Genomic DNA, 56,282 nt, shown 5'->3' on the forward strand with positions numbered 1-56,282 from the left:
GTCGCCACCGGTCTCGGCCTCCGTCGTCGCCGAGCCGAGCAGAAGCTGCTCGTCGGCGAGGCGGGCCAGGAAGGCGCGGTGCCACGCGCCGTCGCGCCCGTGATGGACCAGGCAGGCGACCTGGATCTGGTGCATGGCGAAGATCATGCCGGTCGAGCCGCAATGGCGGGCCAGCGCGTGGCAGGCCGCCGCCACCTCGAACAGCGAGGCGCCCGCCCCGCCGAACTCGGCGGGGACGTAGGCGCTCAGCAGGCGCTGTTCCCTCAGGGCCGCGACGGCCTCGGCGGGGAAGCGCGCGTCGCGGTCCACGCCGTCGGCGTGGGCGGCGGCGACCCCGGCACGACGGCGCGGGCCTGGGCCGAGGGGCCGCTCACGCGGCGGACCTGACGAGCAGGCCGCGCACGGCGTCGCGGATCGCCGCGATGCTCTCGAAGGTCCGGCGGTTCAGCAGGGTTTCGGGAAATTCCACCTCGAAGCGCTCCTCCAGCCCCAGCATCAGCCCGACGCAGCCGTGCGAGGTCAGCCCGGCGGCGTAGAGGTCGTCCTCGGGAGCGAGGCGTCCGGGATCCACCGCCAGCCCGCCGCACTCGGCCAGAACGGCGCGGATGTCCTCGGCCAGGGACTCGTCCGAAGGAAGGGGATGGTCATCGCCAGCCCTGCGTTGGTCGTCCCGGCGTCCGTCGGCCAAACATCGCGCTGCATGGTCATGCCTTTTGAAAAGTCCGATGCTGTGAAATTAATCATGGTCTTTGCCTCAATCCAGGCGGCATCGGTATTGCCGCATCCTTACACTTGCGATGATCTGTTCGCGCCGGACGTGTTACCCACAAGGATGGGGTGTTCGTTTCCACCAACGGTACGGGACGGAACGGAAGCTTCGGCGTGGCGGTGCTCCCTTCGCCTTCCCCTCAATAACCAATCGCTGCGCTGTGATTTGCGCAGTGGGAATTCCCGGCCGAACACGGTATGACTGGCCGCTTGCCAAGCCCCCGGATCACTCCATCATCGTCGTCAATGGACCGCCTCATGCACGCAGCGCCCAACCTGTTCGCCCACCGTCCCGATCGGAGCCGGCGCGCCAAGCCGGCGCCGTTCCTGCCGATGTCGCGCGCGGAGATGGACCGGCTGGGCTGGGACCAGTGCGACGTCATCGTGGTGACCGGCGACGCCTACATCGACCATCCCAGCTTCGGCATGGCGATCATCGGCCGGCTGCTGGAATCGCAGGGGCTGCGCGTCGGCATCATCGCCCAGCCCGACTGGACCAGCGCCGAGGCGTTCAAGGTGCTGGGGCCGCCGCGCCTGTTCTGGGGCGTGACCGGCGCAACATGGACAGCATGGTCAACCACTACACGGCCGACCGCCGGCTGCGCCACAACGACAGCTACACCCCCAACGACGAGGGCGGCAAGCGGCCCGACCGCGCGGTGACCGTCTACGCCCAGCGCTGCCGCGAGGCGTTCAAGGGCATCCCGGTCGTGCTCGGCGGCATCGAGGCGAGCCTGCGCCGCATCGCCCAGTACGACCATTGGAGCGAGAAGATCCGCCGCTCCGTGCTGGTCGATTCCAAGGCCGACATGCTGGTCTACGGCAACGCCGAGCGCGCCATCGTCGAGATCGCCCAGCGGCGCTGGCCGGCGAATCGCCGCGCGCGATGACCGACATCCGCGGCACCGCGATCATGCGCTCCAGCATCCCCGAGGGCTGGACCGTCATCGACAGCAGTTCCATCGACGACCCTTCGGCCACCGTGTCGCCGCGCGCCGCCGGTGCCGACCGCATGGCGGTGCGCCTGCCCTCCTACGAGCAGGTGAGCGAGGACAAGGTGCTCTACGCCCACGCCAGCCGCGTGCTGCACCAGGAGAGCAACCCCGGCAACGCCCGCGCGCTGGTGCAGCGCCACGGCGACCGCGACGTCTGGCTGAACCCGCCGCCGATCCCGCTGGAGACGCCGGAGATGGACGGGGTGTTCGACCTCGCCTACGCCCGCGCGCCCCATCCCTCCTACGGCGACGCGCGCATCCCGGCCTGGGACATGATCCGCTTCTCGGTCAACATCATGCGCGGCTGCTTCGGCGGCTGCTCCTTCTGCTCGATCACCGAGCATGAGGGGCGCATCATCCAGAGCCGGTCGGAGGGCTCGATCCTGCGCGAGATCGAGCAGATCCGCGACAAGACCAAGGGCTTCACCGGCACCATCTCCGACATGGGCGGGCCGACCGCCAACATGTACCGGCTGGCCTGCAAGGACAAGGAGACGGAATCGGTCTGCCGCCGCCCGTCCTGCGTCTTCCCCGACATCTGCAAGAACCTGAACACCGACCATTCCTCGCTGGTGCAGCTCTACCGCAAGGCCCGCGCGGTGCCCGGCGTGAAGAAGATCCACATCGCGTCGGGCCTGCGCTACGACCTCGCCGTGCGCAACCCGGAGTATGTGAAGGAGCTGGTCACCCACCATGTCGGCGGCTATCTGAAGATCGCGCCCGAGCACACCGAGCCGGGGCCGCTCGCCAAGATGATGAAGCCCGGCATGGGGGCCTACGACGAGTTCAAGCGGATGTTCGACAAGGCGGCGAAGGAGGCGGGGAAGAAGCTCTACCTGATCCCCTACTTCATCGCGGCGCATCCCGGCACCACGGACGAGGACATGATGAACCTCGCCTTGTGGCTGAAGCGGAACGGCTTCAAGGCCGACCAGGTGCAGACCTTCCTGCCCTCGCCGATGTCGCTGGCGACCGCCATGTACCACAGCGAGCGCAACCCCCTGCGCCCGATCCGCCGCGTCGGCGCCGAGGTGGTGTCGTCGGCCAAGGGGCTGCGCCAGCGCCGCCTGCACAAGGCGTTCCTGCGCTACCACGACCCGGAGAACTGGCCGATCCTGCGCGAATCGCTGAAGGCGATGGGCCGCGCCGACCTGATCGGGCCGGGCGAGGAGCAGCTGATTCCGGCGTGGCAGCCGGTCGGCGCCACCGCCAACCCGCGTGAGAAGGGGCCGCGCGAGAAGGGGCCGGGGGGGAACTGCACGTCGAAGGGGCCGAAGGGCCAGACCTTCCTGACCCAGCAGAGCGGCAAGGGCCGGCGGATGCTGCCGGGTGGCAAGGCGGGCGCCAAGCCGGGGCCGGGCCGCCGGGCGGGGTGAAGTCCGAAAAGCCCCTCTCCCTCGTGGGAGAGGGGTTGGGGTGAGGGGGCGGGAATTTTTCCGCCTACGGCGGAATACCCCTCATCCCAACCCTTCTCCCACAAGGGGAGAAGGGCTTCATCATAGTCCCGTTCAGCCCAGCAGTTCGGCCAGAACCCGCGCCACGACCAGCGTCGCCTTGCGCAGGTCCTCCAGCACCAGCTTCTCGTCGGCGCGGTGGCCGTTGGCCTCCAGCAGGTCGCGCGGGCCGGCGCCGTAGAGCACGGTCGGGATGCCGGCCTCCGAATAGTGCCGGGCGTCGGTGTAGAGCGGGATGCCGGTCCGCGCCACCGGCACGCCCAGCACCGCCTCGGCGTGGCGGGCGAACAGGGCGGCCAGACGCGGCGCGTCGCCGACCGAGGTGAAGGGGCGGGCCAGCAGGATGCGGCGCACCGTCACAGCGATGCCGGGGTAGGCGCCGGCCGCCGTCCCGATCAGGGCGCGCAGTTCCGCCTCGACCTCGGCCGGGTTCTCCTCCGGGATCATGCGGCGGTCGAGCCGGAAGGTCACGCGGTCGGGCACCACGTTGGTGTTGATGCCGCCCTGGATCAGCCCGACCGTCAGCGACGGGTGGGTGATGCCGGGAACCTCGGACCGCCGCTCGGCCAGCTCCGGCCGGTGGGCGTAGAGCGCCGACAGAACGCCGTTGGCCGCCTCCAGAGCGTCGAAGCCGGTGTCGGGGCGGGCGGCGTGGGCCGACTTGCCGTCGATCCGCACCTCCAGATGCAGGCAGCCGTTGTGCGCCGTCACCACCGAATAGGCGAAGCTGGCCGACACCGCGTAGTCGGGCTTGGAGATGCCCTGGTCGAGCAGCCATTTCGGCCCGATCTCGCCGCCGGCCTCCTCGTCGTAGGTCAGGTGCAGTTCCACCGTGCCCCTCAGCGGGGCGCCCGTGGCCGTCAGCGCCTTCAGCGCGAAGGCGTAGGTGGCGAAGTCGGACTTCGACACCGCGACGCCGCGGCCGTACATCACCCCGTCGCGGATCTCGGCGCCGTAGGGATCGGCCGACCAGCCCTCGCCGGGCGGCACCACGTCGCCGTGGGCGTTCAGCGCCACCACCGGTCCCTCGCCGGAACGGTCGCCGCCGAAGCGCTGGCGGATCACGAGGTTGGTGGCGCTGACCATGCCGTTGGCCCGCGCCAGCCCGGCCGGGACCGGGTGGCGCTCGACCGTGAAGCCCAGCGCCTCCAGCAGCTCCGCCGCGCGGGCGGCGTGCGGCGCGCAGTCGCCGGGCGGGTTGTCGGACGGCACCTTAACCAGCTCCGCCAGGAAGCGGGTCTCGGCGTCGAAGGCTTCGTCGACGGCGGCGGCCAGGGCGTGGTCAAGCGCGGAGAAAGGCTCGGTCATGGGGCGCGGTCCGATGCGGGCTGGAAATGGTCGACGAAACGGGCGAGCACGCGGGCGCCGGCCTCGGCGTCGGCGGCGGTGATGCTCTCGGCCGGGTTGTGCGAGATGCCGCGCTCGCAGCGCACGAACAGCATGGCGATGTCGGTCAGCGCGGCGACCGCCATGGCGTCGTGGCCGGCGCCGCTCGGCAGCTCCGGCGCGTCGAGCCCGAGCGAGGCGGCGGCGGCGGTGAGCTGCGTCATCAGATCGGGGTGGCAGGCGACCGCCGGGCTTTCGTGCAGGGTCTCGAAGGCGATGCCGACCTCGCGACGGTCGGCGATCTCCTCCAGCCGGGCGCGCACGGCGGCGACGCGCTCCAGCCGCAGGGGGTCGCGGTCGGCCCGCAGGTCGATGGTGAAGCGGACCCGGCCGGGGATGACGTTGGTGGCGCCGGGCGCCGCCTCGACGCGGCCGACCGTGCCGACCAGCCGGTCCTGGCCGGAGCACAGGCTCTCCACCGCCAGGATCATCTCGGCCGCCGCCGCCAGCGCGTCGCGGCGCAGCGTCATCGGCACCGTCCCGGCATGGCCGGCGAAGCCCTCCACCGTCACGGCGAGCCGGGTCGCTCCGGCGATGGCGGTGACGATTCCGACCGCGCGGCCCAGCGCCTCCAGCACCGGCCCCTGCTCGATGTGGAGTTCGGCGTAGGCGAGCACGTCGGCGGGGCGGTGGGCGGCGGTCGCCCAGGCGGCGGGGTCGAGGCCGAAGGCCGCCATGGCGTCGCCGAGCCGGACGCCGCCGGCGTCGCGCTTGTCGAGCACCGACGGGTCGAAGGTCCCGGCGACGGCGCGGCTGCCGATCAGGGTGGATTGGAAGCGGGTGCCCTCCTCGTCGCCGAAGCCGATGACCTCGATGGCGAAGGGCATGCGGCGGCCCTGCGCGTGCAATTCGGCGACGACGGCGATGCCGGACAGCACGCCCAGCATGCCGTCATACTTGCCGGCGTCGCGCACGGTGTCGAGGTGCGAGCCGATCAGCAGCGCCGGCAGGCCCGGCCGGTCGCCCTCGTAGCGGCCGACGATGTTGCCGACGGCATCCTCGCGCGCGCTCATGCCGGCCTCGCGCATCCAGCCGGCCACGAGGTCGTTGGCGCGGCGGTGCTCCGGCGTCAGGTAGAGGCGCGACAGGGCTCCCGTGTCGGCGCTGATCGCCGCCAGCGCCTCGATGCGCGCGAGAAGGGCCGGGCCGGAAAGCGGGGAGTCGGGCATGGGCGGGCTCTCGTGGACGGAGTCTGGGCGGACGGACTCTGGGCGGACGGGCGGACCAACAGGCCGCCGATCATAGGCGCGGCGGCGGCGGCGGCCCTAGCCCCCGTTGCGTGAAGACAGTTTCAAAGAATCCCGAAGCCTCGCGCGCCGTCCTCCGGCGCGGGCGGGAGGACGGCGCGCGATCCGTCAGCGCCTCGGCGTGCGCGCGGCGGCCCTTGCGCGCAGGATGAGCGCGCCGAGCACGACGCCGGCGGCCAGGCTCGTGTGGCCGCTGAACATCACGAGGCCGAGGCCCCAGCCTTTCCACGCGACCAGGGCGCCGAGCGCCAGCAGCAGGGCGGCGGCGCCGGCGATGCGCAGGGCGCGGGTGACGGACGGCGGCAGCGGCCGTCCGAGCAGGTCGTGCTGCTGGCGGTCCGTCGCGAAGGCCAGCGCCGTGAAGCCCGCCAGGGCCAGCAGGAGGGGCGGCAGATGGCTCATGCTTCCCCCTTGCGCAACGCGGCGCCGGCCATGGGATCCCGGTCGGGCTTGCGCGCGGGCCGGAGACGGGGTTGGTGTCTGGCCGTGCGGATCGCCAGGACCGCGTGGAGCCCGGCCAGCCCCCAGCACAGGAGCTCGGTGCCGGCGAAGATCCAGTCGCCCTCGGCGAGGCTGTGCCACAGCGGCCGCCGGGTGGTGGCCGCGTTCAGCACGGGCAGCAGCGCCAGCAGCGCGGCCGCCGTCCAGAGCTGCTCGATCCACGCGGTCCTGGCCGGACGCAGCGCGGCGTGCGCCAGCGTCAGCGCCCAGACGATGAAGAAGCCGTGGATTTCCCAGCCGGCGCGGTCGGCCATCCCCTGCGGCAGCAGACGGTTGGCCCACAGGAACGCCGCCATGGCGATCGACAGGCCGGCGATGCCCGCGATGTTCAGCCGCTCCACGAGCCGGAAACCGAAATAGGGCCGCTCCGGATCGGCCAGCTTCTGCCGCCGCTTCACGGTCCACATCACCAGCCCCGTGCCGACCATCGCCGTGCCGGCGAGGCTGACGAGGAAATACAGCCAGCGCGTCACGCTGTCGCTGAAGCGCCCGAGATGCAGCGCGTAGAGGACGCCGCGCGTCTCGGCCGCGGCGCCCACGCCCTCGTGGACCGCCAGCAGCCTGCCGGTCGGGCCCTCGAATTCCATGTATTGCGGGCTCATGGAGACTCGGCCGGCCTCGCCGCGCGCCACCGCCACCCGCGCCGCCACGTCGCCGGCATGGGTGACGGTGACGCGGCCGACGTTGTCGCGGCCCCAGCGCTCCTGCGCGTGGCGCACCATGTCCTCGATGGACGCCAGCGGCGCCGTCTCCCCGCTGGGCTTGCCCGGCTGGATGAAGGCGCTGAGTTCGGCGGTGAGCTGCTGGCGCTCGGCCGGCGTCCGGATGGCGGCCTGCTCGCCCCAGGGCATGTAGAGCGCCATCAGCGTGACCAGCCCGCTGTAGGTGATCATGGCGTGGAACGGCAGCCCGAACACCGACAGCGCGTTGTGCGCGTCGAGCCAGGAGCGCTGTCCCTTGCCCCAGCGGAAGGTGAAGAAATCGACGAAGATCTTCTTGTGCGTGATGACGCCGCTGACGATGGCGACCAGCATGAACATGGCGGCCACGCCGGCGATCCAGCGCCCCCAGATCACCGGCATGTAGTGGAACTGGAAGTGGAAGCGGTAGAAGAAGTCGCCGCCCATCGTTTCGCGCGACGTCACCTTCCGGCCGGTGGCGGGGTCGAAGCTGGCCTCGCCGAAGCCGCGCTGGCCGGGCGTGCCGGCGGCCGTGCGCCAGAAGGCGTAGACGCTGTTGTTGCGCGCGTCGGGCAGGCGCATGCTCCATTGCGGGCTGCCGGGCGCGATGGCGACGAGTGCGTCGGCGACGCGCTGGGCGACCAGGGCCTGGTCGGGGACCTCGGTCTGGTGCGGCAGCTCGGGCCGCATCCATTGCGACAGCTCGTCCTTGAAATAGGCCACCGTCCCGGTGAGGAACATGGCGTAGAGGACCCAGCCGAGCAGCAGCCCGACCCATGTGTGCAGGCCGGACATGCTCTGGCGGATGCCCGGAGTGGCGGGGCGAGCGGCGGGGCGGCCGGCGGGCGGCGGCTTCCGGTCGGTTTTCACGCGGGGGTTCCCCATCACCAGACGGACCACGCCGCCAGAAGCAGCGGCGCGGCGACCACGAGAAGGCCCGTCCAGGCCCGCGGGGCGCTGCGCGCCGCGAAGACCCAGATCACGGCGCCGGCGTAGACCGCGAAGCTCGCCAGCATCCCGGTGAGCACGGCCTGCGGCTTGCTCATGGGAAGGGCGAGCACGGCGACGCTGGCGAGCGCGGCCAGCGCATAGCCGCCGAACAGGGCGGCGACGATGCGCGAGACGAGCGGGCCGATGCCGCGGATCCAGCCGGCCACGGCGGTCACTTGCCGGGCGCCGCCGCCGGTCCGGCGGGGATCGGCGCAAGGCCGTCGGCGTGGACGTAGGTCACCGTGGTGACGTAGCTGACGCCGTCGTACTTCTCCGCGCCGCCGGCGCCCGGACGCTCGCCGGGGCTGCGCTCGTTGAGGCTGACCTCGGCGACGTAGGTGCCCTTCCAGGGCAGGTCGAATTCGACGAGCCCCTGCTCGTCGGTGTGGCCCTCCTTGGCCCAGCCCGACTGGGTGACCAGCGCCACCTTGGTCTTGGGTTTGGGCTGGCCCTTGAAGAACAGCTTGAACTGGCCTGGCTTGCCGGCCGGCACCAGATCCAGCGCCAGCTTGGGCGGCTGCTCGGCGAAGCCGGTGATCAGGCGGGCGGCGGGGTGGAACCAGTTGACGGTTTCCTTGTCCGCCTGCTTCCAGCTGTAGAGCGGGTACTGCGCGTCCTCGGCGACGATGCTGTCGCCGGCCGCCGCCGCGAAGGGCAGGGTGAAGCCGTCCGCCGTCCTGGCGGCGTCGGCCTTCCGCTCGCCCTTGGCGGAAACCAGCGTGCCGGCCGGCTTGACGAACTTGTCGAGCAGGCCGGGCGACGCCTCGCGGAGATTCTCGCCGAACTCACCGAAACGGATCGTCGCGTTGCCGCCGTCGGGCTGCTCGATCCAGATCTGGTGGGCCTGCGCGGGCAGGGCGAAGCCCAGGGCGGCGAGGAGGGCGATGGAAAGCTTGGTCATGGCGAATCCGTCGGCAGGAGCATGGAGGATCAGAAATCGACCGTGGCGGACAGCACCACCGTGCGCGGCGCGCCGACGGTCACGTAGGTGCCGGTCGTCAGCCAGTAGTTCTTGTCGAACAGGTTCTCGACGTTGGCGCGCAGGGTGACGGGCTTGCCCCCGATGTCGGCGCTGTAGCGGGCGCCGACGTCGACGCGGGTCCAGCCGTCGAAGCGCAGGGTGTTGGCGGCGGTCAGGTAGGAGCCCGAGGTGTGGATGACGCGCCCGTTCAGCGACAGCTCGGGCACCCAAGGGGTGGTCCAGTCGAGGCTGCCGGAGAAGGTCTTGTCCGGCACGCCGGCGGCGTCGTTGCCCTGCTCGGCGGCGACGGCGGTGCGGGTCAGCTCCGGCTTCAGGAAGGTCGCGCTGGCCATGGCGCGCAGGCCGGGCAGGATCTCGCCGTAGGCGGAGAGCTCCAGGCCGCGGTTGCGCTGCTCGCCGTCGTAGGCGAGGTCGTTCGAGGCGGTGCGGATCGAGTTCGGCTTGGAGATCTGGAAGACCGCCGCCGTCGTGGTGACGGTGCCCCAGTCGACCTTGACGCCGGCCTCGTACTGCTTGGACTTGAACGGGGCGAGCACCGCGCCGGTGTTGGCGTAGCCGGCGCCGACGATGGTGCCGCGGCTCAGCCCCTCGGCGTAGTTGGCGTAGAGCGAGAGGTTCTCCAGCGGCTTGACGACCAGGCCGGCCAGCGGCGTCGTCGCGCTGGCGTCGTACTTGCTGGTCATCGCGCCGGTGGCGGTGCTGTAGCTCTTCAAGGTGACCTGCTGGTCGCGCACGCCCAGCGTCAGCAGCAGGCGGTCGTCCAGGAAGGACATCGTGTCGGCCACCGCGACGCTGGTCAGCGTCGTCTCGGACGCCTTCGTCGGGTCGGTGCGCGCGGCCGTGATGGCGGGAAGCCGCGAGGGCCGGTAGATGTTCGTCGCGACCGAGCCGGCCGACTGGATGTAGGCGTTGCCGGCCTCCTGCTGGAAGCCGGTGAAGCCGACGTTGATGGCGTGGCGGACGGGCCCCGTGTCGAAGCGCAGGCGCGTGCCGGCCATGCCGCTGGTCGTCCGGGTGTAGGAGTCGTAGTAGGAGTTGCGGACCGTGAAGTTGCCGAGCGCGTTGACGGCCGGGCTGGAGGACGGGAAGACCTGATCGTTCGAGCCGTCGCGGTAGCCGAGGCCGGCGTACACGGTCAGCCAGTCGGTCAGGTCGAACTCGATGTTCGAGGCGACCGTCGTGTCCTTCTGGACCAGCGTCGTGCCGGGATACCAGTTGCCGCGCGCGTCCGGCGGCGCCGGGATGGCGGTCGTGGTCGACAGGATGCTGACCTGCGGGCGGAAATTGTCCGTGCTGTCGCGCTGCACGATGCCGTCGAGCGACCAGCGCAGCCGCTCGCCCCGGTAATCCACCGCCAGCGTGCCGAGGCCGGTCCGCGCGTCGCCGCCGTCGACCGAGCCCTCGCCGCCGCGCAGCAGGCCGTTGAAGCGGACGCCCCACTCCTTGTTCGCCCCGAAGCGGCGGCCGACGTCGGCGCTCAGGCCGAAGTTGGCGTCGCTCTGGTAGGTGGTGGTCAGGCGGGTCAGCGGCTCGTCGCCGGCGCGCTTGCTGACGATGTTGATGCCGCCGCCGATGCTGTTGCCGGGGGCGATGCCGTTGGCGAGCGCGCCGGGGCCCTTCAGCAGCTCGATGCGCTCGATGATCTGCGCCGGCACGCGGTTCTGCGACACCAGGCCGTACATGCCGTTGAAGCCGACGTCGGTGGCGGACACGGCGAAGCCGCGAATCTGGAAGGTGTCGTCGAAGCCGTTGCTGCCGGTGGTGGTGCGCACCGACGAATCGTTGATCAGCGTGTCGGCCGCCGTGCGCGCCTGCTGGTCCTCGATGAGCTGGGAGGTGTAGTTGGTCACGCTGAACGGCGTGTCCATGACGTTGCGGGAGCCGAGCAGGCCCAGCGATCCGCCCTGCGCCACCTGTCCGCCGGCGTAGGGCCGCTGGAGCTCGCCGGGAAGCGGAGCGGAGTTGGCCGTGACCTGGAGGGCCGGCAGCACCGTGCCGCCCGCCGCAGCCGTGCCGGCCGCCGGGGCGGCGCCCTGCGCGACCAGCCTGTAGCCCGACGGGCCGCGTCCGATCTGGTAGCTGCTCCCCGCCAGCAGCCGGCGGAAGCCGTCCTCCACCGTCGTCGTGCCGTTCAGCGCCGGAGCGGTCCTGCCCCGGACCTGCTCCGCGTCCACCGCGATGGAGACGCCCGCCTGCGCCGCGAAGCGGTTCAGCGAATCGGCAAGCGGACCGGCGGGCACGCTGGCGTTGACCGTGCCGGCCGTGGCTGCCGTCTGGGTGGCTGCCGTCTGGGCATGGGCGGCCGGCGCGAGGGAAAGCCCGCCCGCCAGCACGGCGCCGGCCAGCTGGACGGCCATGGCGACCGGGCGCAGGCCCGGAGCGGAGGCGTCGGGCGCAACGGACGGGCGGTTGCGAGGGGGAACGGTTTGGCGCGGAGCAGCCTTGCCGCGGACACGATTCATGGGGCCGATTCCTCTACCAGGCGGCGGTCTCTGTGACGCAACTTCAGCGGCCGGCACGGCGTCCTCCCGGTGGAGGCGAACGTCGGTGCGGATCGGCAAAAATGCGAATGATTATCATTGTATTCAGCGGGCGGCGGCTCTGGCAAGAATTGTGTGACTACCTACGATTTTGCTGACGCGCCGCCGCTGGTGTGTTGCCGATCTGCCACGGCTGGGGCGGTCGCGGCCTCCGTGCCCCGGCTGGGCCTCTGCCTTCGTCCACGCCTGAGGCACGCTGCGGATCATCCGCATTGTCCCGTGCCCGGATCGGCGTCTAGATCGGCTCCATGCCGAGCCACTCCCTCCCCATCATCGCCGCCGTAGCCCTGACATTCCTGCTCGCCGGTGGCGTGAAGGGGATGATCGGGCTGGGTCTTCCCACCGTCGCCATGGGGCTGCTGGGTCTCGTCATGCCGCCGGCGGAGGCGGCCTCGCTGCTGATCGTGCCTTCGCTCGTGACGAATGTCTGGCAGTTGGCGAGCGGCCCCCGATTCGGCCCTCTTCTGGAAAGGCTGTGGCCGATGATGGCGGGTGTGTGCCTGGGAACCTGGGTGGGCGCCGGCTTCCTGGCCAGCGACGCGTCGGGGGTCGCGACCATGGCGCTGGGGATCGCCCTGGTGCTGTACGCGATCCTCGGCCTGTCCTCGGCGCGGCTGCGCGTGCCGGCCGGGAGCGAGCGGTGGATGGGGCCGCTGGTCGGGCTGGCGACCGGGCTGGTGACCGCCGCCACCGGCGTCTTCGTGATCCCGGCCGTCCCCTACCTCCAGGCCCTCGCCCTGGAGAGGGAGGAGCTGGTGCAGGCCCTGGGGCTGTCCTTCACCGTCTCCACGGTGGCGCTGGCCGCCGGTCTGGCCCAGCACGGCGTGTTCGCCGGCGCGCTGGTGGGGATGTCCCTGCTGGCCCTGCTTCCGTCCCTGGCCGGCATGCTGCTCGGCCAATGGCTGCGCCTTCGCGTGCGTCAGGACACCTTCCGGCGCTGCTTCTTCCTGGGCCTGCTGGCGCTGGGCGCCCATCTCGCCCTGCGGCCCCTGTTCTGAGCGGGCCGGCGGCGAGCCGCGCGGCGCGGCGGGCTGCCGCGGAAGAAACCGTCTCCTGCGTCAGTCCTGGCGTTCGGACCGCCGGAGGGCCCGTGTATTTCTCAGAAATTTCATGAAGCCCGCCTGAAACATTCCAGGTCATCACTCCTAAATTCCTGTCGACATCATCGGCCTATATCGGCGTCCGGCTTCATGCGCGCTTTCCAGGAACCGGCGCTCATTCGACGAAGACCTCGCGGCGGCCGCGCTTGACGGCCGGCAGCAGCGTGGCGGCCAGAAGGAGGAGGGCGAGCAGCAGCAGGCCCAGGCTGACCGGCTCGCGCAGGAAGACTCCGGCGTCGCCGCGCGACATGGTCATGGCCCGGCGCAGATTCTCCTCCATCAGCGGGCCGAGGATGAATCCCAGCAGCAGCGGCGCCGGCTCGAAGGCGGCCTTGACCAGGATGTAGCCGAGCAGCCCGAAGGCGGCGGCGAGGCCGACGTCGAAGGCGCTGTTGCCGACGCTGTAGATGCCGATGCAGGCGAACAGCAGGATGGCCGGGTAGAGCAGCCGGTAGGGAATGCGCAGCAGCCGCACCCACAGCCCGATCATCGGCATGTTGAGCAGCACCAGCATCAAATTGCCGATCCACATGCTGGCGATCATGCCCCAGAACAGGTCGGGCCGGGCGGTCATGATCTGCGGCCCCGGCGTGATGCCGTGGATCATCATGGCGCCGACCATCAGCGCCATCACCGCGTTGGACGGCAGCCCCAGCGTCAGCAGCGGGATGAAGGAGGTCTGCGCCGCCGCGTTGTTGGCCGATTCCGGGGCGGCGACCCCCTCGATGGCGCCCTTGCCGAAGCGTCCGGGCGTGGGCGACAGCTTCTTCTCCAGCGCGTAGGCGGCGAAGGAGGCGAGCGCGGTGCCGCCGCCCGGCAGCAGCCCCAGCAGCGAGCCCAGCGCGGTGCCGCGCAGCACCGGCTTCCAGGAGCGGCGGGTGTCGTCCAGGCTGGGCCAGACCCGGCCGTGCGGGATGACGGTCCCCTCCTCGTCCTTGCGGCGTTCCAGCGTGACGATGATCTCGCCGATGCCGAACAGACCCATCGCCAGCACGACGAAGTTGATGCCGTCGGCCAGCTCCGGCAGGCCGAAGTCGAAGCGCGACACCGCCGAGTTGACGTCCGTCCCGACCAGCCCGAGCAGAAGGCCGAGCACGATCATCGCCACCGCCTTCAGAAGCGAGCCCTGCGCCAGCACCACCGCCCCGACCAGCCCGACGACCATCAGCGAGAAATAGTCGGCCGGCCCGAAGCGCACGGCGATGGCGCCCAGCAGCGGCGAGAACAGCGCGATCAGCAGGGTGGCGACGCAGCCGGCGAAGAAGGAGCCGAGCGCCGACACCGCCAGCGCCGGCCCGGCGCGGCCCTGGCGGGCCATGGCGTGGCCGTCGAGGCAGGTCACCACCGACGAGGTTTCGCCCGGCAGGTTCAGCAGGATCGAGGTGGTCGAGCCGCCATACTGGGCGCCGTAATAGATGCCGGCCAGCATGATCAGCGCGCTGGTCGGTTCCAGCGCGAAGGTGGCCGGCAGCAGCACGGCGATGGTCACCACCGGCCCCACGCCGGGCAGCACGCCGACCAGCGTGCCGAACAGCGATCCCATCAGGCAGTAGAAGAGGTTGACCGGCGTCGCCGCCACCGAGAATCCGAGGATCAGGTCGTTCAGCATCGTCTTTGGTTTCCCGCTCAGACCGGCCAGATCTTGAAGGGCAGGCCGAGCCCGTAGACGAAGACGACCAGCGAGAAGGCGCTGAGGCCCGCCGACAGCACCGGCACCTCCCAGTGGCGGACGTCGTGCGTCGCCAGCGCCGAGACGGCGAGCGCCAGCAGGCTGGCCAGCACCAGCCCGAGCGCGCTCAGCAGCAGGGCGAAGGACAAGACCCCGCCGAGCACCAGCAGGACCGGCCGCCACGCGAGGCCGCCCATCCGGTTGCCCTCGTCGATCCACAGCGCCCGCAGGCTGATGGCGGCGCCGAGCAGGGCCAGCAGGCCGCCGAGCAGCACCGGGAAATAGCCCGGCCCCATGCGGAAGGCGGTGCCCATGGCGTAGTCGCGGGCGGCGAGGATCGCGGCCGCGCCGGTGGCGACCAGGGCCAGCCCGGACACGAAGTCGCTTGTGTTTCGGATGCTCATGCGGGGGTCTCCGCGGGGGTGTCGAGGTGGCGGTCGAAGAGGGCGACGGCGTCGTCGGTGCCGGCGGGAAGCCGTCCGTTCGCGGCGGCGGCCAGCCCCCCGCCGGCCAGCCCCTCGCCGGCGGTGCGGCGCAGGCGGGCGGCGACGGCGCCGGTGACCAGCGGGTCGATTCCGGCGGCGGCCAGCGTGTCGGCGCACATGGCGACCTCCAGCGACCGGCGGCGGGCGTGCACGGCGTGGGTGCGGATCAGGAAGTCGAAGACCGCGCGGCTTTGCGGCCCGAACAGCCCGACGAGGCTGTCCAGCACCGCGTGGTCGAGGCCGTGGCGGCGGGCCGCCGTCAGGCTTTCGACCAGCAGGCATTCCAGCCCCTTGGTCACCACGCTGCGCAGGATCTTGACGCCGGCCGCGTCGCCGGGCCGGGCACCGGCCACCCGGATGCGCATGCCGGCCCGGCCGCCCAGTTCGGCGAAGCGTTGCGCCGCCTCGCCCGAGGCCAGCACCGGAACGCGGTGGAGGTCGTTGATCGGCATCCCCATGATCGCCGCGTCGACGAAGGTCCGGCCCAGCGCGGCGACCCGTTCGGCCACGGCGATCTTGTCGGGCGGCCCCAGCGAGTTGACGTCGACGTAGAGGGCGTCGGGCGCGATGGCCCCGGCGCAGCGTTCGGCCGCCGCCATTGCCTGATCCTGCGGAACGCAGCAGACGACGAGATCGCGGTCGGCGAGTCCCGCCGGGTCGTCGAGCAGGGGGACCCCCAGCTCGACGGAGCGCCGGCGGGCGAGATCGCGCTGGGCATCGCTCCGTGGTTCGTCGTAGGCGACGAGTCCGGTCAGGCCGTCGGCGAGGAAGCCGCGGGCGAAACTCGACCCGACCTCGCCGAAGCCGATCAGGCCGATGCGCAAGGAGGCTGGCATGGGGGCTTTCCTCACCATTTCTCGGGCGGCAGCACGGCCATGCTGTCGCGCGGGGCGTCGCCGCGCCGGACGCTGTCGATCAGCGCCTTTTCACCGGCCGTCGCCGCCTGGGCGCGCCGCAGCACCTCCTCCGCGAGGTCGGCGGGCACGGCGATCAGGCCGTCGCGGTCGCCGAGCAGCAGGTCGCCGGCCAGCACCTGCGTGCCGCCGATCTCGACCACGCCGTTGAACTCGACGATCTCCAGCCGGTGCTTGCCGGTGCGCGGGGTCAGGCCGCGCGACCACACCGACAGCCCCATGCGGCGCATGGATTCGGCGTCGCGCACGCAGCCGTCGACCACCACCCCGGCCAGCCCCCGGCTGTGGACCGCCGTCGCCATCAGCCCGCCGAAGCTCGACGAATCGTCGGCGCCGCCGGCGTCGATCACCAGCACGTCGCCCGGCCGGCTCAGCGTCACCTGATCGAGCCCGCCGAGGCGCGGCACCAGACGGTGAGCGATGCCGTGGCCGGCCGGCCGGCGGACGCGGGCCTGCCGCACGGTGACCGCCGGGCCGACGATCCGCTGCTCCGGGGCGAGCGGCGCCAGCCGGCCGCCGGGGATCGCGGTGTCGAACCCCAGCTCGTCGAGGATGTCGGCCACCACCGAGGTCAGGTCGGGCAATGCCTGATAACCGGCGATGACCGCGGCGGAGGGACGGGGGAGGGCGACGCGCCGGATCATCCCCGGCGGCAGCAGCCCGAGCAGGTCGCCGGCGAAGGGAGCCAGCTCGGCTTCGACTTGCGGATCCATCATTCGGCCTCCCGTCACTTGGCCTCGATGCCGGCGTCGGCGACGACCTTGGTCCACAGCGCCAGATCCCTCACCAGCGTCCGGCCGAACTCGGCCGGGCCGGAGCCCACCCAGTCGATGCCGGCGGCGGCCAGCTTGGCGCGGAAGGCGGTGTCCTGGCCCAGAGCGAGAATCTCGCGGTTGAGCAGGCCGACGATGTCGGGCGGCGTCCCGGCCGGGGCCAGAGCCCCCAGCCACCATTGCACGGCGTAGCCGGGGACGCCGGCCTCGGCGATGGTCGGCAGGTCGGGGGCGGCGGGGGTGCGCCTGGCGCCGCCGGTGGCGAGCGCCTTCAGCGAACCCTTGGCGAAATAGGGCTGGGCGGTGCTGAACACGCCGATCATCAGCTGCACGCGCCCGCCCAGCATCTCGGTCAGCATCTGGCCCTGGCCCTGGAGGGGGATGTGGACGATGTCGGCGCCGGTCGCCGATTTCAGATACTCGGTGGAGAGGTGCTGCGGCGCGCCGATGCCGGCCGACGCGTAGTTCAGCGTGCCGGGGTTGGCCTTGATGTGGGCCAGCGCCTCGGCCAGCGTCGTCCCCGGCACGTCGGGCGTCACCGCCAGCACGGTCGGCAGCTCGGCGATCAGCGCGATCGGCGCGAAGTCCTTCACCGCGTCGAAGCGGAGCTGGCGATTGAGCGCCGGGGCGGTGACGAGGCTGTTGGACACCACCAGGATGGTGTAGCCGTCGGCCGGCGCCTTGGCGACCGCCTCGATGCCGATGGCGCCGCCGGCGCCGCCCTTGTTCTCGACGACGAAGGGAGCCTTCAGGCGCTGGGCCAGCGCGTCGGCGATCTCGCGGGCCAGCAGGTCGTTCGACCCGCCGGGCGGGAAGGGCACGACCAGCTTGACCGGCCGCGAGGGATAAGCGTCGGCGGCCTGCGCGCCCGGCGTGCCGGTGGCGAGGAGGGCCAGCGGTGCCAGCAGGCCGGCGGCGAGAAGGGCGCGGCGAAGTTTGGACATGGTGTCGGTTCCGATGGGCTCGTGTGTGGCGCCGCCTGAAGCCCTTCTCCCCTTGTGGGAGAAGGGCTCGCTTGCAATTCGAGAGGGGGGTCAGTGCGTCAGCTCGATGCCCTTGCTTTGCAGCAGGGCGTCGAGGTTCAGCATGTCCCAGGTGGTCTTGCCGGTGAGCAGCGCCTCGCGGAAGCGCTCCTCCTTCCTCTCGCGCTCGCGGCTGGCGGCGAGCACCGTCTCCAGCGTGCCGAGCGGCACCACCACGACGCCGTCGTCGTCGCCGATGATGAGGTCGCCGGGGTTGACCGCGACCCCGCCGACCACCACCGGGCGGCCGATCGGGCCCAGGCTCTCCTTGACCGTGCCGATGATGGACTGGGCGCGGGCGAAGACCGGGAAGCCGATGTCGCGGATGGTGGCGCCGTCGCGCACGCCGCCGTCGGTCAACAGGCCGGCGATGCCGTTGCCCTTGGCGCAGCTCGCCATCACGTCGCCGAACAGGCCCTGCTCGGTGAAGCCGCCGGTCGCGCAGACCAGCACGTCGCCCGGCTTGGCGAGCTTCAGCGCCGCGTGCAGGGTCAGGTTGTCGCCCGGCGGGCATTCGCAGGTGAAGGCGGGGCCGAGCAGACGCATCCCGGAATAGAGCGGCTTGACGGCGGAGGCGAGCGCGCCGGTGCGGCCCTGCGCCTCGTGGGCGGTGGCGGCGGCGATGCCGGCGAAGGCGCGGACGAGGTCCGGGGACGGGCGGCGGTGGTCGTCGACGTGGGGCATGGGAAAGGGTCCCGAAATCAGGAATGGGAATCAGGGAAGGCGGGGGATCAGCGCGTGACGTTGGCGACGCCCCACACGTAGTGTTTGCGCGGGAATTCCTCCCAGTACTGGCGCATGTCCTTGTGCGGGAAGTCCTGGTAGGGGCGGGCGAGCAGCGCCTCGCGGTCGATCTCGACGCCGAGGCCGGGGGCGGTCGGCAGCACCGCCCAGCCGCCCTCCTCGATGACGATGGGCGAGGGCGTGATGGTGTCGCAGGCCTCGCGGAGGTTGATGAACAGCTCGGCGATGGTGAAGTTCGGGATCACCGCCGACAGGTGCAGCGTCGCCGCCAGCCCGACGATGGTGCTGTTGTAGTTGTGCGGGCTGATGGCGACCGCGTGCGGCTGGGCCATGGCGGCGATGTCGAGCATCGCGCCGATGCCGCCGACCGCGCAGACGTCCGGGTTGAGGATGTCGGCGGCGCGCCTGGCCAGCACCGGCACGAAATCCTCCTTGGTGTAGAGGGTCTCGCCGGTCACCACCGGCACGTCGATGGCCTGCCGGACCTCGGCCACCAGATCGATGTTGTCGGAGAGGCAGGGCTCCTCGTAGCAATAGATGCCGAATTCGGCGAGACGGCGGGCGACGCGGATCGCGTGGTGCGGCGCCACCCGGCGGTGCGCGTCGATCAGCAGGTCCATCTCCGGCCCGACGGCCTCGCGCACGGCGCGGACGTTGTCGACCGCGTAATCCTCCTCGGCGGCCGAGACGAAGGTCCGCCAGGGGCCCGGGAAGGGATCCCATTTCAGCGCGGTGTAGCCCATCGCCTTGACCGCCAGGGCGCGCTCCACCGTCTTGTCGATGGAATCGACGCCGTACCACCAGCCGTTGGCGTAGACGCGCACCGTCTCGCGCACCGCCCCGCCGAGAATGTTGTGCAGCGGCAGCCCGGCCTTCTTGGCCACGAGGTCCCACAGGGCGATCTCGACGGCGCTCCAGGCGCAGAGGAAATCGACGGAGCTGCGGCGGATCGCGAAATCGTCGAACAGGATCTGGCCGAGATGGCGGATGTTGAAGGCGCTGCGGCCGATCAGGTAGGGAGCGATCGCCTTCAGATACTGGTCGACCACCTTCTCCTTCTTGACCGAGACGTAGGCCTCGCCCCAGCCATGCAGGCCGCTCTCGGTCTCGATGCGGACGAACAGCAGGTTCTTGCCGCTGCCGGGGTGGAACAGGAAGGTTTCGACGTGGGCGATCTTCACGGGTTGTCTCCTAGCGATTCGTCGAGCAGGGCGACGGCCTGCGCCACGCCGGGGCGGCCCCGGACCTTCTCTTGCGGGATGCGGGCGGCGGTGCGCGCCATCAGGGCGGCGGTGGCGGCGGACAGCAGCGGGTCGAGGCCGGCATCCGCCACCAGGCGGGCGGACAGCGCGCATTCCTCGGCCCGGCGGGCGGCGTGCAGCAGATGCGAACGCAGCAGCATGTCGGCGGTGTCCCTGGCCGGACGGGCGTCGAGGAACTCGGCGACGCTCGCCTCCACCGTGTCGAGCACGCCGAGGCGGCGGGCGGCGACGAAGGCTTCGGCATAGAGGGCTTCGAGCCCCTTCACGAAGACGCTGCGCACCAGCTTGATCGCCGCCGCCTCGCCGGGCCGGTCGCCGACGACGTCGATCACCATGCCGTGCGGCGTGAGGAGGCCGGCGAAGCGGGCGGCGCCCGGCCCCGAGGCGACCAGCGGAACCCGGTGGCCGCGTTCGACCGCCGAGCCGAGGATCGCGGCGTCGACGAACACGCCCGGCGCCGCCTCGGCCGCCGCGCGCTTGCCGGCGGGATCCAGCGAGCTGACGTCCACATAGAGGGTGCCGGGCGGCAGGCCGGCGGCGCGGGCGGCGCTCCGGGCGGCGTCGACGGCGGCGGAGCCCGGCACGCAGGCGAAGACCACGTCGCGGTCGGCCAGCGCGGCGATGTCGGACGTGGCCGCGGCGCCCAGCCCGGCTGCCCGGTCGCGCGCCTCGGGGCGGCGGGCGTAAACGGCGATGTCGGTCAGGCCGGCGGCGCGCAAGCCTGGAAGGACGTGCGAGGCCACTTCGCCGAAGCCGATGAAGCCGATGCGCAAGGGGCGGTGGGGGAGGGCGCCGCTCATGCTCCGCTCACTCCGCCTGGATGCCGGCGTCGGCGACGATGCGCGCCCATTTCGCGATCTCGGCCTCGACATGCGCCTTCAGGCTGGCGGGGGTCGAGTCGGTGACCGGGTCGAAGCCGATCTCGGCCAGCTTGCCGGCCAGGGACGGGTCGGAGACGGCGGCGCGGAACGCCGCGTTCAGACGGTCGACGATGGCCGGCGGCGTTCCGGCCGGCAGGAAGATGGCGCTGGTGGAATAGGCGTCGACGCCGGGAACGCCCTGTTCGAGCAGCGTCGGCAGGTCCGGCGCGCCCTGCGAGCGGGTCGGCCCCGCCACCGCCAGACGGTTCAGCGCGCCCGCCGCGACGTGCTGGTTGGTGGCGGCGAAGGTGTCGAATTGCAGGATGGTGCGGCCGGCCAGCAGATCGGCGATGGCCGGGGCCGAGCCCTTGTAGGGGACATGGACGACGTTCACCCCGGCCGACTTCTTGAACAGCTCGCCGGCCAGATGCAGCGGCGCGCCGGTGCCCGACGAGCCGTAGTTGAACGTGCCGGGGTTGGCCTTCAGGTAGGCGACCAGCTCGGGCACCGTCCTGGCCGGCACCGAGGGGTGGGTGACCAGCACCAGCGGCACGACGGCGACCAGCGCCACCGGCTCGAAGCTCTTGACCGCGTCGAAGTCGAGCTTCTTGAACAGCGCCTGGTTCATGCCGTGCGTCGCCGCCGTGCCGAGCAGCACCGTGTAGCCGTCGGGTGCCGCGGCGGCGACCGTGCTGGCGCCGATGTTGCCCGACGCGCCCGGACGGTTGTCGATGACCAGCGGCTGGCCGAGCCGTTCGGAAACCTTGTTGGCGATGACGCGGATGAAGATGTCCTGCCCGCCGCCCGCCGAGAAGGGCACCACGATTCGCACCGGACGGTCGGGGTAGGCCGCCTGCGCCGCCCCCGCGCCCGGCATCGGCAACCCGACCACCGACAGCCCGACCATCGACAGCCCAACGGCCCAGCTCCAAAGCCTCCGCATTTCACACTCCAAGCGAAAATTTCATCGCTATTAAAGGCTATAAATTGACTAGGTAAAACTGACTTTTTTTCATCAAGCGCAATCGCTACCGTTCATGATGCTTGATTCTTGGGCGGTTCCGCCCGCAATCACGGAACGCCAGACGCCTTGCACGCTCCGGGCGCGGGAAATCGCTTTTCTTCATTCAACAATATAGGATGGGTGGATGCTGACGCTAAAACAGATCGAAGCCGTCTATTGGGTGAGCGAGCTTGGCAGCTTCCACGGCGCCGCGGCGCGGCTCGGCACCACGCAATCGACCATCTCGAAGCGCATCCACGAGCTGGAGACCCATGTCGGGGTCGAGCTGATCGAGCGCGGCAGCGCCTCGGCGACCCTGACCTTGAAGGGGCGCGAGGTCATCGAGGATTTCTCGGCGATGCTGAGCCTGCGCCAGGGGGTGCTGCACCGTCTGGCCGGCGACGAGTCCTTTTCCGGGCGCTTCCGCTTCGGCGTCACCGAGATGGTCGCCCTGACCTGGCTGGCCGATCTGGTGGCGGCGATCCGCCGGGTCTATCCGCGCATGGTGCTGGAGCCGCGCGTGGACATGGCGGCGGGACTGCGCCACCAGCTTGCCCGGCACGCTCTGGATCTGGTGATCAGCCCGTCGCTGGAGTCCGACGCCGGCTACGTCACCCATCCCCTGCCGAAGCTGGAATCCGCCTGGATGTGCAGCCCCGAGCTGATCCCCGCCGGGGAGGAGCGGCTCTCGCTGGAACGGCTGGCACAGCTTCCCGTGCTGACCCACGCCGAGGGGTCGATGCTGCATCTGCGGCTGCTGCGCGAGCTGGACCGGCTGGGGATCGAGCGCGGCCGGGTGCTGACCTGCAACAGCCTGATCGGGCTGGCGGAACTGGCGCGCGCCGGGCTCGGCATCACCTACCTGCCACGCGCCTATTTCGCGCCCTATGTCGAGGCGGGCGACCTGCGCGGCGTCGAGGTTCCGCTCGCGCTGGCCCCGCTCGACTACGCCATCGTGCATCGCGGCGACGCCATCAGCCGCCGCGTCGCCGCCCTCATCCCGCCGGTGTGCGACTTCGCCGGAGTCGCCTGCCGGGTCGAGCGCAAGCGGGACGGGATCTGCCTGGGGGAGGGGATCTGAGACCGGCCCGGCGACGCCGGCCGCCGCATTTTTTCCCGCCGGGCGCGGGCGGCTTAACAGTCGCTTAAGGCGGGCCGGGCTACCCGTGACCTCTCGCCTCCAACCGCCGGACCGGATCTTCCGCCATGCTCGCCCGCGCCCGCTCCGCCGCCGCCGCTCTCGTCCTGGTGGCGGTGTCCTCCCTGTCGGCGCCGGCTGCGGCCAAGGCCGGGCGCGAAGCGGCGCCGGCGCGGCCGGTCGCCGCCGAAATCCTGATGGACGCCGCCACCGGGGCCGTGCTGAGGGCGCACAACGCCGACGTCCCGACCTATCCCGCCTCCCTGACCAAGATGATGACGCTCCTCCTGGCGTTCGAGGCGCTGGACCGCGGCCAGCTCCGGCTCGACCAGCCGCTGCCGGTCTCGTACCACGCCACGACGATGGCGCCCTCCCGGCTTGGAGTCGCGCCGGGCGACACCATCCGCGTGGAGGAGGCGATCCTGGCGCTCAGCACCAAATCGGCCAACGACGTCGCCGTCGTCCTCGGCGAGGCGATGGCCGGGAATGAGGTCGCCTTCGCGCAGGCGATGACCCGGCGGGCCCGCGAACTCGGGATGAAGCGGACCGTCTTCCGCAACGCGTCCGGCCTGCCCGACCGCGCGCAGCGCACCACCGCGCGCGACATGGCGATCCTGTCCCGCGTCCTCGTCCGCAGCCACGCGCGCTACTATCCCTACTTCAGCCGCCGCAGCTTCGACTGGCAGGACCAGACCATCCACGGGCACAACCGGCTGCTCGACCGCTATGACGGGATGGATGGCATCAAGACCGGCTACATCGCCGCGTCCGGGTTCAATCTCGCCGCCTCGGCCTCCCGCGACGGCCGTCGCCTGATCGCGGTGGTGCTGGGCGGCGAGAGCGCCGCCAAGCGCGACCGGCGCATCGTCGAGCTGATGGACATCGGCTTCCGCAGCCGCGCCCCGGTGAAGCCGGGAGACGCCTTGGTGTCCGACCCCAAGCCGGAGGAAGCCCGCCGCCCCGCCGCCGCCGCCGCCGCCGCCGCCGCGACGGGAGGCTGGGCGATCCAGACCGGCGCGTACGGCACCCTCCAGGCGGCCCGCCAGGACGCGGAATCCGTCCGGAAGGAGCTGGGCGCCCTGGCCGCCGCCGCGAAACCGGCGGTTCAGCGGTCGGGCGCGCTGTTCAAGGCCCAGCTCGTCGGATTCGACGGCGCGTCCGCCCGTTCGGCCTGCGAGAGCCTGAAGCGGGCGAAGAGGGACTGCATCACCCTCCAGCAGCGTCCCTGACCGCCGCCGGTCCCCGGTCGATTCCCTCTTGATGCTCCAGTGGCTGGAGCATGTACGGTGCTGGGCGCAGCCCCTCCCAAGGGTCGATGACGGAGACTGGAATGCCCCACCGCCCCGCCTTGCCCGGACTGCGCGTGACGCTTGCCGTGGCGGCCTTTGCCCTTGCCGCCGACCAGCTCAGCAAATGGGCCATCCTCGCCCATGTCCTCAACCCGCCGCGCACCATCCCGGTCACCCCCTTCTTCAACCTGACGCTGGGCTTCAACACCGGGATCAGCTTCGGGCTGCTGGGTGGCGAAGGGGCGTTCGCTCCCGCCCTGCTGGCCGGGGCCGCCCTGCTGGTCGCCGCCGGGCTGATGCTATGGGCGATCCGCCTGCCCGACCGGCCGCTGGCGGCGGCCGGCGGCGCCGTCGCCGGCGGGGCGCTCGGCAACGTCGTCGACCGCCTGCGCCAGGGGGCGGTCACCGATTTCCTCGATCTGCACGCCTTCGGGTGGCATTGGCCGACGTTCAACGTCGCCGATGTCCTGATCGTCGGCGGCGCGGCCGCCATCGCCCTCCGCACGCCGAGGGAACCGGGACGTCCGGCGCTGCGCGCCGGCGATCCTTCGAGCTGACCGGCCCGGCGCACGGGCCGGATGGTCGAACCGCGATGGCGCGGCCGGCAAGCGCGACCGGCCGGCGCGCCTTCAGTGGGTCGCGTAGACCCGCATCCTGCCGTCCGGGGCGCCGAAGAGGACGACCTGATAGGGTTCGCCCGTCTTCATGTCCATTCCCGGCGCGTCCTGCGGCATGCCTGGAACCGACAGTCCCCTGGCCTTGGGCCGCTCGGCGAGCAGCCGCTTGACATCCGCCGCCGGGACATGGCCCTCGACCGCGTACCCGTCGACGACCGAGGTGTGGCAGGAGTGCAGCTGCCCGGGGATGCCATGCTCCGCCTTGATCGGGTCGACGTCGTCGACCTCGTGGACCGTGACGGCGAAACCGGCGGCGATCATGTGCCGGACCCACCCGGTGCAGCATTCGCACGTCCGGGCCTTCCACACCTCGACCACCTGCGCCGCGGCGGCCGGGGCGCCGGCGAACAGGGAGGCTCCGCCGATCGCGGCGCCACCGGCCAGAACGGCCGTTACGGCCAGGGCGGCCGCAACCTTCTTGGTCTTCATCGACATCTTGGCAAATCCTTCGAAACTCGCGGTCCGCTCCCGCGGAAGGGGAGACGGGACGGGCGGTGCGGCTCCCGCGCGGCCGATGGCCGGCAGCGGGAGCGCCGTGGCGTGGGCCGGACGGTCACGGGAAGGCGCGCGGGGGCTCCAGCGCGGGATCCACCCCAACGCCGTCCAGCAGGGCGGCCATGGGCGCCGGCGGCGGCGCGGGGGCCGGAACGGCGGGAAGGGATGCGGCGCCGAGGGGCAGGCCGGCGTGCATGACGTGGCAATGCACGGCCGCGCAGCCGTCGCCCTCCGCCATGTCCGTGGCCGGTGCGTCGGTGGCTCGGGAGGAGGCATGGCCGCAAGCGGTCATCCCGGCGTCCGGCCCCCGTGGGGAGACGGCGGCGGAGGCGGCGGTGGAAACAGCGGCGGAAACGGCGTGGCCGCAACGGCCCGACAGGGCGGCGCCCCGGCTCTGGGCGGCCACCGGCGCCAAAGGGGCGATGAGCATGGCCAGCAGGATCAGGCCGGCCGTCACGCACCGCAGGGCTGCGCTGTTACGCTGTTTCATCCCACAAACCCACTGGTCCCGGGCCCACTGGCCCCCGGAGGACCGCAAAACCGGGGCCATTCTACACCATGGCGAGCGGATCTCGTTGATCGAAATCAAGGATGGCGCTGCCGGCCCGCCTTCGGCTCAGTCCAGGGAGTTCCGCCGGCGGGCGAGGAGCGCGAGCGCCAGCACATAGAGGATCACCCCCGTCTGTCCCGCGACGAAGCTGCCGCCGATGCCGCCCGGCACGGCCGCCGCCATGGCCGCGCCAAGCGTCGCGGCGATCCCGGCCAGCGGGACGATCGTCAGGGCGATCCGGCGGGGTATCGGCGTCCAGAGCGCCGGGATCATGAACAGCACCCAGCCGGCGGCGAACGCCCACAGCGTCACCGTGAGACGGGTGGTGTTGGCCTCCTTGAGGGAATCGGCGATCATGGTCGCGGCGTCGACGGTCCCGCCGGCCAGCAGCGCCACCTTGTTCCCGTCGATGCGGACCGGCACCAGTTTGCGGCCCGTCCCGTCGACCGCGGCGATCACGCTCAACGGACCGGCGCGCAGCGCCCTGTACGTCAACCGCCGGTCGCCGTCGGTCAGACTCGCCGCCGGGTCGGAAGCCGGAGTCTCGGGGCGGCCCGTCTGGTAGGCGCCGAAGGGGTCGCTCTCCGAGATCCGCATGCCCGGCGGCGGGCGGAAATCCGTGCCGGGCCGCAGCGGCTCCAGGGCCGAGGGGTCGGCGGCCAGGAGCGGCTCCGTCAGCGACCACCCGCCGAGATGCGCTCCGGGAGACGCAAGATGGTGCATCTCGTCCGGGGTCAGGCTGCCCTTCCGCCCGCCACGGAACCGTTCCACGACGCGCTGGACGGCGAGCGTCCCCTCGAAGGCGATTCCCATGCCGGTGTCGGAAACCGGCTGCCCGGCCACCGCCACGCCCCGCGCATGGACGACGCGCCCGGCCAGATCCGGAGACGGCGTCGCGGGCTCGTCGGCGACGAGAAGGGAGCGGAGCGCCCCGATCCGCGCCGCCTGCACCGCGGCGTCGGTGTAGAACCACGCGTGGAAGCTGACGAGCAGGAAGCTCAGGAACAGGAACCCCATCGAGGCCGCCATGAAGGGAACCATCCTCCGGTTCCAGGACGGACCCTGTTGCGGGCGCGCGGTCATGGCGGTCATCGGGTCGGCTTTCGTCATCATGGCGGGTCTATCCCGAAGTGGCTCGGTCTGCGAAGGGGAAGGCATGACGGCCGAACCCTAGCCCGCGCCTTTCCCCGGCGACTTGACCTTGGACAAGCGGGCCGCCGCTTCCGATCCAACTGCACGGTCCAAGCGGGGCCGGCGGCGGGCGGGGTCAGCCGCGCCCGCCCATGGCGGCGGTGAAGACGGTCCAGCGTTCGTCGAACAGCCGTTCGAGGCAGGGCGCATCGCCCGATGCCCCGTCGCCGAGGCGGACCCGGTTGTTGGCGCCTTCCAGAAGATCCACGAGGATTCCGCAGACCGCCAGGGCATCGCCGGGCCTGAGGGCGCCCGCCGCCTGCGCGGCGGCGACAGCCCCGGCCAGGGGCTCCAGCGCCGCCCGCGACCATTCCGCCAGCCGCGCGCGGAGGGTGGCGGAGAGGGCGGCCTCGGCGTTGAGCGAGAGATAGAAGGCCGCGTAATCGCGTGCCGATCCGATCTCGGCGTAGCGAAGCGCCGTTCGCCGCAGCGCCTCCAGCGGTCCGGCCCCGTCACCGGCCCCGTCACCGGCGGTGGATAGCGCGTGGCGGAACCGGCCGATGTCGCGCTCGACCACCGCGTCGAGCAGCGCCGCCTTGTTGGGGTAGCGGCGGTAGAGGGTGTGCTTGGACACGCCGAGTTCGAGGGCGATCTCCTCGAGCGAGCTGCCGGAAACGCCCTTCCGGCAGAAGACGGACCGCGCGCCGTCGAGCAGCCGCGCGCCGAGAGTGGCGGCCTGCTCCCTGGTCGGCCGTCCGCCGGGCTTGCGTCCGCCGGTTTCCATCCAAGCTCCCTTCGCGACCGTCCAAGCCGGTTGAGTTTTCCGCCGGCGTCTGATATCAGCACGATACCGTGCTGATATTGCCGTTTCAACAAGGTTCCCCAGGCATGGCCTCCATCACCCTGTCCAAGCTCTCCTGGTCCACCCCCGACGGCCAGGGCGTCCTGTCCGATCTCGACGCCGCGTTCGGGCGGGAGCGCGTGGGTCTGGTCGGGCGCAACGGGGTCGGCAAGACCACGCTGCTGAGGCTCGTCGCCGGGGAGCTTCAGCCGCTCGGCGGTGGCGTCTCGGTGACCGGGACGCTCGGCCGGCTGAAACAGGCGGTCCGGTTCGGCGAGCGGGAAACCCTGGCCGACCTGTTCGGGGTGGGCGGGGCGCTGGCCACCCTGCGCCGGGCCGAGGCCGGCGAGGCGGGGGTGGAGGAGCTGTCCGACGCCGACTGGACGCTGGAGGAGCGCATCGCCGCCGCGCTGGCGCGGGTCGGACTCGACGCCCGCCCCGACACGCGGCTGGCGGAGCTGTCGGGCGGCCAGAGGACGCGCGCCAGCCTTGCCGCAGCGGTCTTCGCCGAACCGGATTTCCTGCTGCTCGACGAGCCGACCAACAATCTCGACCGGCCCGGCCGGGAGGCGGTGATGGCGCTTCTCGCCGGCTGGCGCGCGGGCGCGATCGTCGTCAGCCACGATCGCGAGCTTCTCGACCAGATGGATGCGATCGTCGAGCTGAGCTCCCTGGGGGCCGCGCGCTACGGCGGCAACTGGACCCTGTATCGCGAGCGCAAGGCGGCCGAGCTGGCGGCGGCGGCGCAGGATCTGGCCCATGCGGAGAAGGCGGCGGCGGAGATCGACCGCAAGGCGCAGCGCGCGACCGAGCGGCAGGACCGCCGCGACGGCGCCGGGGCGCGGGCCGGCGCGCGCGGCGGCACCCCCCGCATCCTCCTGGGCGCCCGCCGGAGCAACGCCGAGGCGAGCCGGGGCGAGGGCGTCCGGCTGGCCGAGCGCCAGAGGGCGGAGGCGCGGACGGCGGTGGCGGCGGCGCAGGCCCGCGTCGAAATCCTGAAGGATATGGCGGTGACGCTGCCGCCGACCGGGCTTCCGGCGAACCGGACGGTGCTGAGGCTGGAGGGTGTCACGGCGGGCCATGACGCCGGCCGCCCGCTCATCCGCGATCTCTCCCTGTCCATGGTCGGGCCGGAGCGCGTCGCCGTCGTCGGGCCGAACGGATCGGGCAAGACGACGCTGCTGAGGCTGATCGCCGGCCAGCTCGCGCCCATCCGGGGAACGGTGTCGGTCGCCGTGGGCTTCGCCATGCTGGACCAGAGCGTCGGCATCCTCGATCCAGGGGCGTCGATCCGCGACAACTTCCTGCGGCTCAATCCCGGCGCGACCGAGAACGCCTGCCGGGCCACCCTCGCCAGCTTCCTGTTCCGGGCCGACGCCGCCCTCCAGCGGGTCGGCACGCTGAGCGGCGGGCAGGCGCTGCGCGCCGGCCTCGCCTGCGTGCTGGGCGGGGCGGAGCCGCCGTCGCTGCTCATTCTCGACGAGCCGACCAACCATCTGGACATCGACTCGATCGAGGCCATCGAGGCGGGGCTGACCGCCTATGACGGCGCGCTTCTGCTGGTCAGCCACGATGAGACGTTCCTTGCCAGGGTGGGGATTCAGCGGCGGCTGGAGCTTTCCCCGCCGGATCGGGCGGGCGCGTAGTCCGGCCGGCGCCTCACCCCGGTGGCGGCCGGGTGCCCGTTGTTTGTGCAGCGGGGGGCTCCTCGCGCCCCGCTCCAAGGGTCGCGCAAAATATGCGAGTAATTCTTATTCTCTGTGTGTCCCGCGCGTCACAGGCCGCTGTCGCACGGCATGATGCCGGGCTGGACGCCACGGGCCAGGATGTCGGGAAATCCGGCTTGTCCATTGAAAGAAAACACGGATTTCCCGATCGGGGGAGGTCCGGCCTTGCCGTTCCGCGCCCTGCCGTTCCGGCGGCGGCGGACCTCCAGCCCGCCTCGGCCGCATCCGGAACGGGCCATGAGCCCATAATTTGGAATCATTCCAAATCATTGCCGTTGAACGGCACCACGGGTCGGTTGCTAAAAGGAGTCCCGTGACTGCCACGGTCCCTGGATCGGCCAAACCCCTTCCGTCTTCGCGTGTCGTCATCCGGGGGCCGGCCATCCATGCGTCCGCCGCCGGACTTGTGGTTCCAGCTTTCCTTCGACGGACGTCCCCATGTTGAAATGGTTCTGGTTTCAGCTTCATTGGCTGCTGGGCATCACCGCCGGAACGATCCTGTGCGTCGTCGGCGTCACCGGGGCGCTGCTGTCCTTCGAGGACGATCTTCTCCGCCTGCTCAATCCGGGGGTGCTGAGCGTCGCCGCGCGTCCGGAGGGCACGCTGGCGCTTCCCGACCTGTATGAGCGGGTGGCGCGCAACAACCCCGATCGCGGCATCACCGCGCTGCGCGTCAGCGCCGATCCCACGGAACCGGCGGTCGTCACCTTCGCGCCGCCGCCGGGAGCCGCCGGGCAGGGCGGGCGCCAGCCGCGCGGGGAGAACCGGCAGGTCGATCCCTACAGCGGCGCGCTGCTTCCGCCTCCGTCCGGGCAGGACGCCTTCCGGACCATCATGCAGCTTCACCGCTGGCTGCTGGCCGGCGATGTCGGCAAGCATCTGGTGGGGGCGTCCACCATCGCGCTGATCGTGCTCAGCCTGTCGGGGCTGTACCTGCGCTGGCCGCGCCGGCCGGGCAGCCTGCGCGCATGGCTGGCGCTCGACCGCAGGCAGAAGGGGCGCGGCTTCCTGTGGAGCCTGCACGCGGTGCTGGGCACCTGGGCGCTGCTGTTCTATCTGCTGGCCAGCCTGACCGGCCTGCACTGGTCCTACGGCTGGTACCGCGACGGCCTGATGGCGCTGACCGGAACGCCCGCCGTCCAGCGGCCTCCGCAGGGGGGCGGCCAGGGCGGCGGTCAAGGTGGTGAACGGGGCGGCGAACGGGCCGCCCGGCAGCCGGTTCCGCCGGACGTTCCGGCGATCTGGGCCGCCTTCGTCCGCGCGGTGCCGGACGGCTACAGCACGGCGACCGTCCGGCTGGCGGCGGGCGGCCAGCCCGTCCAGATCTCCTATCTTCCCGCCGATCCGGCCCACCCGCGCGCCGGCAACACGCTGACCCTGGACGGTCGGACTCTGGCGCCGGCCGCCCACAGCCGGTACGACGAGCTGCCCGCCGGGCAGAAGCTGATGCGCAGCGTCTTCGTCCTGCATTCGGGCGAGTATTTCGGCACGGTCGGCCTCGTCCTGATGATGCTGGCCAGCTTCGCCATGCCGCTGTTCGCGGTGACCGGCTGGATGCTGTATCTGGAGCGCCGCCGCCGGAAGCGCGCGGCCAGGCGCGCCGCTGGTTCCGTGGAGGCGGCCGGTTCCGTGGAGGCGGGGGATTGCGTGCTCATCGGCTACGCCAGCCAGACCGGCCGGGCGGAGCAGGTGGCGTGGCGGACGGCGGCGGCGTTGCGGGCCGCCGGCGTGACGGCGACGGTCAAGCCGGTGTCCGCCCTGGACATCCCGGCGCTGGAGGCGCACGCCGCCCGTCCCGGCGCCCGCGCCCTGTTCGTGGCCAGCACCTACGGCGACGGCGAGCCGCCCGACGGCGCCCGTGGCTTCGCCCGCAAGGTGATGGGCGGATCCGCCGCGCTGGACGGCCTGCGGGTCGGCGTGCTGGCGCTGGGCAGCCGGCAGTACGCCCGGCATTGCGCCTTCGGGCTTGCGTTGGAGTCGTGGCTGCTGGCGCAGGGGGCGCGGGCGCTGTTCCCCGCCGTCACCGTCGACGAGATGGCCGAGGCCGACCTCGCCCGATGGTGGGACGGTCTCGGGGCGATGACCGGGGGCGCGGCCGTTCCGGCGGTTCCGGCGGTTCCCGCGCCCCCGTCACACGGCCGCTGGCGGCTCGCCGAACGGCGTCTGCTCAACCGGAACAGCTCCGGCCTTCCCACCTATCATCTGGAAATGCAGCCGCCGGCCGGGGAGCGGCTGCACTGGGTCGCCGGCGACATCGCCGAGATCCGGGTGCGCAACGCTCCCGACCGCGTGGCGGCCGTCCTGGCGGCCGGCGGGCTGGAGGGGGAGGCCATGGTCGCCGGCGACGACGGGCCGGAACGGCTGGCCGACCGCCTCGCCCGCTGCCAGTTGCCGCCGGTGGAGGTCTTGGCGCCCGGCGGGCCGGCGCAGGCGCTGGCCGACCGCCTCGCCGTGCTGCCCCGTCGCGACTACTCGATCGCCTCGGTTCCCGAGGATGGCCGCCTGCATCTGCTGATCCGTCAGGTGCGCCTGCCGGGCGGCGGGCTGGGGCTGGGGTCGGGCTGGCTGACCGAGCATCTGGAGGTCGGCGGCATGGTGGACGTGCGCCTGCGCAGCAACCGGCCCTTCCATCCCCAGGCCGACGACCGTCCGGTGATCCTGATCGGCAACGGCACCGGGCTGGCGGGCCTGCGCGCCCATCTGCGGGCGCGGCGCCAGAGGGGGCACCGGCGCAACTGGCTGGTCTTCGGCGAGCGCACCGCCCGGCACGACTACTACTACCGCAGCGAGATCGAGGCGTTGCAGCGGGACGGCTTCCTGCCGCGGCTCGACCTCGCCTTTTCCCGCGACGGGGCCGAGCGGGCCTATGTCCAGGACCGGCTGCGCCAGGCGGGGGAGCAACTGCGCGACTGGCTGGCGGCGGGGGCGGCGGTCTATGTCTGCGGCAGCCGCGCCGGCATGGCCCCGGCCGTGGAGGAGGTGCTGCGCGAGATGATCGGGGCCGACGCCCTCGACCGGCTGGCGGAGGAGGGGCTCTACTGCCGCGACGTCTACTGACCGGGGGTGTCGCCGCGCGGAAGGGCCGTGTCCGTCAGCCCTCGCCGGGGCGGATGTCCGCCTGGCCGCGCGAGATGTCGGTGAGCATCCGGATGACATCGTCCAGCCGGGCTTCGGGCGTCCGGACGCGAAGCCGCACGCCGTCCGGCGAAAACCCCCTGGTTTCGACGAGGGTGGCCGGAAAGGCGCCGAGCCCCGCCCGGATCCTGGCCTCGTCCGCGAAGGCGCAGGTGACGGACAGGGTGGCGAACGCGATGATCGGCTCCCGTTCGGCGGCGCGCAGGCAGGCCGCCGCCGTGCCGCCATAGGCGCGGACCAGCCCGCCGGCTCCCAGGAGGACGCCGCCGAACCAGCGGCTGACCACCACCGCCACCCGGTCGAACTCCTGCCCCTCGATGGCCTGGAGGATCGGGCGGCCGGCCGTGCCGCCGGGCTCGCCGTCGTCGTTGAAGCGGTGGAGGTCGCCGATCCGGAACGCCCAGCAATTGTGGCCGGCCTCCTGGCTGCCGTTCCCGGCGATGAAGCGGCGGGCCTCCTCCTCCGTCCCGACCGGCCCCGCCGAGGCCAGGAAGCGGCTCTTCTTGATCTCCTGCCCGAACCGCTCGTTCTTCCTGAGAGTGAACATTCTCTTTTTCGCCGTTCCGAAACCCGTGCCCGCCGGAGGCCGATTCCCCGCGGGTGGACCGAGCTTAGCCGATTATGGCGCCGGACGCGGGCCGGACGTGCCGGGCGCCGCGCCGGTCAGGGCTGCGCGCTCGGCCCGCAGGGCGTCGAGCCTGGCCGCCAGCTTGCCGATCTTCCGGTCGAGCTTGCGCAGGCGCTTGTCGCGGCCCTTCGCGTCCCGCTCCTTCGCATCCGGGCCCTTCGCGGCGGTCTGCGCCCGGATGCGCCGGTTGATCGCCGTCTTGTCCGGGTCGGACAGGCGTTTCCAGCCCTTCACCTCCGCCTTGGTGCGGCGGCAGCCCCGGCAGGCGCCCTCCGCGTCGAACCGGCATAGCCCGGTGCAGGGGTTTCTGGTGTCCTTGCTGCTCATGGGGTGTTCCGCCCGGCTGGTCCCGACCGATGGGAATGTTGCGTCGGCGCGGTCGCGCGGCAACGGCAGGGCAGCCCTTCGGAAAGTGACGGCGCCTCAGGGCCCGGCGGAGCCGAACACCTGTTGCAGGACCGGGCCGCGCTCGCTGTCGGGAATGCCCCAGGCGGCCAGGGAATCGGCGAGCAGGGCGGCGGCCTCCCGGCGGTCGCTCTCGCTGCGCAGCCCCTTCGAGGGCGCCAGCCGGTAGCGCGTGCCGCCGTCGGCCACCGCCCATTGCGGCGTGACGTCGGAATCGAGGTCGACCAGCGGGGCGGACAGCAGCACCGCGCCGGTCTGCTCGCTGTGGCCGATCAGGTAATCCTCCCCCGCGACGGTCAGCAGAACCCAGGCGGACAGTTCGATCTCGGCAGGCTGCATGCGGCGCTCCGGTGCGTGGACGTTGCCATGGAAAGGCCAACGCCGTGGAGCGCGGAATGATCCGGATCGAGGGGAATGAGGAACGGTGGGATGCGCGGCGGTCCGTTCAATCCTGCCAAGAAGTCACTATGACCTTGGCGGGGGTGTCGGCAAGTCTTAGGCCGGGTTATCATATCGGACCAAGCACATGGCACAGATGGCGGACCACGCTTGATTTGTGCGGTGCAAAAGAAATGGAGCAATCTGCCGACCGTCACTCTTGGGGAGGAACCCATGCTTCCGTTCGAGAATGCGACGCCGACCTCGGGCCGCTGGCCTGTTCTTGCCACCGCCGCGCAGATGGCGCAGGCCCAGACGCTGGCCGGGTGGATCACCTTGCTGGCCGAGGATCGCGGCCTGGATGAACGGGGGGTGGCTGCCGCGACCGGCCTCGACCTTGAGGACGCGCGGGCGATCCTGGATGGCGTGGTCCTGATGATTCCGCTGCCGGTGCTCGACCGTGCCCTGCGGCGGCTGGAAGGGCGGCCGCACTGACGCGGGCGGCCGCGCAACCGGCGGCGAGGCGCGCTCAGGCGACCGCGAGCACGTCCAGATAGATGTTGGCCGGGGCGGTCAGGTGGATGCGGTACAGCATGCCGGCCTGATCGACCAGGATGTCGGCGACCGGGTTCTTGGCCGACAGGTCGGTCACGGCGGCGCGGACGTTGCGCGGCAGCTGCTCCAGGTCGACGTCGCGGTAGGAGCCCTTGTCGGAAAGCTTGATCGTCTTGTTGCCCATGATGAGGCGCTCGTTTCCAGAAAGACTGTGAGGGGAAAAAACTTCGCCGGACATTGATCCCGCAGGGTTAAGCAAGGGTTAAGCGGTGTGTCGTGGTTTTGCGCCGCCGACGCGGGGCAGACCGGCACGCCGCGCATCCGCGTTGCCGCCCCACCGTCCGTCTCCCGAGCGTTGTGTCCGGTTTCGCGGCGGCGCGGCGCTGGCGTCGTCGTTGTCCTGTTGCGGAGCGTGTCGCGTCCATGGTGCCGTGAAAAGGCATGGAGAAGTCACGACGGGCTGGCGCCGTGCATTGGCTGACGGGGCGCGCGCGGAGGTCCATCGAGTTTGCCCTCCAGCTTCTTCGGGAATTTCGGCAGGGGCAGGCCGCAAAGCTGAAAAGGCAAGTGATCTGTCTGGCGCGGTTCGGGCCCGTCAGCATCCCTGTCGATTCCTCTGAACGTCTGCTCTGCGCCAGAAGCGGACGATTTGGCCGCTTCGTTTGTCATAACGCCCAGAGCCTGCTTTGCGCCGCTTGCGGTGGAGCAGGCTGTTCAACCAGGAACGATGAAGGCCGCCAGATGAGGGCTGGCGGCTGACCGAGGCCGGCGCCGACCTGATCGCCCGGGCTTGGGCGTGGAGGTCGGCGGGGCAGATCAAGGTCGAGAAGGAAGCGGCCGCCCGCGAGGCCCGCAAGGTGGACTGGTGCGCGCTGATCGGGGGGCGAGTAGCAGCGGAACAGAAAGTCCGTTTCGTCCGGGAGGGCTGCACGGAAAACTCCCGCAACGGGGTTTCCGTACAGCCGGTCAATCCGATAGGGTTTCTCGGCTACGATCCAAAGGGGCTTCGGGTCGAAAACGAGCTGTCCCCATCACCTGTCGGAAAATGGTGATTCCCGTACCGCAATATTTTGCTACTATCGGATGGCTTATGTGACATTCATCGAAAATTAAAAAGTGGAGAATGAGCGTGAGAATCAGCATAGCTTTGAGTGCATTGCTGCTCTTGGCTCAGTCTGGCGTGTCTTGGGCAACTTGTAAAAGACCGCCGGATGAACGCTACGAGTTTCACGGTGATACCTTCTATGACAAAGGAACGGATTTGACATGGAAGCGTTGCCCGATAGGCCAGTTCTGGACTGGTAGGAATTGTGGCGGTGACGCTCAAAGGATGACATGGACCCACGCTAATCAGGTTAGCCATGGCGATTGGAGACTACCGACAAATGGAGAGTTCATGAGCTTGGTTGGATATGACTGTGAGGATCCAGCAATAAATGTGAAAATAGCTAATGAGCTTGGTTATGTAGACCTAGAATATTGGTCAGGGACACCATATGAAGATCTCATTGCCGGTAAGGAAGCTGCGAATTATATTAGCTTGCATAGGGGTAAGATATATAATTACACCCGACGTATGGAAATGAAAGTTTTGTTGGTACGAAGCGGGAGGTGATTCTAAATTTTATGATAATTTTTGGAAATTACCCCTGATTCTATAAGCGATGCTGCGCCTCTACGGGGCCGCGATTGCGGTAACATTAACACTGCACTTAACAGTGTGCGGAAAAAGTCTCGTCGGAGGCCACGGGTTACGCGGCGCCAGTTGCGCTGGACCGGCGAGCGGGTGCTGGCTCTGTGGGAGGCGGCGGCGGGGGCGTTTGTGGAACAGAAACTCGCACAGCGGCCACCGTGTGGCGCCGCCATGAGCGCCACGGACGACGTCGCAGACAGCCCGTATACGCCTTGAAAATGGACATCCGCCGCGGTGACGCGCGAGTTACGCGACACTTGGTTTGACGTCATGACGGCACGTGCGTATGTTCCAGAAATGGAACCGCTGGAGCGCGCCAACGCTCCGGCGGTTCCCCGATCCTCAGAAGGTCTGGATGTCAGCCAGACGCAGCAAGAGGATCGCCAGTTCGACGATCCTGATCAGAAGGATCGTCAGTAGCGCTACCATTCGCGTTACTCCGTGGTGGAAGGAACGCGGCACGGGTGCAGGGGATATGCCCCCGTCCGCGCTTCTTCATTCATAGCAGCCGGCCGGGGGGACGCTCAAGCGCCGCCACTTCAAAGATATCTCTAATACAGCACTATCGGCATTTTTCTGCGGCTTTGGTCGCCCGTTAGCAGGATGCAGAAATACTCCACCCATGTGAGATGCGGATCTCAAGCCGATGCCATGTGGCCTGCGAGCGCTATCCGCAGCTGCTGATTTTCCAGAAAATCCGTTCGCCGCGCCGGGATGCGTGTCGCACGGTGACAGCGTCCGCTCCGGGTCATCGGCAGCCCGGCCGTCAGGCGCAGCGCCAGCGGCCGGGCGGCCGTTCAGCCGTGGAAATGCTCGTACAGCCTGCGGGCCACGGCGTGGCTGATTCCCGGCGCGGCCTCCAGGTCGGACAGTCCGGCCGAGGCCACGGCGGCGGAGCTGCCGAAATGGTGCAGCAGCGCCTTCTTGCGGGCCGGGCCGATGCCGGGGATGCCGTCGATGCGGCTGTGGGTGATCGCCTTGGTCCGCCGGGCGCGGTGGCTGTCGATGGCGGTGCGGTGGGCCTCGTCGCGCAGCCGTTGAAGGAAATGCAGGATCGGGTCGTTGGGCGGCAGGCCGAAGGGCTCGCGGCCGGGCAGGAAGAAGCGCTCGCGCCCGGCGTTGCGGTCCGGCCCCTTGGCGATGGCGGCCAGCGGCAGCTCGGCGATGCCCAGCGTCTGCAACACCTCGTGCACCGCGTTCAACTGGCCGAGCCCGCCATCGACGAGGATCAGGTCCGGCCACAGCCCGGCCTTGCGGTCGGGATCGTCCTTGCGCGCCCGCGCGAAGCGGCGGAAGAAGGTCTCCTGCATCATGGCATAGTCGTTCCCCGCCGCCTCCGGGTCGCGGATGTGGAAGCGGCGGTAGGCGTTGCGCTGGAAACCGTCGGGCCCGGCGACCACCATGGCGCCGACCGGGAAGGCGCCCTGGATGTGCGAGGTGTCGTAGATCTCGACGCGGTTGGGCGCCTCGGGCAGGCCGAAGAGCTTGGCGACCCCGGCCAGCAGGGTCGCCTGGGTCGAGCGTTCGGCCAGACGGCGGCCGTGGGCGTCGCGGGCGTTGGTCAGCGCGTGTTCGACCGTGCGCCGCTTCGGCCCGCGCTTCGGCGTCTCCACGGCGACGCGGCGGCCGGCGCGCACGCCCAGCGCCTCGGCCAGCAGCTCCGGGTCGGGGATGTCGTGGCTCAGCAGGACCAGCGACGGGGGCGGGGTGTCCTGGTAGAGTTGGGCGGCGAAGGCGGCGAGGATGTCGGCCGCGTCCTCCTCCCGGTCGTGGCGGGGGAAGAAGGCGCGGGTGCCCTGGTTGCGCCCGCCGCGGAAGAAGAAGGCCTGGACGCAGGCCACCCCCGCCTCGGCGTGCAGGGCCAGCACGTCGGCCTCGTCGATGACACCCTCCAGGTTGATGTCCTGGCGGCTTTGCAGGGCGGTCAGCGCGCGGATGCGGTCGCGCCAGCGGGCGGCGTCCTCGTATTCCAGCCGGTCGGAACAGTCGGTCATGTGGGCCGCGAAGACCGCCTGCACCTGGGCGCTGCGGCCGGCCAGCACGTCGCGCACACCCTGCACCTGGGCGGCGTATTCCTCCTCGCTGGCGCGGCCGACGCAGGGCGCCGAGCAGCGCTTGATCTGATGTTGCAGGCAGGGCCGCGTGCGCGAGGCGAACACCCCGTCGTCGCAGGTCCGCAGCAGGAAGGCGCGCTGGAGCGTGGCGATGGTCATGCCGACCAGATGCGGCGAGGCGTAGGGGCCGAAGCGGTCGGCGTCGCGCGCGTTGCGGGCCGAGCCGCCGCGCTGGTGCATCAGCCGGGGAAAATCATGGCCGCGCCCGATGACGATGTAGGAGAAGGAGCGGTCGTCCTTGATGCGGATGTTGAAGGGCGGCAGCAGGCTGCGGATGAGGTTCGCCTCCAGCAGCAGCGCCTCGGCCTCGGTCGGGGTGGTGACGAACTCCATGGCGCGGGTCTGCGCCACCATGCGGCGGGTGCGGTTGGGCAGCCCCTCGGTCCGCGTGTAGCTCGCCACCCGGCGCTTCAGGTTCTTCGCCTTGCCGACATACAGCACCGACCCGTCGGCGCTCAGCATCCGGTAGACGCCGGGCGTGTCCGGCAGAAGCGGCAAATGGGCGCGGATGACGTCCGCTCCGTCCATGGGGGGCTCTCGCTGAGGTCGAAACACGGCGGGGCCTAGCCAAGCAGGGGAACGGAACAAGCACAAGGGATAAGATTCAGATGGGCGCGGCGGGCCCGCGTCCGCGCCCGCCGAAGCGGCGGGAGGGCGCCGCCCTCACCGCTCCCCGTCGAGGCGTTCCGCGTCGAGGGCGGTCTGGGTCTCGTCGAAGACGATCCGATCGTTCACGGCGTAGAGCATGCACTCCTCGTCGCCGCTCAGCTGCGCGCACTTCTCCAGGGCGGCGGCGCGGGCGTCCTTGGCGCTGCCGCGGTTCCACGCCGCCCCCCAGCGGCCGGTCAGGGTCACGGCAAGCGCCTTGTTGCCGGGGTTGCGCTGGTAGTTGACCATGCCGACCTCGCGCGTGCGGTCGGTGACGAAGGGCACGCGGGCCGGATCGAAGGCGCCGCTGCCGGCGATCTCGACCGGCATCGGCACGAACTCCTTGCCGGGGGCCGGCACCACGCTGTCGCCGACCGCGTAGAGGGTGCAGGGGGCCTTGGCCTGATGCTGGCAGAATTGCAGGGCGGTGCGCTTGACGTCCTCCTCCGTGCGGCTGCCGGTGCGGTTGGTGAAGTAGGCGTAGCCCCCGCGCTCGGAAATCGCCAGCGCCTTCGGCGAGGGCAGGTTGGGGTAGTTCGCCAGGGCGGCGCGCGCCTTGGCGTTCACGCGCGGGATCGCGGACGGATCGACCGGACGCGCCGGCGGCGGGGCGGGCGCCGGGGTCCGCGCCGCCGCCGTCTGCGCCGCCGTTTGCGCCGCCGCCGGAGCGGGTGTTTCGGCGGGCGGTGTGGCGGCCATCGGGGCGGGCATCGCGCCGGGTGCCGGGGCGGCGTCCTGTCCGCTCAATTCGGCGATCCGCGCCTCGGCGATGGCCGCGAAGGTGCCCTGGGGGAACTGCTTCAGATAGGCCTCGAACATCTTCCGGTTGCTGCTGGCCTTGATGCTGTCCCAGAACAGCGCCTCCTTGTCGGCTCCGGCCGGCGCGGGCGCCGGGGTGACCACCGTGGTCGGCCCCAGGAAATAGAAGCGCCCCTCGATCGGCGAGGCGGACACCCAGGGCTGCTGCACCCCGCCGGTGGTGCGCTTCACGGCGAGGCCGACGTCGTTGAAGACGTCGAACACCGTCTCGCCGGGCTTCAGCAGGGCCGTCGCCAGCGCCTCGGTGTAGGGGCTGTTGGAGCCCTGGCCGTCGGCCGCCACGGCGCCGGGCTGGGTGGCGTAGGCGATGATCGTGCCGGCCGGCGCCTGCATCTGCGCCAGCCCCGGCGACACCGACCGCAGCCCGCGCCCGCCGAAGGGGTTGTTGCGGCAGGCGTCGAGGATGACGATGTTCAGGCGGCTTTCCGCCAGCGCCATCTCGTCCAGCACCATCTCGATGTCGATGAGTTCGTAGCGGACATCCGCCTCCTTCGTCAGGTTGGCGGACACCGGCAGCAGATAGTTGGTGCCCCGCATCTGGAGACCGTGGCCGGCGTAGTAGAACAGCCCGACATCCGCCCCGGCCAGCTTGCCGCCGAAGTCGCGGATGGCGCGCTCCGTGCCGGCCCTGTCGAGGTCGAGCCGCGCACCGCCCCCGATCAGCTCGAATCCGGCGCTCCGCAGGGAATCGGCGATGGCGCGGGCGTCGTTGACCGGGTTGGGCAGGCGCGGCGCGTGCTGGTACCCGCTGTTCCCCAGCACCAGCGCGACCCGCCGCTCCGGCTTCGCCGGTTCCGGCCCCGCCCAGGATGGCCCGGCGGTCCAGCAGAGCAGGGCCAGGGCGAGAAGCAGGACGGGGCGCGAAGCCAGCCCGACGGCGAGTCCCAGGGTGCGTCCCACGCTGCTCACGGCCATCGTTCCTTCGGATTGGAGGCATCGCCCCCACTCTGCCAAGGCAAGGGCCGGGCTTTCAAGCCGGCTGTTTCCGGATGGCGGGTCCGTCAGGCGCCGGCGGAGCGCGCCCGGTCGAAGGCGGCCCAGACGCCGTCCGCCCCGTCCCACTGGCCGCGGGTGGCGCCCTTGGAATATTCGGTGGCGCGCTGTTCGAAGAAGTTGGCGTGCTCGACCCCGTTCAGGATCTCCACCAGCCAGGGCAGCGGGTGCGGCCGCACCGGCTCGTAGCCGCCGTCGGTCGCCTTGAAATACCCGTACAGCGTCGGCAGGCGGAGCTGCGTCAGCCGCCAGTCGGCGATGTAGTGGACGTAGGCGCGGATGTCCTCCGGCGTCATGCCGGCCACCGGCCCCAGCGCGAAGGCCAGCTCGATGAAGCGCTCCTCCAGCCCCACCATGGTGCGGCAGACGTCGAGGATGTCGTCGCGCACGGCGGGCGTCATCGCCCCGGTCTCGCGGTTCCATTCGTGGAACAGCCGGATGATGCCCTCGCAATGCAGGCTCTCGTCGCGCACCGACCAAGTGACGATCTGCCCCATCCCCTTCATCTTGTTGTGGCGCGGGAAGTTCAGCAGCATGGCGAAGCTGGCGAACAGGGCCATCCCCTCGGTGAAGGCGCCGAACATCGCCAGCGTGCGCGACACGTCGGCCACCGTGCCGACCCCGAAGCTGTGCATGTAGTCGGCCTTGTCGCGCATCTCCGAATAATCGCGGAAGGCGGCGAACTCGGTCTGCGGCATGCCGATGGTGGTCAGCAGCAGGGCGTAGGCGTCGATGTGGACCGTCTCCATGTTGGTGAAGGCGGCCATCATCATCTGCACCTCCAGCGGCTGGAAGATCGGCATGTAGCGCTTGAGGTAGTTGTCGCTGACCTCGACGTCGCTCTGGGTGAAGAAGCGGAAGATCTGGGTCAGCAGGTTGCGCTCGCCGTCGGTGACGCGGTCGGAGGTCCAGTCCTTGATGTCCTCGCCGAGCGGCACCTCCTCGCCCATCCAATGGACCTGCTGCTGCTTCTTCCAGTAGGCGTAGGCCCAGGGGTAGCGGTCGACGTTGTAGGCGGCCGAGCCTTGCAGCAGGCCGACGCGGCCGGTGCCGATCAGGCTCATGGGGTCGAGGTGGAGAAGCGAGGTCATGGGACGAGGATCCGTGATGGCGGGGAGGGCGGGCGGGCGGCCCGACGGGAGGCGGCTCACTGGCAGGCGAGGCATTCCTCGTAGTCGGTGCGCGGCGCCTGCATGACCTCCGCCTTGCCGGCGGCCCCGTCCTTGCCGGCGGCCCCGTCCTTGCCGGCGAAGGCGGCGCGCTGCACCGACTTGGAGCGGCAGTAGTAGAGGCTCTTCAGGCCCTTCTCCCAGGCGGTCCAGTGCAGCATGTGCAGGTCCCACTTGTCGATGTCGCCCGGCAGATAGAGGTTGATCGACTGGCTCTGGCAGACGAAGGGCGTGCGGTCGGCGGCGAACTCGACGATCCAGCGCTGGTCGATCTCGAAGGCGGTGCGGAAGACCGCCTTCTCGTCCTCGCTCAGCAGGTCGAGATGCTGGACCGAGCCCTCATGCTCGATGATCGACTGCCACACCTCGGGCCGGTCGGCGCCCTTGGCGGCCAGCAGCGTCTCCAGATGCGGGTTGCGCACCGACATCGAGCCGGACAGCGTCTTGTGGGTGTAGATGTTGGCCGGGATCGGTTCGATGCAGGCGCTGGCGCCGCCGCAGATGATGCTGATCGAGGCGGTCGGCGCGATGGCCAGCTTGTGGCTGAAGCGCACCATCATGTTGCGCTCGGCGGCGTCCGGGCAGGGGCCGCGCTCGTGGGCCAGCGCGACCGAGGCGGCGTCGGCGTCGCGGCGCAGCTTGCGGAAGAAGCGCAGGTTCCACGCCTTCGCCATCGCGCTCTCGAACGGCACGCCGCGCGCCTGGAGGAAGGAGTGGAAGCCCATCACCCCCAGCCCCACCGAGCGCTCGCGCATCGCCGAATAGACGGCCTTCTCCATGCCCTCCGGCGCTTCCTCGATGAAGCGGGTCAGCACGTTGTCGAGGAAGCGCAGCACGTCCTCGACCAGGCCTTCCTCGCGGTTCCACTCGTCCCAGGTCTCCAGATTCATCGAGGCGAGGCAGCAGACCGCCGTGCGCTCGTTGCCGAGATGGTCCCTGCCGGTCGCCAGCGTGATCTCGCTGCACAGGTTGGAGGTGGTGACGCGCAGGCCGAGGTCGCGCTGGTGCCTGGGAAGCGCCCGGTTCACCGTGTCGCCGAACAGCAGATAGGGCTCGCCGGTCTGCATGCGGGCCTCCAGGATCTTCTGCCAGACCTGGCGGGCGTTGGCGTGCCGCAGCACGGCGCCGGTCTTCGGGCTGACCAGCGGGAAGGGCGTGTCGTCGCGCACCGCCTGCATGAAGGCGTCGGTGATGACCACCGCGTGGTGCAGGTTCAGGCTCTTGCGGTTGAAGTCGCCGGACGCCTTGCGGATCTCCAGGAACTCCTCGATCTCCGGATGGTGGATGTCGAGATAGACGGCGGCCGAGCCGCGCCGCAGCGAGCCCTGGCTGATCGCCAGCGTCAGGCTGTCCATCACCCGGATGAAGGGGATGATGCCCGACGTGCTGCCGTTGCCCTTCACCGGCTCGCCGATGGAGCGCACGCCGCCCCAATAGGTGCCGATGCCGCCGCCGTTCGACGCCAGCCGGACATTCTCGTTCCAGACGTCGACGATTCCGTCGAGCGAATCGGGCACGGCGTTGAGGAAGCAGGAGATCGGCAGGCCGCGCGTGGTGCCGCCGTTGCTCAGCACCGGGGTGGCCGGCATGAACCACAGGCGCGAGATGGCGTCGTAGAGGCGCTGGGCGTGCGCGGCATCGTCGGCGTAGGCGGCGGCGACGCGGGCGAACAGATCCTGGTAGCCCTCGCCCGGCAGCAGGTAGCGGTCGTCCAGCGTCGCCTTGCCGAAGCCGGTCAGCAGGGCGTCGCGGGCGCGGTCGATGCGGATGACGGAGGGGGAGGGCGGCGTCCAGCGCTCCGCCGGGGCGCGGCCGCCGGACCGCTCGGGCGTGCGCCGGGTTCGCGGCAGCAGGTTCCCGTGACGGTCGAAGCCGCTGGAGACGTCCTGGGCGGAGACGTCCTGGGAAAAACCCTGGGCGGCAAAATCCTGGGCGAGGTCTTGAGCGAGCGCCGGCATCCGTGATCCCTTGGTCGTGTGCGGCGGATGGCGCGGGAGCACGGCTTGCGGCGGGCGCGGACGGAAACGCCGCGCACACGGGGCAAGCGCACCACCGGACACCCCGCCCGTGGACGTTCATTCGGTCATGGCAGGTCTCCTGGCTCGCGGGTCACGGCGGCTCCGTCCGGCCTTCCCGGCGCGGCCCGGCAAAAGCGGGGCCGGCACCAGTGACGCTGAAACGACGAAACCGCTCTCCGCTCACAGTTGCGGGGGCAGCGCCGGCTGGAAACGCGCCGTGGCGCGATTCTCCGGCTTCCCTCTTAGCCCTGCATCTTGATGATGTGGGGAACCATAACGCTAGATATGGTAGGTGGTGGGCGGGGGCCCGTCAAGGGATTCGTTCGGCCGCGCGGAGGGGCGGCATCGCGGGCGCGGAACGGCCGCCGACGCGATGGCGAGGATTTTGTGCGGCGTGAAGGGTGGGCGCGATGCGCCGGGGCGTGGGCGGCCGGACAGAGTGGGATCCGGCGGCCCGGCGCTTGCGCTGATGGTGGAAGGGACTGGATTTGAACCAGTGTACGCTTACGCGGGCAGATTTACAGTCTGCTGCCTTTAACCACTCGGCCACCCTTCCATCGGGGCGCCGAGACATAGCCGTTCGACGGGGCGCGGGTCAAGCTCGATCTGGGCCGCATCGCCGGGTTCCGGCGGAAAAAATGAAACGGGGTCCGCCGGCCGCGAACCCCGTCCCGGAGCGTCCCGGATCGCCGGGGCCGTCAGCCGCCGAAGATGTTGTTCAACTGGGCGCTGACGCGCACGAAGGTGGTGCGCTTGGGCACCTCCTTCAGCTTGGTGGCGCCGATGTAGGTCATCATGCTGCGCACGCCGCCCATGATCTCCTGCATCGTGCCCTCGATGGGCCCGCGATAGGGGACCTCGACCGTCTTGCCCTCCGACGCGCGGTAGGAGGCGACGCCGCCGGCGTACTTGTGCATCGCGGTGTCCGACGACATGCCGTAGAAGGTCATGGCGACCGGCACGCGCTGGCCGTCGCGCTCCTCGAAGCGGACCTCGCCCTCGCACTCGTCATGGCCGGCCAGCATGCCGCCGAGCATGACGAAGTCGGCCCCCGCCCCATAGGCCTTGGAGATGTCGCCCGGCACCGTGCAGCCGCCGTCGCCGCAGACCTGCCCCTTCAGCCCGTGGGCGGCGTCGGCGCATTCGATGATGGCGGAAAGCTGGGGATAGCCGACGCCGGTCATCTTGCGGGTGGTGCAGACCGAGCCCGGCCCGATGCCGACCTTGACGATGTCGGCCCCGGCCAGCAGCAGCGCCTCGGTCATGTCGCCGGTGACGACGTTGCCGGCCATGATGACGATGTCCGGATTCTCGTCGCGCATGCGGCCGATCACCTCGACGAAGCGCTCGGTGTAGCCGTTGGCGACGTCCAGGCAGATCCTGCCGACCGGGGCCTTGGCCTTCACCGCCTGGAACTTGTCGTGGTCGGCCTCGGTGGTGCCCAGCGAATAGAAGACGTTGCCGGTGTCGGGTTCCTGGAAGAAGGCGATCAGATCCTCGGCCCGGTAATGCTTGTGCAGCGCCGTCATGGCGCCGAAGCGCGACAGCGCGCGGGCCACCGCCATGGTGCCGACGACGTCCATGTTGGCGGCGATCAGCGGGAAGCCGGTCCAGTCGCGCTGGTTGTGCAGGAAGGTGAAGGTCCGGTTGACGTTCACGTCGTTGCGGCTTTGCAGCGTGCTGCGTTTCGGCCGGATCAGCACATCCTTGAAGTCGAGCTTGAGGTCGCTTTCGATGATCACCGCACACCTGTCCTTCCCATCGGTCGGGCGCCCGTACACGAACGGAGCCCATCATGACAGATTGGGAACAGACGGCGGCTTCGGCAAGCCCGTTCTCCGGGCGCGCCCTCCGGCCCCCTGCCGCGCGGGGAGGGGGCCGGAGGGCGGCGTGACGGTGGGGAGGGCCCCGCCGCTCAGCGCGCCGCCGCCCGCTCCGCCACGGCGTCCCGGCCGGCGCCCAGCCCGCCGGCCGCGTCGCTCCGGCCCGCCGCGTGCATCGCCACGCGGTAGGCGAAGACCAGCGCCGGCCCCAGCGTGGTTCCCGGCCCCGGATAGGTGCCGGCCATGACCGACGCCATGTCGTTGCCGCAGGCGTAGAGCCCGCCGATCACCCGCCCGTTCTCGTCGAGGACCTGCCCGTCGACGTCGGTCGCCAAACCGGCGCTGCACGCGATCTCCGCCGGCCAGACGGCGACGGCGACGAAGGGGGCGGTCTCGATCGGCTTCAGGCAGGGGTTGGGGCCGTGGGCCGGGTCGCCGTTGAAGCGGTTCAGCTCGGTGTCGCCCTTGCCGAAATCCAGGTCGCTGCCGGTCAGCGCGAAGCCGTTGTGCCGCCGCACGCTGTCCGCCAGCCCGGCGGCGTCGACGCCGATCTTGCGGGCCAGCTCCTCCAGCGTCGGGGCGGTGGTCAGATAGCCGCTCGCCTCGTGGGGCTTCAGGTTGGTCGTGCCGGGGTGGACGACGCCCAGCCCGTACTTGGCGACGAAGGCGGCGTCGCAGACCAGCCAGGCCGGCATGGTCGGCACCGTGCGGTGCGATTCGAACATCGCCTCGACGAAGTCGTGGTAGGAGGCGCCCTCGTTCACGAAGCGCCGCCCGGCGGCGTTCACCGCGATCAGGCCGGGCTTGGCGCGGTCGAGCGACAGGTGCGGGAACAGCCCCTTCCACCCCGCCGCCTTGCGCGTCACCGACACCGGCGTCCAGAAGGCGCCGCCCCGGTGCCCCTCGCCGTCGATCCGGGCGCCGATGCCGCGCGCCAGCGTCAGCCCGTCGCCGGTGTCGCTGTCGCAGGCCAGCGAATGGACGGGCGTCGGCTGCGGCATGAAGGCGCTGCGGAACTCCTTGTTGTGGGCGAAGCCGCCGGTCGCCAGCACCACCCCCTTGCGGGCGCGCACCCGCAGAGTCCGGCCGCCGCTGTCCAGCACGGCGCCGACGACGCGGCCGTCCGCCCGTCCGTCCTCGCGCAGGATCGCGCGGATGGAGGTGTCGAGGCGGACCGGCACCTTGTGTTTGCGCAGGCTGTAGAACAGGCGGGCGACCAGCGCGTTGCCCATGACGATCCGCGTGCCGCGCGGGTGCTTCACCCGGTCGGACAGGTAGCGCAGGAGCAGCTTGGCCGCGTGGGTGAAGTTCGCCACCGACTGGAAGCGGCCGATCAGGCGGGGGATGTCGTCCTTGCCGACCATCATGCCGCCGAAGATCATGAACTCGCCGATCGGCGGGCGGACCAGCCGGAAATCCTCGCCGAGCAGCCGGCCGTCGAAGGGAGCCGGCACGATGGCCCGGCCGGTGATGGCGGCGCCCGCCATGTTGGGCTTGTAGTCCGGGTGGCGGCCGCAGGCCAGGAAGGTGACGTCGGTCTTCGTGTCGTAATAGTCGATGGCGGTCGGGCCGGTCGCCAGATAGACGCTGCGCAGGTCGCGGCCCCTGCCGTGCTCCGGGCTGTCGGCGGGAGCGCCGCCGACCAGCGCGTCCATGTAGGTTTCAGCCTTTTCGGGGCTGTCGTCGTAGCCGGCGCGCCGGCTCTGCGTGTTGCCGGGGATCCACAGCGTCCCGGCCGAGGTGGCGGCGGTGCCGCCGATCTGCCCGGACTTCTCGCAGACCATCACGTCGAGTCCCTCCAGGACGCCGACCAGGGCGGCGGCCATGCCGCCCGGCCCGGCGCCGGCCACCAGAAGATCGACTTCGGCGTCCCACGCGGTTTCCTGTGCCATTCCTTGTGTCTCCGTTCCCTCCCGCGCGGTCGTCAGGGCCCCTTATCGTGGCTTGACCTTCCGACCGGCCGCGGTCTTGCCGCGTTTGGCGTTCGTTGTGGTGTCGGGGTGCCCGCCCTCCGCCGCCCCGGCCGGTTCCGCCGCCGCCTCGCGGTCGACGACCAGCCGCAGCGACGACGGCAGCGTGTCGTTGTGCAGGTTGACCAGCTGGATCATGAGCTGGATGAGCGTCTTGCGGTCGGCCGGGCGCAGCGGTTCCAGGATGCGTTCCTGCACCCGCTCGACCGCCGGGGTGACGGCGACCAGCAGGTCGCGCCCGGCCGGCGACAGGTAGAGCAGCTTGATGCGCTTGTCCTCCGGGCTGGGTCGGCGGTGGATCAGATCCTTCGCCTCCAGCCGTTCGATGACCCCGCCCAGCGTCGAGCGGTCGAAGGCGATCAGCCCCGACAGCCGGGTGGCGTCGACGCCGGGATTCTCGTCGATGGCGACGAGGGCGGCGTACTGCACCGAGGTCAGGTCGTGGACGGCGCATTCCTCCGTGAACAGCGCCGTCGATATCTGTTGGGCCCGGCGGAGAAGATGTCCGGGTTTCGCGTAGAGGTCATCCATGGCCATGACTGCACCTGCCGGGATTGTTCGTGAAGCGGTGATACCCCCGCGCGGGTGAATGACGATAGCGCAACCCGCGCGGCCGGCGCCGTCCTCCCTTTTCGACGCCGGCCTTCTCGACGTTGGCCTTCTCAACGCTGGAAAGGCGCGGCGCCATCCCGTCTCCTTCGCTTGGCAGATTGTGCGTTCCGCCGATGATATTGACAGAATGCTATCAGTATGTAGACTGATATTATGTATGCTGTCAATGCCGGCGGCGCCCAGCCGGCGGCGCCCGGCGTCCTCTTCGACATCCACCCTTCGAAATCCCCTTTTGGAAACCCGGAATCCCCCGCCATGTCCCCATTGCGCATCGCCGTCATCGGCGCCGGAGTCATCGGCAAGACGCACATCGACGCCCTGGCCCAACTGCCGGACGCCCGGCTGGCCGCCATCGCCGACCCGAGCGCGGAGGCCGGCGCCCTCGCCGCCCGCCACGGGGTTCCCCACCACGCCGACTACCGGGCGCTGCTGGAGGCCGGGCGGCCGGACGGGGTGATCGTCGCCACGCCCAACGCCACCCATGTGCCGATCGGCCTCGCCTGCGTCGAGCGCGGCATCCCGGTGCTGATCGAGAAGCCGATCGCCGACACGGTGGAGGACGCGCAAAGGCTGACGGCGGCGGCGGAGCGGGCCGGCGTGCCGCTGCTGGTCGGCCACCACCGCCGCCACAACCCGATCCTGCAAACGGCGCGCGAGGTGATCGGGCGCGGCGACCTCGGCGCGCTGGTGTCGGCGACGATCCTCTACACCTTCCTGAAGCCGGACGGCTATTTCGACGTCGCGTGGCGGAAGCAGGAGGGCGGCGGGCCGATCCTGATCAACCTGATCCACGAGATCGACACGCTGCGTTTCCTGTGCGGCGGCATCGAAAGCCTCCAGGCCATGCGCTCCAGCAAGACCCGTGGCTTTCCGGTGGAGGACACCGCCGCCGTGGTGCTGCGGATGCGCAGCGGGGCGCTCGCCACCATCAGCCTGTCCGACGCCGCCGCGACGCCCTGGAGCTGGGACATGACCACCGGCGAGAGCCCGCAATTCGCCCGCCAGAGCGTGCCGACGCATTTCTTCTCGGGCACCGACGGCTCGCTGGCGGTGCCGACGCTGGAGCTGTGGCGCTACGAGGGCGGGCGCGGCTGGCTCGACCCCTTCACCCGCACGGCGCTGCCGCTGCGGCCGGCCAACCCCTATGTCCGGCAGCTCGACCATTTCGCCCGCGTCATCCGTGGCGAGGAGGAACCGCTGGTCGGCGGGGCCGACGCCACCGAGACGCTCCGCGCCACCCTGGCGGTGCGGGAAGCGACCGACAGCGGCGGCCCGATCCGCTTCGACGCCTGAACGGGGCTGGGGGGAGTGGTCGCACGTTCCCCCACTCCGACCCTCCCCCGCTGGGCGGCTACGGCGTTCACACATCTCGCATTTGCGAGGAAACGACAACCTTCAGGAGCAGATAGCCCTTCTCCCCCTGCGGGGCGAATCCCGGAGGACGCCAGAGGCGTCCGATGGGTGCGCGGGTTGGGATGAGGGGGATTCGCCGGAGGCGAAAGATTTGCGCCCCCTCACCCCAACCCCTCTCCCGCGAGGGGAGAGGGGCTTTGCTCAACATAACGCCGCCTGCTTTGCCGGAGCGTCAGGAGGCTTCGACGAAGCTCGGCGGTTCGGGGAGGATCGGCCGACGCCGCCGGCTGCCGCGCAGCAGCCGTTCCACCTCGGCGATCTGTTCCTCGACCAGGATGAAGCACTGGGAGGCAACCTCCAGCCCCCGGTCCTCGTAGACGTAGCTGTCGGGGTGGTCCTCCGCCCAGCGGGCGATCGCCCTGTCGCGCTGGTGCAGCAGATCGACGATCTGCGGGCGGAAAAGCTGCACCAGGGCGCTGATCCAGCGGTTTGCCGGCCAGGACGGACGGGCGTGGTCGACCACGAAGCCGTCAAGCATGGCGACCACGTCGGCGGACTTGTACCAGGTCTCTCCGGTCACCCAGCGGTTGGTGGTGAACAGCCGCACCGGCTGGCCGGCGACGTCCATGGCGATGCCGATCAGGTGCGACAGCGCGTCGTTGTCGCTGTCCGGCGGCTCGACATCGGGCAGGGGGGCGGGCCTCACCCCCGAGGGCATGCCGTGCGGCCGCAGGAAGGTGTGGAAATGCCCATGCTCGCCGGTCGGACGCTCACCCTCCGGGTGGCAGTGGTAATAGTACTGCGCGTGGTATTCCGCGTCGTAGACGTCGCCCGGCGGGTAGTGGCGCCATTCGTACAGCGTGCCGTGGCCGCGCAGCAGCTCGCCGACCACGGTGTCTCCGGTCTTGGCCAGGACGCGCTGGCACAGCCGGACCTCGCGTCCGGCCTCGGCCATCGCCTCCAACGCCTCGCGGGGGAGTTCCGCAAGCTCCGTCATCGCCCTATCCGCCGGTGCGCCAAACAACCCTATTACGTACGCGGATATCGCCCGCTGGCAAGATTTTTCCTGCGGCTTCGAAGGATCCCGGACGAATCATCACGGGCTTCGCCGCGCGCGGGTCACGAGCCCGCGCGCAGGCCGCTGCGCAGCGCCCAGCCGACCAGCGCGCCGCTGACCTGCCCCAGCGCCTCGTCGAAGGCGGCGATGACGTCGGTGAAGTCGCGGCCGCGCACCGGCACCGTCGCCTCGAAGGTCTCGCCGGCCTCGATGGTCCGGCGCGGCATGGCCACCAGCTTGGCCGACAGGCGGACATGCACGCGGTCGGGGGATGCCGCGCCGGGGGTGGAGTATTCCGCCTGGAAGTCGCGCAGCTCCGATTTCAGCACGAAGTCGGAGCGCAGCCCCACCGTGTCGCGCCCGACCGAGACGATGCGCCCGCTGTCCTCGAAGGACTGGACGATCAGCCCCTGCACCATCAGCGGCGCCCGGTCGGCCCAGGACACGTCGGCGAAATAGTCGAGCGTGGTCGGCGTCCGGGCCAGCGCGATGCGCGGCGTGTCGATGCCGGCGGCGGCGGCCGGCGCCTCGACCAGCAGTTGCCAGTCGGCCTTGGGCAAGGCGGCGTCCGCCGGCGCGCGGGCGGTCAGGGTGTAGAGCTTGGGCGCCGTCGGGTTCAGGGTGGAGCAGCCCGTCAGCCCCGGCGCGCCGAGGCCGACCAGGGTGGCGAGGAGGACGGCGCCCGACGCCGCGCGAAACCGACACTTCATTTGCCACGCACCTCCACGCCCTGCCGGGTTCCGCCGAACAGGAAGTTCGACGGGTCGTTTTCGATTCGCGTGACCACCCGCGACAGCTGACCCGACAGGTCGCGAAGCTGGGAGATCAGCAGGCTCAAGTCATACAGCCCCGTGGTCGCGAAGTCGTGCACGGGCTGGCGGTTCTCGGCGAGCAGGGCGGCCAGCTCGCCCGACGTCTTGCGCAGCGACTGGATCAGTTCGCGGCTGTCGCCGGTCAATTGCCTGGCGCTGCCGTTGATGGTGGTCAGCGTGCCCTGCGCCTGCGCCAGCGTGCGGTCGAGCTGCGGGCCGACGCTCTCGAAGCCCTTCAGGGTCGTCTGCGCCTGGGCCATCGTCCCCTCCAGCCCGGCGGTGGCGCGGGCGAGGTCGGCGCTGATGTCGCGGACGTTGCCGAGAATCTCGCCGATGGCCTTCTGGTTGTCGCCGTTCATCAGCTCGCCCAGCCGGGTGATGACCTCCAGCGCCCGGTTGAGCAGCTGCGGGGCGGTGTCGACCACGGCGGTCAGCGAGGAGGTGCGCGACGGGATCACCGGGATGCCGTCGCGGTCGGTGGCCGTCAGCCGGTCCGCCTCCACCGTGCCGCCGGAGATCTGCACATAGGCGCCGCCGGTGATGCCCTGCACCTCCAGCGAGGCGATGGAGTCGGACATGATCGGCGTGCCGTTCTGCACCAGGATGGTCACGCGCACCCGCGTCACGTTGTCGGGGTCGAGCCGGATGTCGCTGACGGTGCCGACCGGGACGCCGCGGTAGCGCACCGGGCTGCCCTGCTGGAGGCCGGTGACCGAGCCGGTGAAGTAGATGCGGTAGGGCTGCCGGGACTCCTCCAGCTGGACCTTGGCGATCCAGACGGTGAAGACCAGCAGGCCGGCGAGCAGCGACAGCACGAAGCTGCCGACCAGGATGTAGCTGGCGCGCGTTTCCATCGCTTGCCCTCAGTCCTCCGCATGGCGCGCGGCGCGGCCGCGCGGTCCGTGAAAATAGTCGTGGATCCAGGGGTGCGGATCGGCCAGATGCTCCTCCAGCGTGCCCACCCGGATTTTCTTGTCGATCAGCACCGCGATGCGGTCGCAGATCGTCGTCAGGCTGTCGAGGTCGTGCGTCACCATGAAGACGGTCAGCCCCAGGCTGCGTTGCAGGCCGCGGATCAGGCTGTCGAAGGCGGCGGCGCCGATCGGGTCGAGCCCGGCGGTCGGCTCGTCGAGGAACAGGATGGCGGGGTCGAGCGCCAGCGCGCGGGCCAGACCGGCGCGCTTGACCATGCCGCCGGAAAGCTGCGACGGGTGCTTGGCCCCGGCGTCGGGCGGCAGCCCGGCCATGGCGATCTTCACCCGCGCGATCTCGGCGATCAGGGGCGGCGGCAGGTCCGTGTGCTCCTTCAGCGGCAGCATGACGTTCTCGGCGACGGTCATGGAGCTGAACAGCGCGCCGTTCTGAAAGAGCACGCCGGTGCGCGCCTGCAACGCCGTCCGCTCGCGCTGGGAGAGGTCGGCGGTGTCGTGGCCGAGCAGCTCGATGGTGCCGGCGGCCGGGCGGATCAGCCCGATGATCTCCTTCAGCAGCACCGACTTGCCGGTGCCGGAGCCGCCGACGACGCCCAGCACCTCGCCGGCCCGCACGTCGAGGTCGAGCCCGTCATGGACGGTCTGCGGCCCGAAGCGGGTGACGAGGCCGCGCACGCGGATGACCGGCTGGAGGACCGGCCGGGTGATCGATGGAAGGGCCGGGGAAAGGGGAATCGCGTCGGCCATCACACCCCCAGCATGGAGAACAGCACGGAGAACACCGCGTCGATGACGATGACCAGGAAGATGCCCTCGACCACCGCCTTGGTGGTCAGGGTGCCGACGCTCTCGGCGCTGCCGGACACCTTCATGCCCTCGTAGCAGCCGACGATGGCGATGACCAGCGCGAAGACCGGCGCCTTGATCAGCCCGGCCAGCACCGTGTTGATGCCGACCGCCGTGTGGAGCTGGCGGATGAACTGGCCGAAGGTGATGTCGAGCGTCGCGTAGCTCATCACCGCCCCGCCGAACAGCCCCATCACGTCGGCGTAGAAGACCAGCAGCGGCAGCGTGACCATCAGCGCCAGCGCGCGCGGCACCACCAGCAGCTCGATCGGGTCGAGCCCCATGGTGCCGATGGCGTCGACCTCCTGGTTGACCTTCATGGTGCCGATCTGCGCGGTGAAGGCCGAGCCGGAGCGGCCGGCGACGATGATCGCCGTCATCAGCACGCCGATCTCGCGCAGCACCGAGATGCCCAGCAGGTTGACGACATACAGCTCGGCGCCGAAGCGCTTGAGCTGGTCGGCGCCCTGGAAGGCCAGCACGACGCCGATCAGGAAGGACAGCAGGCCGAGGATCGGCAGCGCGTTCAGCCCGGTCTGCTCGATGTGGAACATCACCGAGGTCAGGCGCAGCCGCGACGGCTTCAGCAGCAGGCGCGCGAAGGTGATGGTGACGAGCCCGAGGAAGGAGATCAGGTCGCCCGCCTCGCGCACCGCCTCGATGGTGGTGCGGCCGGTGCGGATCACCATGTCGATGATCGGGTGGTGGGCCGTGCCGTGGGGCTGGGGGGGAGCCTGGCCCGCCTCGCGCACCGCGTCGAACAGGGCGGCGTGCTCGGGCCGCACGCCCTCGACGGCGACGGCGTGGCCCTCCGCCGCCAGCCGGTCGGCGAGCCGGGCCAGCAGATAGGCCCCCACCGTGTCGAGCGCGTCGAGCCGGCCGAGGTCGAGCCGCACCGGCCCGCCGGAGCGTTCCGGCCGCAGGGCCTTCAGCGCCTCGGCCGCCGGCTTGGCAGATTCCAGCGTCCAGCGCCCGGCGGGGCCGATGCTCCACACGCCGTCGCCGTACCGCGATTCGACCCAGACCGCTTCACCCGCCACGCCCGGCCACCCGTTTCACCACTCGATCGGAGAGGTTGGAACGTGGCCGCGCACGCGCGTCCGGTCAACCCCGCAGCGCATGCGGCCCTCCGATGGCTGCGGCGCGAGGGGCGATCGCTTGAGGTGCTATAGCCATGAACAAGCCCCTCAGCCATGAACAAGCCCTTCTCCCCTTGTGGGAGAAGGGTTGGGATGAGGGGTATTCCGCCAAGGGCGGAAAGAGACTTGCCCCCCTCACCCCAACCCCTCTCCCGCAAGGGGAGAGGGGCTTCAAACGATTGCCCCGCGCTGCGGCGCAACGCCCGTTTGCGCGGTGGGGGCCGTCCCGATAGACTGCTTCGCCTTGTCGCGCCGATGGCGACCCCGGCCGACGCGCCCCTGACGGACCCGACCTCGATGGATTTGAAAGACCACATCCGCGGCATTCCGGATTTCCCGAAGCCCGGAATCCTGTTCTACGACGTCTCGCCGCTGCTGGCCCACGGCCCGGCCTGGAAGGCGGCCATCGACCGGCTGGCCGAGGCGGTGCGCCCGCACCAGCCCGACGTGCTGGTCGGCATCGAGTCGCGCGGCTTCCTGGTCGCCGCCCCGCTGGCGCTGGCGCTCGGCATCGGCTTCGTCATGGTGCGCAAGCACGGCAAGCTGCCGGGCGACAAGGTGGCGCATTCCTACGACCTGGAATACGGCACCGACATCATCGAGGTGCAGGCCGACGCGGTGAAGCCGGGCCAGCGCGTGGTCGTGCTCGACGATCTGCTGGCGACCGGCGGCACCATGGCGGCGGCGGTCACGCTGCTGCGCCAGATCGGCGCCGACGTCCGCGCCGCCGCCTTCCTGGTGGAGCTGACCTTCCTGAACGGCCGCGAGCGGCTGGACGTGCCCTGCCACTCGCTGATGGCCTACGACGAGTAGGGCGTCAGCCCCGCAGCGCCACCACCTCCGCCGCCCGGCGCGTCGCCGGGCGGGAAGCGTCCGCGTCCCCGTTCCGATGCCCGTCCCCCTCGCGGCCGACCACCAGCGTCAGGTAGCGCATGCAGCTGACCCGCAGGAAGGAGGCGAGGTTGGGCACCTCGCCCCGCGCCTCGACGATCTCGTCGTAGAGCTTGGCGATCAGCTGGTTCACGGTCATGCCGTCGCGCGCGGCGATGTCGGCCAGGACGTCCCAGAACAGATTCTCCAGCCGGATGCTGGTCACCACCCCGTGGATGCGGACCGAGCGCGACCGGCTTTCGTAGAGGATCGGGTCGGCCTTGACGTAGATCTCGCACATGTTCGACGGCCCTCCGCTTGGGGTATGCCGGGTTACTCCGCGTCCAGCGCCTTGAGGAACAGCGCCAGCCACGCCGGGTGCGCCGGCCAGGCCGGAGCCGTCACCAGCTTACCGTCCGCCACGGCGGAATCGATCGGAATGTCGGCGTAGGTGCCGCCGGCCAGCTCGACCTCCGGCCGGCAGGCGGGGTAGGCGGAGACCCGGCGGCCCTTCAGCACCCCGGCCGGGGCCAGCAGCTGGGCGCCGTGGCAGACGGCGGCGACCGGCTTGTCCTGCTCGAAGAAGGCGCGGACGAGCGCGATCACCGCGGCGTCGAGCCGCAGATACTCCGGCGCCCGGCCGCCGGGGATGACCAGCGCGTCGTAGGAGTCGGCGCGCGTGCCCTCGAAGGTCGCGTTGAGGGTGAAGTTGTGGCCGCGCTTCTCGCTGTAGGTCTGGTCGCCCTCGAAATCATGGATGGCGGTGGCGATGCGGTCGCCGGCCTGCTTGCCGGGACAGACCGCGTGGACCGTGTGCCCGACCATGGCGAGCGCCTGGAACGGCACCATCGTCTCGTAATCCTCGGCGTAGTCGCCGACGATCATCAGGATTTTCTTTCCGGCCATGGCCAATCCTCCCCTTGCTGGCGTTGCGCCCGGTCCGCCGTGGGCCGTTCGCGGCACCGACGATCCGGTGGCGCGACTGTCGCGCGTTCCGGGATCGGGTGGGTAACAGCGGGCTGTTCGCGCCGGAAAATTTTGCCGCCGCTTTGCGGATATTGCCGGGCTGCCGCTTCGTCTCTGTGGTCAA

The 56,282-nt window shown here is 70.7% G+C and carries 49 protein-coding genes, 1 tRNA gene, 2 pseudogenes and 1 riboswitch; of the genes and pseudogenes, 11 read left to right on the top strand and 41 right to left on the bottom strand.

The window, feature by feature from the left end; genetic code table 11:
* Positions 1-315, bottom strand: a pseudogene (locus JN22_RS02855) (acyl-CoA dehydrogenase family protein); the annotation flags it as partial.
* 55 nt (positions 316-370) lie between these two features.
* Complete coding sequence (locus tag JN22_RS02860; RefSeq protein ID WP_223677539.1) at positions 371-688, bottom strand: acyl carrier protein; 318 nt, start codon at positions 686-688, stop codon at positions 371-373.
* Positions 689-1,026: 338 nt separating this feature from the next.
* Here JN22_RS02860 and JN22_RS02865 point away from each other — a divergent pair.
* Positions 1,027-3,139 (top strand): annotated as a pseudogene (locus JN22_RS02865) (YgiQ family radical SAM protein).
* Positions 3,140-3,271: 132 nt separating this feature from the next.
* Here the strand turns inward: JN22_RS02865 and JN22_RS02870 are convergent.
* From JN22_RS02870 to JN22_RS02900, 7 genes are all read right to left on the bottom strand, one after another.
* Positions 3,272-4,525 (bottom strand): M20/M25/M40 family metallo-hydrolase, encoded by a 1,254-nt coding sequence (locus JN22_RS02870; protein WP_085552489.1) that lies wholly within the window; start codon positions 4,523-4,525, stop codon positions 3,272-3,274.
* A complete protein-coding gene (locus JN22_RS02875) occupies positions 4,522-5,772 on the bottom strand; it encodes an allantoate amidohydrolase (RefSeq protein WP_085552490.1) in 1,251 nt (416 codons plus the stop codon). The genes JN22_RS02870 and JN22_RS02875 overlap by 4 nt, the downstream gene beginning before the upstream one ends.
* A 186-nt stretch (positions 5,773-5,958) precedes the next feature.
* Positions 5,959-6,252, bottom strand: a complete 294-nt coding sequence (locus tag JN22_RS02880; protein WP_085552491.1) for a DUF3325 family protein — start codon at positions 6,250-6,252, stop codon at positions 5,959-5,961.
* On the bottom strand, positions 6,249-7,901 hold the full coding sequence (locus tag JN22_RS02885; protein WP_223677540.1) for a PepSY-associated TM helix domain-containing protein: 1,653 nt from the start codon (positions 7,899-7,901) through the stop codon (positions 6,249-6,251). Before JN22_RS02885 ends, JN22_RS02880 begins: the two co-directional genes overlap by 4 nt.
* 14 nt (positions 7,902-7,915) lie before the next feature.
* Positions 7,916-8,188, bottom strand: coding sequence for a DUF3649 domain-containing protein (locus JN22_RS02890; protein ID WP_223677541.1), 273 nt, complete (start codon positions 8,186-8,188; stop codon positions 7,916-7,918).
* Positions 8,189-8,193: 5 nt separating this feature from the next.
* A complete protein-coding gene (locus JN22_RS02895) occupies positions 8,194-8,922 on the bottom strand; it encodes a DUF4198 domain-containing protein (RefSeq protein ID WP_085552494.1) in 729 nt (242 codons plus the stop codon).
* 29 nt (positions 8,923-8,951) lie between these two features.
* Positions 8,952-11,465, bottom strand: coding sequence for a TonB-dependent receptor (locus JN22_RS02900; RefSeq protein ID WP_211099560.1), 2,514 nt, complete (start codon positions 11,463-11,465; stop codon positions 8,952-8,954).
* A 326-nt stretch (positions 11,466-11,791) separates the two neighbouring features.
* On the opposite strand from JN22_RS02900, the gene JN22_RS02905 reads away from it, so the two are divergent.
* Positions 11,792-12,541 carry a sulfite exporter TauE/SafE family protein gene (locus tag JN22_RS02905; protein WP_085552496.1) on the top strand — a complete coding sequence of 250 codons (750 nt, stop codon included), beginning with the start codon at positions 11,792-11,794 and terminating at the stop codon, positions 12,539-12,541.
* Between the two features lie 217 nt (positions 12,542-12,758).
* Here JN22_RS02905 and JN22_RS02910 read toward each other — a convergent pair whose 3' ends face one another.
* The 9 genes from JN22_RS02910 to JN22_RS02950 form a co-directional block, all read right to left on the bottom strand.
* Positions 12,759-14,252 (bottom strand): tripartite tricarboxylate transporter permease, encoded by a 1,494-nt coding sequence (locus JN22_RS02910; RefSeq protein WP_085552497.1) that lies wholly within the window; start codon positions 14,250-14,252, stop codon positions 12,759-12,761.
* Between the two features lie 17 nt (positions 14,253-14,269).
* Positions 14,270-14,716, bottom strand: a complete 447-nt coding sequence (locus JN22_RS02915; RefSeq protein WP_085552498.1) for a tripartite tricarboxylate transporter TctB family protein — start codon at positions 14,714-14,716, stop codon at positions 14,270-14,272.
* Entirely contained in the window at positions 14,713-15,633 is a 921-nt protein-coding gene (locus tag JN22_RS02920; protein ID WP_179166028.1) for a DUF1932 domain-containing protein, read from the bottom strand. The genes JN22_RS02915 and JN22_RS02920 overlap by 4 nt, the downstream gene beginning before the upstream one ends.
* 11 nt (positions 15,634-15,644) lie before the next feature.
* Positions 15,645-16,427, bottom strand: a complete 783-nt coding sequence (locus tag JN22_RS02925) for an RraA family protein (RefSeq protein WP_085552500.1) — start codon at positions 16,425-16,427, stop codon at positions 15,645-15,647.
* 11 nt (positions 16,428-16,438) lie between these two features.
* Entirely contained in the window at positions 16,439-17,428 is a 990-nt protein-coding gene (locus JN22_RS02930) for a tripartite tricarboxylate transporter substrate binding protein (protein WP_085552501.1), read from the bottom strand.
* 90 nt (positions 17,429-17,518) lie between these two features.
* On the bottom strand, positions 17,519-18,190 hold the full coding sequence (locus JN22_RS02935) for a 4-carboxy-4-hydroxy-2-oxoadipate aldolase/oxaloacetate decarboxylase (RefSeq protein ID WP_085552502.1): 672 nt from the start codon (positions 18,188-18,190) through the stop codon (positions 17,519-17,521).
* Positions 18,191-18,237: 47 nt separating this feature from the next.
* Entirely contained in the window at positions 18,238-19,431 is a 1,194-nt protein-coding gene (locus JN22_RS02940; protein ID WP_085552503.1) for a mandelate racemase/muconate lactonizing enzyme family protein, read from the bottom strand.
* A complete protein-coding gene (locus tag JN22_RS02945) occupies positions 19,428-20,312 on the bottom strand; it encodes an NAD(P)-dependent oxidoreductase (RefSeq protein ID WP_179166029.1) in 885 nt (294 codons plus the stop codon). Before JN22_RS02945 ends, JN22_RS02940 begins: the two co-directional genes overlap by 4 nt.
* 7 nt (positions 20,313-20,319) lie before the next feature.
* Positions 20,320-21,315 carry a Bug family tripartite tricarboxylate transporter substrate binding protein gene (locus JN22_RS02950; RefSeq protein ID WP_223677542.1) on the bottom strand — a complete coding sequence of 332 codons (996 nt, stop codon included), beginning with the start codon at positions 21,313-21,315 and terminating at the stop codon, positions 20,320-20,322.
* 205 nt (positions 21,316-21,520) lie between these two features.
* Between JN22_RS02950 and JN22_RS02955 the strand changes: the two genes are divergently transcribed.
* The 3 genes from JN22_RS02955 (at position 21,521) to lspA (ending at position 24,359) form a co-directional block, all read left to right on the top strand.
* Positions 21,521-22,456 carry a LysR family transcriptional regulator gene (locus tag JN22_RS02955; RefSeq protein WP_085552506.1) on the top strand — a complete coding sequence of 312 codons (936 nt, stop codon included), beginning with the start codon at positions 21,521-21,523 and terminating at the stop codon, positions 22,454-22,456.
* Positions 22,457-22,581: 125 nt separating this feature from the next.
* The gene (locus tag JN22_RS02960; protein ID WP_085552507.1) at positions 22,582-23,742 is read left to right on the top strand and encodes a D-alanyl-D-alanine carboxypeptidase family protein; all 1,161 of its coding nucleotides are present in this window, start codon (positions 22,582-22,584) and stop codon (positions 23,740-23,742) included.
* Positions 23,743-23,843: 101 nt separating this feature from the next.
* Positions 23,844-24,359 (top strand): signal peptidase II, encoded by a 516-nt coding sequence (gene lspA, locus JN22_RS02965; protein WP_085552508.1) that lies wholly within the window; start codon positions 23,844-23,846, stop codon positions 24,357-24,359.
* A gap of 72 nt (positions 24,360-24,431) precedes the next feature.
* Here lspA and JN22_RS02970 read toward each other — a convergent pair whose 3' ends face one another.
* The 4 genes from JN22_RS02970 to JN22_RS02985 all read right to left on the bottom strand — a co-directional run bounded on the left by JN22_RS02970 (position 24,432) and on the right by JN22_RS02985 (position 27,439).
* The gene (locus tag JN22_RS02970) at positions 24,432-24,914 is read right to left on the bottom strand and encodes a DUF411 domain-containing protein (protein ID WP_223677543.1); all 483 of its coding nucleotides are present in this window, start codon (positions 24,912-24,914) and stop codon (positions 24,432-24,434) included.
* Positions 24,915-25,032: 118 nt separating this feature from the next.
* Positions 25,033-25,464 (bottom strand): hypothetical protein, encoded by a 432-nt coding sequence (locus JN22_RS34730; RefSeq protein WP_143268128.1) that lies wholly within the window; start codon positions 25,462-25,464, stop codon positions 25,033-25,035.
* A gap of 126 nt (positions 25,465-25,590) precedes the next feature.
* Positions 25,591-26,637: a TMEM43 family protein gene (locus JN22_RS02980; protein ID WP_085552510.1), complete on the bottom strand. Its 1,047-nt coding sequence runs from the start codon at positions 26,635-26,637 to the stop codon at positions 25,591-25,593.
* A gap of 154 nt (positions 26,638-26,791) precedes the next feature.
* Positions 26,792-27,439: a TetR/AcrR family transcriptional regulator gene (locus tag JN22_RS02985; RefSeq protein ID WP_085552511.1), complete on the bottom strand. Its 648-nt coding sequence runs from the start codon at positions 27,437-27,439 to the stop codon at positions 26,792-26,794.
* Positions 27,440-27,543: 104 nt separating this feature from the next.
* Between JN22_RS02985 and JN22_RS02990 the strand changes: the two genes are divergently transcribed.
* Positions 27,544-29,142: an ABC-F family ATP-binding cassette domain-containing protein gene (locus tag JN22_RS02990; protein WP_085552512.1), complete on the top strand. Its 1,599-nt coding sequence runs from the start codon at positions 27,544-27,546 to the stop codon at positions 29,140-29,142.
* 519 nt (positions 29,143-29,661) lie between these two features.
* A complete protein-coding gene (locus JN22_RS02995; RefSeq protein ID WP_085552513.1) occupies positions 29,662-32,280 on the top strand; it encodes a sulfite reductase flavoprotein subunit alpha in 2,619 nt (872 codons plus the stop codon).
* Between the two features lie 34 nt (positions 32,281-32,314).
* On the opposite strand, the gene JN22_RS03000 is transcribed toward JN22_RS02995, so the two are convergent.
* From JN22_RS03000 to JN22_RS03010, 3 genes are all read right to left on the bottom strand, one after another.
* Positions 32,315-32,905 (bottom strand): IMPACT family protein, encoded by a 591-nt coding sequence (locus tag JN22_RS03000; RefSeq protein WP_085552514.1) that lies wholly within the window; start codon positions 32,903-32,905, stop codon positions 32,315-32,317.
* Between the two features lie 72 nt (positions 32,906-32,977).
* Positions 32,978-33,313, bottom strand: coding sequence for a DUF1289 domain-containing protein (locus tag JN22_RS03005; RefSeq protein WP_085552515.1), 336 nt, complete (start codon positions 33,311-33,313; stop codon positions 32,978-32,980).
* 96 nt (positions 33,314-33,409) lie between these two features.
* Positions 33,410-33,730 carry a hypothetical protein gene (locus JN22_RS03010; RefSeq protein ID WP_085552516.1) on the bottom strand — a complete coding sequence of 107 codons (321 nt, stop codon included), beginning with the start codon at positions 33,728-33,730 and terminating at the stop codon, positions 33,410-33,412.
* Between the two features lie 273 nt (positions 33,731-34,003).
* On the opposite strand from JN22_RS03010, the gene JN22_RS03015 reads away from it, so the two are divergent.
* Positions 34,004-34,264: a hypothetical protein gene (locus JN22_RS03015; protein ID WP_223677544.1), complete on the top strand. Its 261-nt coding sequence runs from the start codon at positions 34,004-34,006 to the stop codon at positions 34,262-34,264.
* A gap of 34 nt (positions 34,265-34,298) precedes the next feature.
* On the opposite strand, the gene JN22_RS03020 is transcribed toward JN22_RS03015, so the two are convergent.
* Positions 34,299-34,508: a hypothetical protein gene (locus JN22_RS03020; protein WP_085552517.1), complete on the bottom strand. Its 210-nt coding sequence runs from the start codon at positions 34,506-34,508 to the stop codon at positions 34,299-34,301.
* Positions 34,509-35,447: 939 nt separating this feature from the next.
* On the opposite strand from JN22_RS03020, the gene JN22_RS35330 reads away from it, so the two are divergent.
* Positions 35,448-35,939 (top strand): Lcl C-terminal domain-containing protein, encoded by a 492-nt coding sequence (locus JN22_RS35330; RefSeq protein ID WP_085552518.1) that lies wholly within the window; start codon positions 35,448-35,450, stop codon positions 35,937-35,939.
* Positions 35,940-36,814: 875 nt separating this feature from the next.
* Here JN22_RS35330 and uvrC read toward each other — a convergent pair.
* The 8 genes from uvrC to JN22_RS03065 form a co-directional block, all read right to left on the bottom strand.
* Entirely contained in the window at positions 36,815-38,659 is a 1,845-nt protein-coding gene (gene uvrC, locus JN22_RS03030; protein WP_085552519.1) for an excinuclease ABC subunit UvrC, read from the bottom strand.
* Between the two features lie 135 nt (positions 38,660-38,794).
* Positions 38,795-40,513, bottom strand: a complete 1,719-nt coding sequence (locus JN22_RS03035; protein WP_085552520.1) for a caspase family protein — start codon at positions 40,511-40,513, stop codon at positions 38,795-38,797.
* Between the two features lie 86 nt (positions 40,514-40,599).
* Entirely contained in the window at positions 40,600-41,682 is a 1,083-nt protein-coding gene (locus JN22_RS03040) for a ribonucleotide-diphosphate reductase subunit beta (protein ID WP_085552521.1), read from the bottom strand.
* A gap of 56 nt (positions 41,683-41,738) precedes the next feature.
* Positions 41,739-43,718 (bottom strand): ribonucleoside-diphosphate reductase subunit alpha, encoded by a 1,980-nt coding sequence (locus JN22_RS03045; RefSeq protein WP_085552522.1) that lies wholly within the window; start codon positions 43,716-43,718, stop codon positions 41,739-41,741.
* A gap of 112 nt (positions 43,719-43,830) precedes the next feature.
* Positions 43,831-44,069, bottom strand: a riboswitch (cobalamin riboswitch).
* A 179-nt stretch (positions 44,070-44,248) separates the two neighbouring features.
* Positions 44,249-44,334 (bottom strand) — tRNA-Tyr (locus tag JN22_RS03050).
* Positions 44,335-44,476: 142 nt separating this feature from the next.
* A complete protein-coding gene (locus tag JN22_RS03055) occupies positions 44,477-45,520 on the bottom strand; it encodes a GMP reductase (RefSeq protein ID WP_085552523.1) in 1,044 nt (347 codons plus the stop codon).
* Positions 45,521-45,693: 173 nt separating this feature from the next.
* The gene (locus JN22_RS03060; protein ID WP_085552524.1) at positions 45,694-47,493 is read right to left on the bottom strand and encodes an FAD-binding protein; all 1,800 of its coding nucleotides are present in this window, start codon (positions 47,491-47,493) and stop codon (positions 45,694-45,696) included.
* Between the two features lie 42 nt (positions 47,494-47,535).
* On the bottom strand, positions 47,536-48,108 hold the full coding sequence (locus JN22_RS03065; protein WP_223677546.1) for a MarR family winged helix-turn-helix transcriptional regulator: 573 nt from the start codon (positions 48,106-48,108) through the stop codon (positions 47,536-47,538).
* Positions 48,109-48,438: 330 nt separating this feature from the next.
* On the opposite strand from JN22_RS03065, the gene JN22_RS03070 reads away from it, so the two are divergent.
* A complete protein-coding gene (locus JN22_RS03070; RefSeq protein WP_085552525.1) occupies positions 48,439-49,476 on the top strand; it encodes a Gfo/Idh/MocA family protein in 1,038 nt (345 codons plus the stop codon).
* 292 nt (positions 49,477-49,768) lie between these two features.
* Here the strand turns inward: JN22_RS03070 and JN22_RS03075 are convergent, their stop codons facing one another.
* The 5 genes from JN22_RS03075 to JN22_RS03095 form a co-directional block, all read right to left on the bottom strand.
* Complete coding sequence (locus tag JN22_RS03075; RefSeq protein ID WP_085552526.1) at positions 49,769-50,533, bottom strand: DUF6969 family protein; 765 nt, start codon at positions 50,531-50,533, stop codon at positions 49,769-49,771.
* A 122-nt stretch (positions 50,534-50,655) separates the two neighbouring features.
* On the bottom strand, positions 50,656-51,303 hold the full coding sequence (locus tag JN22_RS03080; protein WP_085552527.1) for an ABC-type transport auxiliary lipoprotein family protein: 648 nt from the start codon (positions 51,301-51,303) through the stop codon (positions 50,656-50,658).
* The gene (locus JN22_RS03085; RefSeq protein ID WP_085552528.1) at positions 51,300-52,259 is read right to left on the bottom strand and encodes an MlaD family protein; all 960 of its coding nucleotides are present in this window, start codon (positions 52,257-52,259) and stop codon (positions 51,300-51,302) included. Before JN22_RS03085 ends, JN22_RS03080 begins: the two co-directional genes overlap by 4 nt.
* A 9-nt stretch (positions 52,260-52,268) precedes the next feature.
* Positions 52,269-53,084 carry an ABC transporter ATP-binding protein gene (locus tag JN22_RS03090; protein ID WP_085552529.1) on the bottom strand — a complete coding sequence of 272 codons (816 nt, stop codon included), beginning with the start codon at positions 53,082-53,084 and terminating at the stop codon, positions 52,269-52,271.
* A complete protein-coding gene (locus JN22_RS03095; RefSeq protein WP_085552530.1) occupies positions 53,084-54,223 on the bottom strand; it encodes an ABC transporter permease in 1,140 nt (379 codons plus the stop codon). Before JN22_RS03095 ends, JN22_RS03090 begins: the two co-directional genes overlap by 1 nt.
* Positions 54,224-54,619: 396 nt before the next feature.
* Between JN22_RS03095 and JN22_RS03100 the strand changes: the two genes are divergently transcribed.
* Positions 54,620-55,135, top strand: coding sequence for an adenine phosphoribosyltransferase (locus JN22_RS03100; RefSeq protein WP_085553389.1), 516 nt, complete (start codon positions 54,620-54,622; stop codon positions 55,133-55,135).
* Between the two features lie 4 nt (positions 55,136-55,139).
* Here the strand turns inward: JN22_RS03100 and JN22_RS03105 are convergent, their stop codons facing one another.
* Positions 55,140-55,493, bottom strand: a complete 354-nt coding sequence (locus JN22_RS03105) for a ribbon-helix-helix domain-containing protein (RefSeq protein ID WP_085552532.1) — start codon at positions 55,491-55,493, stop codon at positions 55,140-55,142.
* A 32-nt stretch (positions 55,494-55,525) separates the two neighbouring features.
* Entirely contained in the window at positions 55,526-56,098 is a 573-nt protein-coding gene (locus JN22_RS03110) for a DJ-1/PfpI family protein (RefSeq protein ID WP_085552533.1), read from the bottom strand.
* Positions 56,099-56,282 lie beyond the last annotated feature (184 nt).

Origin of the sequence: Azospirillum agricola (assembly GCF_020005195.1) — a bacterium.
In the GTDB taxonomy this organism is placed as follows: Bacteria; Pseudomonadota; Alphaproteobacteria; order Azospirillales; family Azospirillaceae; genus Azospirillum; species Azospirillum agricola.

Coding starts and splice junctions, on each gene's coding strand:
- JN22_RS02870 (WP_085552489.1), bottom strand. CDS start 4,525: ATGACCGAGCCTTTCTCCGCGCTTGACCACGCCCTGGCCGCCGCCGTC.
- JN22_RS02875 (WP_085552490.1), bottom strand. CDS start 5,772: ATGCCCGACTCCCCGCTTTCCGGCCCGGCCCTTCTCGCGCGCATCGAG.
- JN22_RS02880 (WP_085552491.1), bottom strand. CDS start 6,252: ATGAGCCATCTGCCGCCCCTCCTGCTGGCCCTGGCGGGCTTCACGGCG.
- JN22_RS02895 (WP_085552494.1), bottom strand. CDS start 8,922: ATGACCAAGCTTTCCATCGCCCTCCTCGCCGCCCTGGGCTTCGCCCTG.
- JN22_RS02900 (WP_211099560.1), bottom strand. CDS start 11,465: ATGAATCGTGTCCGCGGCAAGGCTGCTCCGCGCCAAACCGTTCCCCCT.
- JN22_RS02905 (WP_085552496.1), top strand. CDS start 11,792: ATGCCGAGCCACTCCCTCCCCATCATCGCCGCCGTAGCCCTGACATTC.
- JN22_RS02910 (WP_085552497.1), bottom strand. CDS start 14,252: ATGCTGAACGACCTGATCCTCGGATTCTCGGTGGCGGCGACGCCGGTC.
- JN22_RS02915 (WP_085552498.1), bottom strand. CDS start 14,716: ATGAGCATCCGAAACACAAGCGACTTCGTGTCCGGGCTGGCCCTGGTC.
- JN22_RS02920 (WP_179166028.1), bottom strand. CDS start 15,633: ATGCCAGCCTCCTTGCGCATCGGCCTGATCGGCTTCGGCGAGGTCGGG.
- JN22_RS02925 (WP_085552500.1), bottom strand. CDS start 16,427: ATGATGGATCCGCAAGTCGAAGCCGAGCTGGCTCCCTTCGCCGGCGAC.
- JN22_RS02930 (WP_085552501.1), bottom strand. CDS start 17,428: ATGTCCAAACTTCGCCGCGCCCTTCTCGCCGCCGGCCTGCTGGCACCG.
- JN22_RS02935 (WP_085552502.1), bottom strand. CDS start 18,190: ATGCCCCACGTCGACGACCACCGCCGCCCGTCCCCGGACCTCGTCCGC.
- JN22_RS02945 (WP_179166029.1), bottom strand. CDS start 20,312: ATGAGCGGCGCCCTCCCCCACCGCCCCTTGCGCATCGGCTTCATCGGC.
- JN22_RS02950 (WP_223677542.1), bottom strand. CDS start 21,315: ATGCGGAGGCTTTGGAGCTGGGCCGTTGGGCTGTCGATGGTCGGGCTG.
- JN22_RS02955 (WP_085552506.1), top strand. CDS start 21,521: ATGCTGACGCTAAAACAGATCGAAGCCGTCTATTGGGTGAGCGAGCTT.
- JN22_RS02960 (WP_085552507.1), top strand. CDS start 22,582: ATGCTCGCCCGCGCCCGCTCCGCCGCCGCCGCTCTCGTCCTGGTGGCG.
- lspA (WP_085552508.1), top strand. CDS start 23,844: ATGCCCCACCGCCCCGCCTTGCCCGGACTGCGCGTGACGCTTGCCGTG.
- JN22_RS02970 (WP_223677543.1), bottom strand. CDS start 24,914: ATGTCGATGAAGACCAAGAAGGTTGCGGCCGCCCTGGCCGTAACGGCC.
- JN22_RS34730 (WP_143268128.1), bottom strand. CDS start 25,464: ATGAAACAGCGTAACAGCGCAGCCCTGCGGTGCGTGACGGCCGGCCTG.
- JN22_RS02980 (WP_085552510.1), bottom strand. CDS start 26,637: ATGATGACGAAAGCCGACCCGATGACCGCCATGACCGCGCGCCCGCAA.
- JN22_RS02985 (WP_085552511.1), bottom strand. CDS start 27,439: ATGGAAACCGGCGGACGCAAGCCCGGCGGACGGCCGACCAGGGAGCAG.
- JN22_RS02990 (WP_085552512.1), top strand. CDS start 27,544: ATGGCCTCCATCACCCTGTCCAAGCTCTCCTGGTCCACCCCCGACGGC.
- JN22_RS02995 (WP_085552513.1), top strand. CDS start 29,662: ATGTTGAAATGGTTCTGGTTTCAGCTTCATTGGCTGCTGGGCATCACC.
- JN22_RS03000 (WP_085552514.1), bottom strand. CDS start 32,905: ATGTTCACTCTCAGGAAGAACGAGCGGTTCGGGCAGGAGATCAAGAAG.
- JN22_RS03005 (WP_085552515.1), bottom strand. CDS start 33,313: ATGAGCAGCAAGGACACCAGAAACCCCTGCACCGGGCTATGCCGGTTC.
- JN22_RS03010 (WP_085552516.1), bottom strand. CDS start 33,730: ATGCAGCCTGCCGAGATCGAACTGTCCGCCTGGGTTCTGCTGACCGTC.
- JN22_RS03015 (WP_223677544.1), top strand. CDS start 34,004: ATGCTTCCGTTCGAGAATGCGACGCCGACCTCGGGCCGCTGGCCTGTT.
- JN22_RS03020 (WP_085552517.1), bottom strand. CDS start 34,508: ATGGGCAACAAGACGATCAAGCTTTCCGACAAGGGCTCCTACCGCGAC.
- JN22_RS35330 (WP_085552518.1), top strand. CDS start 35,448: ATGAGCGTGAGAATCAGCATAGCTTTGAGTGCATTGCTGCTCTTGGCT.
- uvrC (WP_085552519.1), bottom strand. CDS start 38,659: ATGGACGGAGCGGACGTCATCCGCGCCCATTTGCCGCTTCTGCCGGAC.
- JN22_RS03035 (WP_085552520.1), bottom strand. CDS start 40,513: ATGGCCGTGAGCAGCGTGGGACGCACCCTGGGACTCGCCGTCGGGCTG.
- JN22_RS03040 (WP_085552521.1), bottom strand. CDS start 41,682: ATGACCTCGCTTCTCCACCTCGACCCCATGAGCCTGATCGGCACCGGC.
- JN22_RS03045 (WP_085552522.1), bottom strand. CDS start 43,718: ATGCCGGCGCTCGCTCAAGACCTCGCCCAGGATTTTGCCGCCCAGGGT.
- JN22_RS03060 (WP_085552524.1), bottom strand. CDS start 47,493: ATGGCACAGGAAACCGCGTGGGACGCCGAAGTCGATCTTCTGGTGGCC.
- JN22_RS03065 (WP_223677546.1), bottom strand. CDS start 48,108: ATGGCCATGGATGACCTCTACGCGAAACCCGGACATCTTCTCCGCCGG.
- JN22_RS03070 (WP_085552525.1), top strand. CDS start 48,439: ATGTCCCCATTGCGCATCGCCGTCATCGGCGCCGGAGTCATCGGCAAG.
- JN22_RS03075 (WP_085552526.1), bottom strand. CDS start 50,533: ATGACGGAGCTTGCGGAACTCCCCCGCGAGGCGTTGGAGGCGATGGCC.
- JN22_RS03080 (WP_085552527.1), bottom strand. CDS start 51,303: ATGAAGTGTCGGTTTCGCGCGGCGTCGGGCGCCGTCCTCCTCGCCACC.
- JN22_RS03085 (WP_085552528.1), bottom strand. CDS start 52,259: ATGGAAACGCGCGCCAGCTACATCCTGGTCGGCAGCTTCGTGCTGTCG.
- JN22_RS03090 (WP_085552529.1), bottom strand. CDS start 53,084: ATGGCCGACGCGATTCCCCTTTCCCCGGCCCTTCCATCGATCACCCGG.
- JN22_RS03100 (WP_085553389.1), top strand. CDS start 54,620: ATGGATTTGAAAGACCACATCCGCGGCATTCCGGATTTCCCGAAGCCC.
- JN22_RS03105 (WP_085552532.1), bottom strand. CDS start 55,493: ATGTGCGAGATCTACGTCAAGGCCGACCCGATCCTCTACGAAAGCCGG.
- JN22_RS03110 (WP_085552533.1), bottom strand. CDS start 56,098: ATGGCCGGAAAGAAAATCCTGATGATCGTCGGCGACTACGCCGAGGAT.